This window comes from Mesorhizobium alhagi CCNWXJ12-2 (assembly GCF_000236565.1).
Classification (GTDB): domain Bacteria; phylum Pseudomonadota; class Alphaproteobacteria; order Rhizobiales; family Rhizobiaceae; genus Allomesorhizobium; species Allomesorhizobium alhagi.
Window position 1 is genome coordinate 1 of sequence record NZ_AHAM01000162.1, and the last position, 40929, is coordinate 40929.

Consider the following 40929-nt stretch of genomic DNA (forward strand, 5'->3'; position numbering starts at 1 on the left):
CGGCTATCTGGCGATGGGCGGGCAGATCGTCGACGCCACGATCGTGGCGGCGCCGAAGCAGCGCAATTCCGATGCTGAAAAGGCCGACATCAAGGCGGGCAAGGTGCCGGAGGCATGGAAGAACAAACCAGACAAACTGCGACAGAAGGACAGCGACGCGCGCTGGACGGTGAAGTTCTCGAAGGCCAAGGCCGATGAGGAGGGAAAGACGAAGCAGCGCGATATTGCCGTTCCCGCCTTCGGCTACAAAAACCATGCCTCAATCGATCGCCGGCACGGCTTCATCCGCGGCTGGAACGTCACCGGCGCCTCGGCCTATGACGGGGCGCAGCTGTGCAACGTGCTGGACAAGACCAACACCGGCTCGACGGTGTGGGCCGACACCGCCTATCGCTCGAAGAAGAACGAGGCGTGGCTGGAGAAGAACGGCTACCGTTCCGACATCCACCACAAGAAGCCGAAGGGTCGGCCGATGAGCGATGCGACATCCCGGGCCAATGGCCGGCGCTCAAAAATCCGCGCTTTCGTTGAGCATGTCTTCGCGCACCAGAAATCCCGCATGGGACTGTTCGTGCGCACGATCGGCATTGCCCGCGCACGCACCAAGATCGGCATGGCCAATCTCGCCTACAATCTCACCCGCTTTGTCTGGCACCAGGGGCGAACTGCGCCCGCATGAAGGCGACAGCCGCGGAAACCGCCGCCGCAAGGCCGAAACCACCAATCAATCGGGCCCAAAGGGCCGGGCTGCTGGTATCGAGCAGCCGGCTTCAACGGTTCGCACCCATTCTTTGGCCCTTGGCGCCAGGAAACGGCGGTAGTTCGAGCTGTCCAGATGGACAGGGACGAACTGTCGCTGGCCAGCCAAGTTCATTTATCGAGGAGCTTATGAAAGACATCTGGGTACCCACTGTAGCCCCGGTTACCGCGATTGCCCGGGTTTCCGGGATTGCCAGCGTTGCCAGGATTCCCCGGGTTTCCGATATTCCCAAATTTTCCGAGATGCTTGTTGAGCACCATGTCGCCTTCAAGTTCACCCACGTAGCTGCCGGAAAGTCTGTGGACATGAGTTCCCTTGATTTGACCTACGGCATTCCCATGCATGTCGTAGATAAAGCGCCCTCGGCGAAAGCCTACGGCGTTACCTGCTTGCTCATATAAATAATCGGTCATAGCGCTTGTGATCCTACCTTGAATTGTACCACGCAGCATAAGTCCAAGAAATTACAATGGGGAATTGAACTGAGGCGCTGGCGCATGAGGAGCTATCTCCGCGAGAAAACGGCTTGGCTGCAAGTACGCAATGCCGCGTCGCACGCGGACCGGAGCAATCTGACTGCTGAATGCTTCAGACGCGACCATAGTCTGTGGATAGGTAAGCGCTAGGTAGCCGGTCCGATTGGGCAGGTCGGACTTCACCCGAGTGATGCCTACATAGAAGAGGCGCCTGTCTTCCTGCAGCTTCGCGAGCCGATCTTCGGGACTGGTTTCAGGTCCAAGTTGAGCCGGCAAGAGACCTTCTACACACCCCACAATGAAGACATATGGGGAACTCAGGCCCTTGCTCTTGTGCAGACTCATCACCCTGACTTCAGCGACTTCCAATGGCACCTCCGGCTGAGAGATCGCATCGTACAAAGCACCGAACAGGTCTGCAGGATTGTCTATGCCTTCTCGGCAAAGTGTCACCGTCTCGCTCAGCAACTCGGTTTCGGGGTTGTCTGGAAGCCATTGCTGAAGAAAATCATCAAAATCCGCGGATGCCCCGAGGACCTCCAACTCTGCTTTGATTTCCTCAAAGCGATCTACTAGTGCCCCGGTGTAGGGGATGACGAGTATCCCGTCCGATAGCGAAGTTAGGGCTTCCCACAGGGATGTACCAGTCTGCCTGACGTGTTCCAGTACACGTCGGTATGGGTTTGTGTGCCAGTTTGGATGACCGCGACCAAGGAGCCAGCGAAGTGCCACACGATCCTCGTTGTTGAGCAGCAACTTCAATATTGCAAAGCGTTCCTGTGCTTCGACCGTGTCAAGGGCTGACTCGGCATAGTAGGACTTCGTCGGAATGCCATCGGCGCGGAGTCGGTGGAAAATCGGTGAGGCAAACGTTCGCCGCTGTGCGAGGACGATGATCTCACGCGGCGGTACGCCGGCCTCAATCAGAGAAGCGATTTTCGTGGCAACTGCAGTTGCCTCTTGTTCAGCCGTTCCGAACTGGCAAACCACGACCTCGCCGGGTCCATTGGCTGCTCGCTCGGTCATTGCTCCACCAAGCCTGCCGGCATTGCGTGCGATCAACGTGTTGGCCATCCTCACGACGGTGGTTGGGCAGCGTCTACATTCTGCGATCGCGTGCTCGTCGGTCGGATGAAGCACCGCCCAATGGCGGATGCCGTCGGGGTGCGCATGACGAAAGCTGTAGATGGATTGATCATCATCCCCAATTATGCAGATAGAACTGTTCTCTCCGAGGAACTGAAGGGAATCTTGTTCTGCACGATTTAGGTCTTGGTATTCGTCGATAAGCAGGTGCGAATATTCGGCACGTTCTGGCGCCCCAGGATTGCCTCGAAGGTACTGAAAGAGGTGAGGAATAACCTCGTCCATAAGCATAGCTTCATGCAGTGTCAGCCATTCAACGAGTTCGTCAGCAAACGCCTGATCGGCAGGTGACCGTGCAAACCCGGGCTCTTGGGTTTGGAGACGAGCCCAAGCAGCGCCGTAGGCGCGTATCAGTCTCTTGCGGGCGTGCTTGTTGCCGTGATGATTGCCGAGGTCGGCCAGCAGGGGCTCGAGTTCGTACTCGTTGAGGGGTCGAGGTGTTCTTCCCAAGACCGCGAGCACATGATTTCGCATCAGTATGGACATCGCGAGGCTATGCAACGTGCGACCGTGTAGACCGCCAGCGCCAGGCACCTCCAAAGACACCAGCTCTCGGTGTAGGTCCTCTGCTGCTACCCTTGTGAAAGTGACGGCTAGTATCTGCGCCGAATCGATCTGCTCAACCTCGAGTAGCCGGGCAACTCGCCTTTTCATGGCGAAGGATTTGCCGGCACCAGGGCCGGCCAGAACCCGAATACGGTTGTGTCCAGATGCAGCTATTTCGAACGCGGGGCTGTTTTGGGGGAGATTGTCGTTCCAAGCCATAGAATATAGCTTAACTCATCTAACTTTGTTGCACCACGATCCAGCGTGCTCGACCTTCTCACCCAACACGAGATGCGTGGTCAGCATTTCGTGACTACATGTGCCCCTCATCGTCCCACTCCTCGAAACAATCACCACATGCGGAAGAAACATGTGCTTGCACTTATAGAGGCTTCGAAGGCGAAGGAAGCAAGGAAACTCCACTCCGTTCTTCATCCCGAAGGATTCTGGCAATAAAAAAACTCCGGCTGGTTGCCGGAGCTGAGTCGACTGTATTATTTCTTTTTGAGGCCGGTCACTATTCTGTTCTGTTTCGTGACCTTCCAGATGCCGGTCTTCATGCACGATTTCGTGAACATAACATCGCAGCCTTTTTTCTTGCATAGTGCCAGCGTTTTCCCCGTGTAGCCGTAGGGCCCTGCACACCTCTGGTAACATGCTTTCAGTTCATCCGAGCATGACCGCTCGGCACTGTAGGCAAGCGAGGCGGGCAACAGGGAAGTTGCCAAAGCCAAATAAAGAACAGTAACTATTTTCACGCCCCTACTCCTTCTTCATTTGGCGATAGTCACTGGCGATTAAAGCTGAGTTTGGCGACATATTTCCCTAAGCTCCAGCGTCCCGAGATATTATTTGACGAAGAGCCACTGAGCTTCAGTCGCGCCGCCTGAATGGAAATCGTCTCCCCGTCAAAGGAGCCGTTGCGCCGGTAGGTCGTTGTCCCACCGCATTCTCCTGCGGTGTATTTGATCTTGCTGCCATTGTCCGTAATTGTGAGATTTCCACACGCATTTCTTAGTCTCGGGAATTTGGCGACGTAGGTGCCGTCGCTGAGTTCGAAGGCATAGGCCGGTGACGCGACCATTGCCGCCACGGCCAATCCGGCGGTGAACGCCAGGCGACGCACCGCATGCTTAGTTTTAATCATTAGTTGTATCCCCCAGTGAGTATCAATTGCTCACTATAACCACCAACTGCATAGACCGCAAGCGCAGGTCGGCGAGCTGATCCTGCCGGTCTCTCCCGAACCGCCGCTCGCTCGCTACAGCGCTGTTGAGGGCGCGCTCGCGATCGGCTCTCGCTTGCGCCAAAGCTCTGGGGGACGCGACTCGCTCAAAACTCAATGCGCGAAAAGCAGGAACTGGTAAGTCTTAACCCTCGTCGGCATACAGACACCGATTAGGGCAGGAGGCGCAGAGAGCCTATAGCGAGCCTTGAAAAATCAACTAGAATGCTAAGTTGTCGAAATTATTGAACATTATCGTCCAACTTCTCGAGAAATCGACGCGTAGAGAAGCATCTACAGACACTCATTAGCTATCGAAGTCGGGACAACGACAACGACAACGACAACGAGGCTGACGAGCACGACGACACACCCGGCGTCAGTGGAACCTCAAACATCAGCAGCCGCACGATTTGGCGGCAGCGTGATCAATGATAGTCGCTCCGTATGAGCAGGATACCCGACTTCCAAAGGAGCATCGGCACGCGGACGAATTATCGCGGCATCCGCATGATCTTGACTCATGACACCGTCGGGGTCACATTGTGATCCTAAGATAGGAGTCGGAGATGGGTGAGGTTGAGATCAGAGAATTGCCACAGTTTGTCCAAGACGCCTGCTTGACCGGATTTCCGGAAGTTGAAATTGAGAATATCAAGAATCGCATACAAAAGAATCCTACTTTTGGTCATAACTTTCTCGGCCTAAGCCATCAAGACTTCAATATACCCTTGGCTGGCTTCTATGTCCGTTCTTGGAAAATACGTGGGTTGTCTGGTGCTTGGTTGGAGGCATGCACCTTGCATCTATATCTCGGACCAGATCAGCCAGTTTACCTCTTTAATATGTCGTCGTGCCTTGGACATGAAGTCCCCTGGAATGAACACAAAGACATACTGTCCGCGACGGCAAGCGCCGTTTTCCGAGCGCTAACCAAGGTTGAGAGCTGATGGCAGACAGATTTTCAACGAAAATCGGCCTCCGCGCACAAGTGTCTAGTCAATTCTGGAATCTGATAGGCTTTGTGAGTCCTCAGGCTAAGAACAATTCAAGATTTATTAGCGGTTTTTACATAACATTTGTATTATGTTACTGTACCTCTCGGGCACAATTCTGAAACGCTACCGAGAGGAAATGGTTATGGATAGAGTTGTAAATTCCTGTTTGCAGGTCATCGAAGATGTAAATAGGCGCCGAGGCGGCGGTCTACCTGTCTTTGATGCCAATACCATTCGTACCCTGCGATCTGAACTAGGGCTTTCCCAAAGGCAGTTTGCCGGACGGTACGGATTCGATCTACACGTGTTGAAGTCGTGGGAGGCCGGTAGACGGTCTCCAGACACGGCAAACGTGTTGCTGCTCAATCTCGTCGCTTTGGATCCGGAAGGTATGGCCAATAGAATTGGCCGGTGCCTGGGCGCTCCTATTGCCGGCGAACAGGTAGCAGAATTTGCGTGAAGTGCTTTGGGTGCTCAAAAGGCCTCGCTTACGCGAGGCCTTTTTCTATGGTTCTGCATCCGTCTAGGATGTCCGACTTTCCAGAATCGCAAGTGTGTCCCTCATCGTCCCGCTTCCGTTCTGCATCCCGACAATGAACACCGATGATGACCGTGCACGAGCTTCACAACGACACAGCTTTCAAAGCCGGCTAGATTCGTAATTGAGTCAGAACCTGGCTACCGGAAACGCAGGTAACCACCGAACCGCCGCTCGCTCGCTACAGCGCTGTTGAGGGCGCGCTCGCGATCGGCTCTCGCTTGCGGGTGATGAGGGTTAACGAGCCAGTTCCTGCTTTTCGCGCTTTGAGTTTGAGCGAGTCGCGTCCCCCAGAGCTTTGGCGCCTAAGAACACCAATTAGCGCAGGCGTCGCAGAGAGCCTATAGCGAGCCTTGACGAATCAGCAGAAACGCTAAGCCCTTGAAAATGTTGGCGATCCCGACAGGATTCGAACCTGTGACCATCGGCTTAGAAGGCCGGTGCTCTATCCAGCTGAGCTACGGGACCGCGTGCCGCCCTTGCGGCCGGCGTCCTCGGCGCCTGGCGCGAGAATTCGCGCTCAATGCGTCCAGGGGATCTTGCGGTCATAGCGGAAATTCTCCGCATAGGAAATCTGCCGGCGCTTGGCTTCCTTCGGCTCCTGCACCCGGAAGTCGATCCCGTGCTTCTGCGCATAGGCGACGGCCTCTTCCTTCGAATTGAAGGTGAGGCGGATCTGGCTCTTCATGTCGCCGGATGACGTGTAGCCCATCAGCGGGTCGATCTTGCGCGGCTCTTCGGCGTCGAATTCGAGAACCCAGAAGCCGGTCTTGGCCTTCCCCGACTGCATCGCGGTCTTGGCGGGGCTGAAAATGCGCGCGGACATCAATGCCTCATCATCCGGTTCGAGTCGCTGGTCGGAGTGGCAGGATTCGAACCTGCGACCCTCTGGTCCCAAACCAGATGCGCTACCAGGCTGCGCTACACTCCGTGCCGACGTTCGGCGCTGAATTCCCTAGAGTTTCCGCTGTTCTGGCGCAAGGCCAGAACAGCGTGTCCGCGCCAAAAATAGGGAAAAATCGTCTCGATCGATACGGATTGGCCCGAAATCCGCATGGCAGCCCCACCGGCGCCAAAACATTTGTTCTCGGATTTGACTAGCGATTCGCGATGGAATTCGCCCGGAAGAAATCATTCCGGGGCGATGAAGCCATCGAGGTCTTTGCGGCGACGGACCGACGCGTTAGTAAGAGCTTCGGCCCGCAATCAACAGGCGACACCGAATGATCCGAAATCCGATTCTACCCGGTTTCAACCCCGACCCGTCGATCTGCCGCGTCGGACCGGACTACTTCATCGCAACCTCGACCTTCGAATGGTATCCGGGTGTCCAGATCCACCATTCGACCGATCTCGTGAACTGGCGGCTGATGAAGCGCCCTCTCGATCGCGCCGCTCAGCTCGACCTGCGTGGCAACCCCGATTCCGGCGGCATATGGGCGCCGTGCCTGTCCTATGCCGACGGGCTGTTCTGGCTGGTCTATACTGACGTCAAGCGGCTCGACGGCAATTTCAAGGATGCGCACAACTACATCGTGACCGCGCCTTCGATCGAAGGCCCGTGGTCGGATCCGGTCTACGTCAATTCGAGCGGCTTCGACCCGTCGCTCTTTCATGACGACGACGGCAGGAAATGGTTCCTCAACATGGTCTGGAACCATATTTCCACCGGCGTCGGCGGCAGCCCGAAACATCCGTCCTTCGCTGGCATCCTTCTGCAGGAATACGACCCGGCGGCGAAGAAGCTCGTCGGATCGGTCAGGAACGTCTTTGCCGGCAGCCCGCACGGGCTGGTCGAGGGGCCGCATCTCTTGAAGCGCGACGGCTGGTACTATCTCACCACCGCCGAAGGCGGCACCGGTTACGGCCACGCCGTCACCATGGCCCGCTCGCGCGATATCGGCGGCCCGTACGAGCTTCACCCCGACATTCACGTCATCACCTCGAAGGACGCGCCGGAGGCAGTGCTGCAGCGCGCCGGCCACGGCCAGATCGTCGAGACGCCGGAAGGCGCAGTCTATCATACCCATCTCTGCTCACGGCCTTTGCCGGGAGTGCGGCGCTCGCCGCTCGGCCGCGAGACGGCGATCCAGAAATGCGTCTGGAGCGAGGACGGCTGGCTGCGGCTCGAGAAGGGCGGACCCGTACCGGAGGTCGAGGTTCCGGCGCCGGTTGCGGTTACGCGAAGACCGCGCCCCGAGACGATCCGGCATGATTTCGACGGGCCGGAGCTGCCGCTCGATTTCCAGTGGCTGCGCACGCCATATCCCGAGCGGCTTTTCTCGCTGTCGGAAAAACCCGGCGCGCTGCGCCTCTTCGGGCGCGAATCGATCGGCAGTTGGTACGAGCAGGCGCTGGTCGCCCGACGGCAGGAGGATTTATCGTTCCGCGCCGAAACCGAACTCGCCTTTGCGCCGGAGAATTTCCAGCAGGCGGCCGGGCTGACGCACTACTACAACCGCCACAAGTTCCATTTCCTGGCCGTCACCCATGACGCGCGCCGGGGGCGCGTGCTCACCATCCTGTCCTGCCCCGGTGACTGGCCGAACGGCAAGCTGGACTTTCCGCTCGCCGATCCGCTGCCGCTCCGTGGGGACGGCCCGGTCGGCCTCGCCGTGGAGGCGGCCGATGACACGCTGCAGTTCTGGTATCGGGAAGGTGGCGGCGACTGGGCGAAGGCCGGACCGGTGCTGGACGCAAGCGTCATTTCCGACGAGGGCGGCCGCGGCGAGCATGGCTCCTTCACCGGCGCCTTCATCGGCATGGCCGCTTTCGACACCAGCGGCTCCGGGATGCCGGCCGATTTTGACTATTTCGCCTATACCAGGCGCGAGAGTTGACGCGGGCGGGTTGAACTGTCTCTCAACGAGGCAACGGATAAGTCTGCGGCGACTTCCGATACGCCTCTTCACATTGGGGCGAACAAAACCACGGCCCGTCCGGAGCAGCCCGCCGGTACGATGCGTAGGGGGCATGCATCTTGCATACCGGATCGATCCAGGCGGGGTCCGGCGATGGAGCAAGCTCGATCTCGTAAAGAGGGACTTCATCGGCTACCGATCGAAGCGCCTTCTTTCCGAGATCATGCACCATGATGCCTTTGGCGGCCGCAGTCTCGGCAATGGGCTGGGTAGCAAGCAACTGGCCGGGGCCTGCAAGCGCGGCGATGCGCGCTGCTATGTTGACGGTCGACCCGAAGAGATCATTCCCCCTGCGGATGACCTGCCCATGGTTCAGCCCTGCGCGCGTTAGCGGCAGGCGCGGCTCTTGTCGGCATGCCTGCAACAGCGTCCCAAGAACCTGGATCGCGTTTTCCGGCTCCGGAAACGAGAGCATCGCCTCATCGCCGATCCATTTGATCGGCGGTCCGTACCCACGCAGCGCTTCGCGGACCATTTTCTCGAAAATCTCGAGCACGTCGATCGCGGCCGCGTCTCCATAGACGTCCGCAATGGCGCTGAATCCGGCAAGGTCTATGAATGCTACGGTGGCCGCCGCGTCGGCGGAACTCCGTGTCGGGCTCGTATCTCGGTCCATCGGAGCTACTTAACGCCGATCGCACACGGTTCAAACACCGCCGGAGGGTATTGCTGCAGACCAGATCCGCATGTCTGGCGGGTCCACGCCCCGCGATGGGGCGTGGACCTTCGCCGTGCTAGAAATCCATGCCGCCGCCGGCAGGCATCTGCGGCGCAGGCGCTTCCTTCTTCGGCTTCTCGGCCACCATTGCCTCCGTGGTCACCAGCAGGCCTGCGACCGAAGCTGCATCCTGGAGCGCCGTGCGCACCACCTTGGCCGGATCGATCACGCCCTGGCCGTAGAGGTCTCCAAACTCGTTGGTCTGCGCGTTCCAGCCGAAGGCGAATTCGGTTTTCTCGCGCAATTTGCCGACGATGATGGAGCCTTCCGCCCCGGCGTTCTCGGCGATCTGGCGGATAGGCGATTCAATCGCTTTCCGCACGATGTCGACGCCGGTCTTCTGGTCGGGATTGTCCACCTCAACCGTGTCGAGTGCCTTGGCGGCCCTGAGCAGCGCCACGCCGCCGCCCGGCAGGATGCCTTCTTCGACAGCGGCACGCGTCGCATGCAGCGCGTCGTCGACCCGGTCCTTGCGTTCCTTGACCTCGATCTCGGTGGAGCCGCCGACGCGGATGACGGCAACGCCGCCGGCGAGCTTGGCCAACCGCTCCTGCAGCTTCTCGCGGTCGTAGTCCGAGGTGGTCTCCTCGATCTGCGCCTTGATCTGCGTGACGCGGCCCTGGATCTCGTCCTTGCGGCCGGCCCCGTCGACGATGGTGGTGTTCTCCTTCTCGACCACCACCTTCTTGGCGCGGCCGAGCATCTCCAGCGTGACGTTCTCCAGCTTGATGCCGAGATCTTCGCTGATGGCGGTGCCGCCGGTCAGGATCGCGATGTCTTCCAGCATGGCCTTGCGGCGATCGCCGAAGCCCGGGGCCTTGACGGCCGCGACCTTGAGCCCGCCGCGCAGCTTGTTGACCACCAGCGTCGCCAGAGCCTCGCCCTCGACGTCTTCGGCGATGATCAGCAGCGGCTTGCTGGACTGGACCACCGCTTCCAGGACGGGAAGCAGCGCCTGCAGGTTCGACAGCTTCTTCTCATGGATCAGCACGTACGGCTCTTCCAGCTCGACGCGCATCTTGTCCTGGTTGGTGATGAAGTAGGGCGAGAGATAGCCGCGGTCGAACTGCATGCCCTCGACAACCTCGAGCTCGGTCTCGGCCGTCTTGGCTTCCTCGACAGTGATCACGCCTTCATTGCCGACCTTCTGCATCGCTTCGGCAAGGAAACGGCCGATTTCGGTATCGCCATTGGCCGAGATCGTGCCGACCTGCGCGATCTCGTCATTGTTGGTGACCTTGCGGGCATTGCCTTTCAGTTCGGCAACAACCGCTTCCACGGCCTTGTCGATGCCGCGCTTCAGGTCCATCGGGTTCATGCCGGCAGCAACGGCCTTGGCGCCTTCCCTGACGATGGCCTGGGCGAGCACGGTCGCGGTTGTGGTGCCGTCGCCGGCGATGTCGCTGGTCTTGGAGGCGACTTCGCGGACCATCTGCGCGCCCATATTCTCGAACTTGTCCTCAAGCTCGATTTCCTTGGCGACAGTCACGCCGTCCTTGGTGATGCGCGGTGCGCCGAATGATTTGTCCATGACGACATTGCGGCCCTTGGGGCCGAGCGTCACCTTCACGGCGTTGGCGAGGATATCGACGCCGCGCAGCATCTTCTCGCGTGCGTCGGTGTGGAATTTCACTTCCTTGGCAGCCATTGGATCACTCCTTCAAATAGGCAGCTTTCATTGACTGATGGTTCGTCAGAAGCCGTCAGGCGGCGCTCTTCAGCTCAGCGGTCTTCTCGATCACGCCCATCACGTCGCTTTCCTTCATGATGAGCAGATCCTCGCCATTCAACTTGATCTCGGTGCCGGACCATTTGCCGAACAGGATGCGGTCCCCGACCGTGACGTCGAGCGGCTGAAGCTGCCCGGCTTCGTTGCGCGCGCCGGGTCCGGCGGCGATGACTTCACCTTCCTGCGGCTTCTCCTTGGCGGTGTCGGGAATGATGATGCCTCCAGCCGTCTTTTCGTCGACCTCGACGCGGCGGACCAGGATACGGTCATGCAATGGACGGAACGTCATGGTGTTCTCCTCATGGACAAACAGTTTTTGAGGTTCCTGCGCACCGGACCGGCAATATCGGGCAGTGCGGGGAGCTGCGACCCTTGTTCAGGCATCGCGCAGATATCGAGCTAATTCAGCCATTTTCGGCTTTCAAGAGGGATCAGCGAAAATTTTAGCACTCATGGCCATCGAGTGCCAAATGCGCCGTGATCCCACGGTTCTGCGGGCATCGATGGAGGCAACTGTTTGCACATTCCTGCTTGGCAGCTGCGTCCGAGCAGGCAAGGCCGCCGAGGCTGACTGCCCGGTTGCGCCGCCACTCTATTTCGAGTTTCATCGAAATTCTATTGACAGCCCGCAAAGGCTGGCTATATGGTACTTCCATGAAACTCGAAAAAGCAGCCGATCAACTCGAAGCGCTGGGAAATCCGACCCGGCTTCAACTTTACCGCACCCTCGTTCGCGCTGGCGAGGAGGGGTTGCCGGTCGGGCGCCTCCAGGAAAAGCTGGACATCGCTGCCTCGACGCTCTCGCATCATTTGAAGCGCCTGGTCGATACCGGGCTGGTGACGCAGGAGCGGCAGGCGACGACACTGATCTGCCGCGCCCATTATCCCGGCATGCAGGCGCTGATCGGCTATCTGGCCGACGAATGCTGCGCCGACGGAACCTGCCCGCCAGTGGCGAAGAAAGCAGTCGCATGAGGGCGGCATTTTTTTTGACTTGTTAATTCGAAGATACCAGAAGGATCGAAGATATGGTCATGACTTTGAACGGAGAACTTCCTGTCGCGATCGTCGGCGCCGGCCCCGTTGGCCTGGGGGCGGCTGCCCATCTGGTATCGCGCGGCTTGACGCCGATTGTCTTCGAGCGCGGCGAGACGGTCGGCTCGACGCTGCTCGAATGGGGGCATGTCCGGGTGTTTTCACCATGGCGCTACAATATCGATGCGGCGGCACGGTCGGTGCTTGAGCAATCCGGCTGGCGAGGGCCGGACGACGCGGCGTTGCCGACCGGATCGGAGATTGTCAGGGACTATCTTGCGCCGCTGGCGGCGCTTCCGCAGATCGCGCCCCACCTGAAGCTCGGCGCGACCGTCACCGCGATCACACGCCGGGGACACGACAAGATCTCCAATGAAGGCAGGCAGGAGTCGGCATTCGTCGTCCGCTATCAGGACGCGGATGGGGAGCACCGCATTCTTGCCCGTGCCGTGATCGACGCATCGGGAACCTGGTCGCGACCCAATCCGATCGGCGTCGACGGCCTGCCCGTTCCGGGCGAGCGCGAGGCAGGAGGCCGGATCGCCTATGGCATTCCGGACGTGATCGGTCCGCGCAGGAACGATTACGCAGGAAAACGCGTGCTCGTGATCGGCGGCGGACATTCCGCAATCAACGTCGCGCTCGCGCTGATGGAACTTCAAGATGAGGCGCCGGGCACGGAGATTTTCTGGGCGCTCCGCCGAAACAGCGTCGCGAAGCTTCTCGGCGGAGGACTGAACGACCAGTTGCCGGAGCGTGGTGCGCTTGGCCTGGCCGCCAAGCGGGCGATCGAGAACGGCAGCATGAACATGCTGGCTCCGTTCTCGGTGGAGCGCATCGACATGACGGGCGACGGTCTCACGATCGAGGCGATGCTGGCCGGAAAGCCCTTCAGCCTGTCGGTGGACCGCATCGTCGTCGCGACGGGATTCCGGCCCGACCTGTCATTCCTGAGCGAAATCCGCGTCGCGCTCGATCCGGCTGTCGAAGCGCCGCCGACGCTTGCTCCGCTCATCGACCCGAACCTTCATTCCTGCGGCACGGTCCCGCCGCATGGCATAGACGAACTCGCCCATCCCGAGGCGGGCTTCACCATCGTCGGCTCCAAATCCTATGGCCGCGCGCCGACCTTCCTGATGGCGACCGGCTATGAGCAGGTCCGCTCCGTGGTCGCCGAAATCGCCGGCGACCATCGGGCCGCGCGCGAGGTGCGCCTCGTCCTGCCGGAAACCGGCGTCTGCAGCGCCGCGCCAGCGTCGTCAAATGGAGAGAAGGCTTCGGCCGGATGCTGCGGCGGACCCGCGCCGAAACAGGTCGACGCATGCTGCGTTGCCGATGCGGACGCCAAGGCAGAGGGCCGCGCCGGCTGCGGTTGCGGCGACAGATCGGCAGGCATAAAAGCGAACGCCCTGGACAAGTCGATGGAACCCGCCGAATGACACAGAAGACGCCGGCCGCGGTCATCTGGGCGCTGGGGCTCACCCAGATCGTAGGCTACGGCACGCTCTACTACGGGTTCAGCATTCTTGCGCCGGCAATGGCCGCCGATTTCGGGTGGCCCGAGCAGTGGATTTTCGGTGCGCTGTCGGCGTCGCTTCTCGCCGGAGCGATCGTAGCGCCTGTGGCCGGGCATTGGGCGGACCGCTTCGGCGCCGGCCGCCTGATGGCATTCGGATCGGTGTTTGCCGCCTTGGCGTTCGTTGCATCGGCGCTTGCCCCGACAGGTCCGACATTCGTGGTGGCGCTGATCATTCTGGAGATCGCGGCCTCGTTCGTCCTTTACAGCACAGCCTTTGCGGCAATCGTGCAAATCGGAGGGCAGGGCGCGCAACGCAGCATCACGCATCTCACCTTGATCGCCGGCTTCGCCTCGACCCTGTTCTGGCCGCTGACGGCGGCGCTGCATGCGCATCTGGACTGGCGCGAGGTCTATTTCGTCTTCGCAGCTCTCAATCTTTTTCTGTGCCTGCCGATCCACATCTGGCTTGCCCGCCTTCCGGTCCGAACCGAGATCAAATCGGCGAGCGAGAATGCCGCGCAACCATTGCCAGGCGTCGAGGACAATGGACGCGCAATCGGCCGACCCTGGATATTCCTGCTCATGCTCGCCGGCTTCGCCATCGAGGGCTTCGTTCTCTCCTCCGTGCTGGTGCACATGGTGCCGCTGACGGCAGCGCTTGGGTTCGGAGCAGCGGGCGTGTTCGTCACCACCCTGTTTGGTCCGGCGCAGGTTCTGAGCCGCCTGACCAATATGGTCTTCGGCGGGCGGCTGGCGCAGACAAGGCTGGCTGTGATCGCCGCCGGCCTGCTTCCGATCGGCCTCGGCATCCTCCTTTTGACGTCGCCGATGTTGGCCGGCGGCCTTGCCTTCGTGATCCTGTTCGGGCTCGGCTCAGGCCTGACCAGCATCGTTGGTGGAACGCTGCCGCTCGAACTCTTCGGCAGGCAGGGCTATGGCGCCCGGCTGGGCTGGGTGTCCGCCGCGCGCCAGCTTTCATCCTCGGTCGCGCCGTTCGCTCTTTCGATGATGATCGCGCTCGGAGGCACAGCCGCGGCATTGGGCTGGCTGGCGGCCATGGGCGCGCTCGGCCTGATCGCCTTCGCAGGCGTCGCGTTCATGTGCCGAAGGCCGCGGAGCGGCAGAGCTCAACTCGCGATGGAAGGCAGGCCTGGTTAGCTGGACGCCCGGGCAGCAGCGGCGGGTTTCATCAGGGCGGTCTGGATGCTTTCTATCAGCGCGGCGTCGGTGAAGGGTTTGCTTAGAAGCATCACATCTCCCGGGCGGTCGGCGACGGCGTGGGCGTCGGCATAGCCGCTGATGATGATGGCCGGCCAGTCGGCGCGTAGGCTGCGCGCAAAGCGGATAACGTCGAGGCCTGAAACCAGCGGCATGGCGAAATCGGTCAGGATCAGGTCGAACTTCTGCGGCTCGCGTTCGAGCAGGCTGAGAGCCTCGGCGCCGCCGCCGGCGCTGACGACGCTGAAGCCGTTGTCGCGCAGCACGTGGGCGGTCAGTTCACGCAGGTTGATGCTGTCGTCCACGAGCAGGATGACCGGAGACTCCTTGCCGGTGCGGGGCCACTGCTTGTCCTCAGCCTTCGGCGTAATCGGAGGGGAAGCCGGTTCCTGCAAGGATCGCGGCAGCCATATGTGCATGGCGGTTCCGCTGTCGACGACACTTTCGATGCGCAACGTGCCGCCCGACTGTTTCGCGAAGCCATAGACGGTGCTCAGACCCAACCCCGTACCCTTGCCTACATCCTTGGTGGTGAAGAACGGTTCGATGACCTTGGCCAGCAGATCCGGCGAGATGCCCATGCCGGTGTCTTCGACGGTCAGCACGGCATAGTCGCCGGCCGGCAGATCCTCCAGATCGTACTCGACGGTCCTGTTGGAGCCGCGCACAGTTATCGTGCCGCCGGACGGCATTGCGTCGCGGGCATTGAAGATCAGGTTCAAAAGAGCGAGTTCCAGCTGTCCGGTGTCGACATAGGCAGGCCACACGCTCTCGTCGACCTGCCAGTCCAAGCGCACCAAGCCGCCGAGAACCGGCGCCACGAGCCCGTTCATCGTCTCCCCGAGATGGGTGAGGTGGACCGTGTCCGGCTTCAGCCGTTGGCGGCGAGAGAAGGCAAGCATGCGGTTGATCAGCTCGGTGCCCTGCTTGGCGGCATGGCGTATCATCTGGACGATCTGGGTTGTTTCCTCGGTTGCCGGAACCCTGCGCTCCAGCAGTCCGAGCCCGCTCAAGATGGCGGCGAGCAGATTGTTGAAATCATGCGCGACGCCTCCCGTAAGCTTGCCGATGGCATCCAGCCGCTGCGAATGCATGAGTTGGTCTTCGAGTTGCCGCCGCTCGGTGATATCGAGCAACGTGCCCAGTATCTCCGTCGGCTTGCCGTCCTCGTCGGTCGAGAGAACGCCTTGGTCGAGAAAGTTGCGGTAGCTGCCGTCGGCGCAGCGCCAGCGGAATTCGCAGGTGTATGAGCCCGTTTCGCGCGCGCCGTTCAGCGCCCTGGTCAAACGGGGCAGGTCATCCGGATGAACCCGGCTCAGCCCGAACTCCGGCTCTTCCGTCAGGCGCTCAGGCGGAAAGCCGGTCAGCCGCTCGACCGCCTCGCTGACGAAGCGCGCGCCGAAGGGCGGGTCGATGTCGCGGGAATGGAAGCAGATCGGGACGGACCGCAAAATGGCTTCCTGGCGCTCCTCGGACCGGCGCAGCGCCTGCTCGGCCAGCAGCCTCTCCGACTTGGCGCGGAGATTTTCCTCCATCAGGCGCTGTTCGATCTCTGCCTGATGCTTGATCTCGCGGGTCTTCTCGAACAGGTCGACGAAAACCGCGACCTTCGATTGCAGCATGACCGGGTCGAACGGCTTGAAGACGTAGTCGACCGCGCCGGCGTCGTAGCCGCGGAGCATATGCGCGTCTTCCTTGTTGATCGCCGTCAGGAAGATGATCGGCGTGCGCTTGGACTGCTCGCGCTGGCGAATGAACCCGGCCGTCTCATAGCCGTCCAATCCGGGCATGAAAACGTCGAGCAGGATGACGGCGAACTCGTCCTTCAGCAGGAAGCGCAGGGCCTCCTCGCCAGAACGTGCGCAGACGATCTCGGCTATTTCCTCCAGCACGACGCTGATCGCCTGCAAATTGCGCTCGTCGTCATCGACGACGAGGACTTTCGTTCGCTCCATCGTGGCGGGCTCCGACGCGGCGGCAGCCGCACTGACCGCGGCTTTGGCGTCGCTCATCTTCGGCTTCCTGACCTGACGACCTTGGCTCATCAGTTGACGGCGGCCATTGTTTCGCCGCCGGCTGCGCGCGGGAGGCCGGTCCGCTCACGCGAACGGCCGACCCAGACGCGAAGCAGCGCCAGCAGGAGGTCGAGGTCGACCGGCTTGGCGATGTAGTCGGAAGCGCCCGCTTCGAGGCATTTTTGCCGGTCGCCCTTCATCGCCTTGGCCGTCACCGAAATCAGCGGGATGTCGGCAATAGCCGGCCGCTTGCGGATTTCGCGCATAGTCTCGTACCCGTCCATCTCCGGCATCATGATGTCGACCAGTGCGACCGCCGTGTCGGGCGTCTGCTCGAGAATCGCGATGCCGTCCCGTCCCCGTTCGGCATGGAGCACCTGGATCCCATAGGTTTCAAGCACGCTGGTCAGCGAATAGATGTTTCGGATATCGTCGTCGACGATCAGCACCTTTGCTCCGGCGAGATCCGCATTGCCGGTGACCGTGGACCACTCATTGTCGTCCGTCGTCGAGCCGTCGCCTTCCATGCTCGGCAGTGCCGCCGCCATCAGCACGATCAGCTGCGCGAAATTCTCCGCCCGCGGCCGACCGGACAGGTCAGGGTTCTGCGCGAGCGCAGGTTCCAGCGCATCGGCATTGGGCGCGAAGATCAGCACTTTGGAGATGAGGTCGCCCAGATGTTGCGACAAACCAGCCGCCAACTGTGTGTTCTCTTTCGGGTTGCGCCCGAATCCGAGCACGATCGCGTCATAGCCGGAAAGATCCATGTCGTCGGCGTTGGCAGCCAGGCGTCCGATTGCCGTGACCGACGTGACGCCGTCGCGTATTTCGTCGACCAGCGACAGCCGCCGGTCAGGGTCGGCGTCGACGACCAGAACCTTGCGTTGCGTCCTGACCTTGCGCCGGTGGATGTCCCGGAACACCTGCGCCAGCTCTTCTTGCGCCACCGGCTTGGTCGATACGCTTGTTGCGCCCTGGCGAATGAGCGTATCGAGATGATCAGCGCCCGATATGACTGAAATCGGAATCCCTTTCGTCTTGGGGTCGTGACGCAGAAGGTCGAACAGCACCCAGCCGTCGATGTCGGAGAGACCGAGGTCGAGCGTGATGGCGTCGGGCATCAATCTGCGCGCCAGCGCCAGCGTTCCCGAACCGGCGGTGGACAGCACGCCCTTCAGGCCGGAAGAGCGGGCGAGATCAAGCAGGATCTCGCCGAAGGTCGGATCGTCTTCGACGATGAGTACGACGCGATCTCCGGGCATGATCGAATCTCGATCGTCGTTGAATTCGACAGATTTTTCCGGTTCCTGCACGGGAGGAGCGGGAGGGGCAATCTGCGGCGTGGATTCCGGCAGCGAGATCGTGGTCACAGCCGCGCGCGGGCCGTCGAAGGGTATGACGAGCGTGAAGGTCGAGCCTTTGCCGGGCTTGCTTTCGACGCGGAGTTCGCCGCCGAGAAGGCGAGCGATCTCACGGCTGATAGAGAGGCCCAGGCCGGTGCCGCCATATTTGCGGCTGGTGGTGCCATCGGCCTGCTGGAACGCTTCGAAGATCAGCTTCTGCTTGTCCTTGGGAATGCCGATGCCGGTATCGGTCACGGAGATGGCCAGCGCGTCGTTTGCGGGTTTGACGATGCCGTTGCCGCTGCCGCCCGGGATCGCGGTGAAGTTGAGCACGACGCTGCCTTCGGAGGTGAACTTGAAGGCGTTCGACAGAAGATTCAGAACGATCTGCTGCAGCCGCTTCTCGTCGGTCCTGACGGTTTCGGGCAGCTTCGGATCGACATTGATGCTGAAGCCCAGGCCCTTGTCGGAAGCGAGCTGCCGGAATGTGCGTTCCATGTGCTGCCGCAGATGGGCGAGCGGCATATCGCCGACTTCTATCGACACCGTGCCGGACTCGATCTTCGACAGATCGAGAATGTCGTTGATGAGGCTGAGCAGGTCCGTTCCAGCCGAGTTGATGGTGCGCGCGAAATCGACCTGCTTTTCATTGAGGTTACCCTGCTGGTTGCTGGCGAGCAGCTTCGACAGGATCAGGAGCGAATTGAGCGGCGTGCGCAGTTCGTGGCTCATATTGGCCAGGAACTCCGATTTGTATTTGGAGGTGAGCGCAAGCTGCTCGGCCTTTTCCTCCAGCGCACGGCGCGCCATTTCGATCTCGAGGTTCTTGGTTTCGACCTGCTTCTTCTCGTTTTCGAGAAGCTGCGCCTTTTCCTGCAGCTCTTCGTTTGTGGCGTGCAGTTCCTCCTGCTTCTTGGTCAATTCGCTCTGGCGCGCCTGCAGCTCGGCGGTGAGCAATTGCGACTGCTTCAGCAGGCCCTCCGTTCGCATCGTCGCCGCGATCGTGTTCAGGACGATGCCGACCGACTCCATCAACTGGTTGAGGAAGGATTGGTGGGTGTCGCGGAACTCGCCGAAGGAAGCGAGTTCGATGACCGCCTTGACGTCGTCCTCGAACAACGCCGGCAGGATGATGACATTGGCAGGCCCGGCGTCGCCGAGCCCGGAGGTGATGCGCACGAAGTTTTCGGGCACATTGTCGAGCAGTATGGCGCGCTTGTCGGCGGCGCTCTGGCCGATCAGGCCTTCGCGCAGATCGAGGCGCTGCTTGATGGTCGTCGAGCTCTCTGCCCCGTAGCTGGCGGCGAGCTCGAGATAGGTTTCGTTCTCGTCGCGGCTGGCGACATAGAACACGCCATATTGCGCGTTCACCAGCGGCGCCAGCTCCGACATGATCAGGCGCGACACAGTGGTGAGGTCGCGCTCGCCCTGCAGCATGCGCGAGAAGCGGGCGAGGTTGGTCTTCAGCCAGTCCTGCTCCGCGTTCTTCAGCGTCTGATCCTTCAAATTGCGGATCATCTCGTTGATGTTGTCTTTCAGCGCCGCGACCTCGCCGGATGCCTCGACGGCGATGGAGCGGGTCAGGTCGCCCTTGGTGACGGCGGTCGACACTTCGGCAATGGCGCGCACCTGCGTCGTCAGGTTGGCGGCGAGCTGGTTGACGTTGTCGGTCAGGTCGCGCCACAGGCCGGCTGCGCCCGGCACGCGCGCCTGTCCGCCGAGCTTGCCTTCGATGCCGACCTCGCGCGCCACGTTGGTCACCTGGTCGGCGAAGATCGCGAGCGTCTCGATCATGCCGTTGATCGTATCGGCAAGCGAGGCGATCTCGCCCTTGGCGTCGACGGTGAGCTTGCGCTTCAGATTGCCCTGCGCCACGGCCGTGACGACGTCGGCGATGCCGCGCACCTGGTTTGTGAGGTTGGTCGCCATCAAATTGACGTTGTCGGTCAGGTCCTTCCAGGTGCCGGCGACGCCCTCGACGCGGGCCTGGCCGCCGAGCTTGCCTTCGGTGCCGACTTCGCGCGCCACGCGCGTCACCTCGCCGGCAAAGGAGTTGAGCTGATCGACCATGGTGTTGATGGTCGATTTCAGCTCGAGGATTTCGCCCTTCACGTCGACGGTGATCTTCTTGGAAAGGTCGCCGCGCGCCACGGCGGTGGTCACCTCCGCGATGTTGCGCACCTGGCCGGTGAGGTTCTGGGCCATGGAGTTCACATTGTCGGTCAGGTCCTTCCAGGTGCCGGCCACCCCGCGCACCTGCGCCTGTCCGCCGAGCTTGCCGTCGGAACCCACCTCGCGCGCCACGCGCGTCACTTCCGAGGCAAAGGAGTTCAGCTGGTCGACCATCGTGTTGATGGTGTCCTTGAGCTCGAGAATTTCGCCGCGCACGTCGACGGTGATCTTCTTGGACAAGTCGCCTAGCGCGACCGCGGTGGTCACTTCGGCGATGTTGCGCACCTGGCCGGTCAGGTTGGCTGCCATGGCGTTGACGTTGTCGGTCAGATCCTTCCAGGTGCCGGCGACGCCGCGCACCTGGGCCTGGCCGCCAAGTTTGCCGTCGGTGCCGACCTCGCGGGCGACGCGCGTTACCTCCGATGCGAAGGAGTTGAGCTGGTCGACCATGGTGTTGGTCACGTCCTTGATCTGCAGGATTTCACCTTGCGCATCGACGGTGATCTTCTGCGTCAGGTCGCCGGTGGCGATCGCGGTCGCGACTTTGGACACGTCGCGCAGCTGCACGGTCAGATTTCCCGCCATGGCGTTGACGTTGTCGGTCAGATCCTTCCAGGTGCCGGCGACGCCCTCGACATGCGCCTGGCCGCCGAGCTTACCCTCCGCGCCGACTTCGCGGGCAACGCGGGTGACTTCCGATGCAAACGAATTGAGCTGGTCCACCATCGTGTTGACGGTATCCTTCAGCTCGAGGATTTCGCCCTTCACGTCGACGGTGATCTTCTTGGAAAGATCGCCGCGCGCCACCGCGGTAGTCACTTCGGCAATGTTGCGCACCTGGCCGGTCAGATTGGCGGCCATCAGATTGACGTTGTCGGTCAGATCCTTCCAGGTGCCGGCGACGCCCTTCACTTCCGCCTGGCCGCCGAGCTTGCCCTCGGTGCCGACTTCGCGGGCGACGCGCGTCACCTCCGATGCGAATGAATTGAGCTGGTCGACCATCGTGTTGATGGTGTCCTTCAGCTCCAGGATTTCGCCCTTAACGGCGACGGTGATCTTCTTCGACAGGTCGCCAGACGCGACTGCGGTGGTCACATCGGCGATGTTGCGCACTTGGCCGGTCAGGTTCTCAGCCATCAGGTTGACGTTGTCGGTCAAATCCTTCCAGGTGCCGCCGACGCCGCGCACCTGGGCCTGGCCGCCGAGCTTGCCTTCCGTGCCGACCTCACGCGCCACGCGCGTCACTTCAGAGGCGAAGGAGTTGAGCTGGTCGACCATCGTATTGATGGTGTTTTTCAGCTCGAGGATTTCGCCCTTCACGTCGACGGTGATCTTCTTCGACAGGTCGCCCGAGGCGACCGCGGTTGTCACTTCCGCGATGTTGCGGACCTGGCCGGTCAGGTTGTCGGCCATCAGATTGACGTTGTCGGTCAGGTCCTTCCAGGTGCCGCCGACGCCTTCCACGCGCGCCTGGCCGCCGAGCTTGCCTTCGGTGCCGACCTCACGCGCCACGCGCGTCACTTCGGAAGCGAAGGAGTTGAGCTGGTCCACCATGGTGTTGATGGTGTTTTTCAGTTCGAGGATCTCGCCTTTCACATCGACAGTGATCTTCTTCGACAAGTCTCCCGAAGCGACGGCCGTGGTCACCTCGGCGATGTTTCGCACCTGGCCGGTGAGGTTGGTCGCCATGGCGTTCACGTTGTCGGTCAGATCCTTCCAGGTGCCGGCCACGCCTTTCACCTTGGCCTGGCCGCCGAGCTTGCCTTCGGTGCCGACCTCACGCGCCACGCGCGTCACTTCGGAAGCGAAGGAGGCGAGCTGCCCCACCATGGTGTTGACGATCTTGCCGATCCGCAGGAATTCGCCGCGCAGCGGCCGGCCGTCGATCTCGACCATCATCGTCTGCGAGAGATCGCCCTTGGCGACCGCCCCAATGACGCGCGCCACTTCGGCGGTTGGCTGTACCATATCTTCGATCAGGTCGTTGACCGAGCGGACGCCCGATTCCCACGAGCCGGTGGCGTTGCGGACATGGCCGCGCTCGCCGATGCGGCCATCCTTGCCGACGACGCGCGAAAGACGCTCGAATTCGCGGGTGAGCTGGTCGTTTAGTTCGACGATTTCGTTGAAGGTTTCGGCGATCTCCGAATCCAGCCCGTCATAATCGTTGACGAGGCGGACCGAAAAATCGCCGCGGCGAAATGCCCGCAGGGCCATCAGAATCTGGCGGCGGTCAAGCTGTTCCCGTGGAGCCTCGATGTTCATGGCTTGCTCCCCGGGGTTGCTTGAAAACTGGATGTGAGGCTAGTGCCCGTTCGATACGCCAAGTTCGCCCCCCTGCGAATGTGGACTGCGGGCCAACTGGATAGACCCCGCCGAGGCGCTCAACGCACCATCCGGCCATTGGTTCCATTGAATCGGACTCTCGCGAATTTTCTTCTGCGGGTTGTTTATGGGCGGTCGGAATCATAAAACCCTACCTGCGGCTGCCAAACGTCGAGTTGGGGAAATTTGGCGTTGACGCTGCGGCGCGTCGATCGTTTGGGGATTTATGAACAGCGATTTGATCGAATTTGTGGAAACCTCGTTCGGATCGGTCTGGTCGCTCGAACTGCTCTTGCTGCTTTTCAGAAATGCGCAGCGAAACTGGACCCCAGACGAGCTCGTCCACGAATTGCGAAGCAGTGAAGTTGTCGTTGCCCAGAGTATAGAGAGGCTTGTCGCCGCCGGGCTGGCCCTGGCCGAGAAGGACGGCTCCGTTCGCTACGGGCCGGCGTCACCCGAACAGAACGATCTCGTCGCACAATTACAAGAAGAATACCGCAAGAAGCCGGCCGCGATCCGGCGGCTGATCCTGCAGAATCCGGTCGAGAAGCTGAGAACCTTCGCCGACGCTTTCAAGCTGAAGAAGAGTTGACGGTCATGGAAACGCTGAAGATCGGCATTTATGTCTTGTGCATCCTGACCAGCGCCGCCTGTTCCTATTTGTTGATGCGCGGCTACTGGCGCAGCAGCACGCGGCTCCTGTTCTGGAGCGGCCTGTGCTTCGGCTTCCTGTCGCTCAACAGCATCGTCGTTATCTTCGACATACTGGTCTTCCCCAGCGCCAATTTGCAGGTCTTCCGCCACGCGGCTTCGCTGGCGGCGGTGGGAACCCTGCTGTTCGGGCTGGTTTGGGAAACGGAGTAGGAGCGGCCATGTTCGAATTCGTTTCGGGGTTGATCACCATGGGTTTCGTGGTCGCCGGCCTGTTCTTCCTCCGCTTCTGGCGGCGAACGGGAGACCAATTATTCGCAGCCTTCGCCGTGGCGTTCTGGATGTTGGCAACCAATCAGGCGCTGCTTGTCTTCGTGCGGATTCCGATCGAGGAGCGCAGCTGGCTCTATCTGCTGCGGCTCGGCGCCTTTACCCTGATACTTTTAGCCGTGATCGCGAAGAACCGGCGCGCCTGAACGGTCACACCGCCGTGGCGGCCGCCAGCCCCGTGGCGATGTCGGCTTTCAGATCCTCGACGTTTTCGAGCCCTATCTGCAAGCGGATGATCGGGCCTTCATAGGGACCTTTGGCGACGACCCGGTCGGCGAGCGAAACATGGACGGCCAGGCTTTCGTAGCCACCCCACGAATAGCCCAGCCCAAAAATTCGGAGCGCGTCGAGGAAGGCGTGCGCCTGTTTCACCCCGCCACCGGCCAGAACCACCGAGAAAATACCGCTCGAACCGCAGAAATCGCGCTTCCAGAGTGCATGCCCGGGATGGCTCTCCAGCGCCGGATGCAGGACGCGGGCGACGCCCGATTGCGTCTCCAGCCAGCGCGCAATGTCGAGTGCGCTTTCTTGGTGCCTTTCCAGCCGGACGCCCATCGTGCGCAGGCCCCGCAGCACCTGATAGACATCGTCGGGACCGGAGCAGCAGCCCAGCGTGATGAAACCCTGATGCAGTTTCGGCCAGCATTCGGCGTTGGCCGATACCGTGCCGAGCAGCACGTCGGAATGGCCGGCCGGATATTTCGTCGCTGCGTGAATGGAAATGTCGACGCCGTGATCAAGCGGTTTGAAATAGAGCGGCGTCGCCCAGGTATTGTCCATCATCACCACCGCGCCGCCGGCATGCGCCGCCTTGGCGATGGCGGGAATATCCTGCATTTCGAAGGTGTTGGAGGCAGGCGATTCTGTGAACACGACCTTCGTGTTCGGCTTCATCAGCGCCTGGATGCCCGCGCCGACATGCGGGTCGTAATACTCGACCTCGATACCGAGACGCGCAAGCATGGTGTTGGCGAAATTGCGGGTCGGAAAATAGACGGAATCGACGATCAGCACATGGTCGCCTGCCGACAGGAAGGCGAGTAGCGGAATGGTGACCGCCGCTAGCCCCGACGGGACGATGATCGTGCCCGCCGAGCCTTCGAGTGCATCTATCGCTTCCGCGAGCGCGTCGCTGGTGGGCGTGCCGCGCGTGCCATAGGTGTATTTCTGCGACCGCGCAGCCATCGTCGCTGCGTCGGGAAACAGCACGGTGGAGGCATGCACGACGGGCGGATTGACGAAGCCGAAATAGTCGCGCGGGTCATTGCCGGCATGCGCCAGCCGCGTGTGGATGCCCATAGTGTCAAAATCGCGTCCGGCCATCTTTGTCCTGCCTATTGTGATGACAACAACGCATAGAGCGGCGCGATAGCGGACGCAACCGGACAGGCTGGCGGCCTGGGGGAAGTCGTTTGAGCCAGAACGGCCATTGGCAGGACGAGCCCAAATTCGCGTCAAAACCGGCTCGCGGACGGCCATTTCATGGCCATTCGGCCTAGCAAATGGTCATTTTCCGTGGAGAATTTTCAAACGCCGGCCGATTCAGTCATTCCACTTGACCTCACTAAAATAATCGCCTTCGATGCAGTTCGTGAACGGGAGCACGGCAGCAGCGCAGCATGCGAGGCGACGTTTCGGAAGTGGGCCGGGACGGCATTGCTGCTTTCGCACGAAAAAAACAGGGATTTGATCCCGAACAACAGAAAAGGGTTAGTGGGTATGAAACACACTGTGAAAGTCATTCTCGGCGCGGCCGCGCTCGGAATGGCGGCTTCGGCCGCTTCCGCCGCCACGCTGGACGATGTCAAGGCGAAGGGGTTCGTGCAATGCGGCGTCAACACGGCGCTGGCGGGCTTTTCGGCGCCGAATGACAAGGGCGAATGGACCGGGTTCGACGTCGATCTCTGCCGCGCTGTCGCCGCTGCGATCTTTGGCGATCCGACCAAGGTGAAATTCACGCCCACCAACGCCAAGGAGCGCTTTACCGCGCTGCAGTCGGGCGAGATCGACCTTCTCTCCCGCAACACCACGTGGACGCTGAGCCGTGATACCTCGCTCGGCTTCAACTTTGCCGGCGTCAACTACTATGACGGCCAGGGCTTCATGATCAACGCCAAGAAACTGCCCGGCGTGAACTCCGCGCTGCAGCTTTCGGGCGCTTCGATATGCGTGCAGACCGGCACGACCACCGAGCTCAACCTCGCCGATTATTTCAAGGCCAACAACCTCGAATACAATCCAGTGGTTTTCGAGAAACTCGAGGAAGTCAACGCCGCCTATGATTCCGGCCGCTGTGACGCCTACACCACCGACCAGTCGGGCCTCTATTCGATCCGCCTGACGCTGGCTGCTCCAGACGATCATGTCGTTCTTCCCGAGATCATCTCGAAGGAGCCGCTCGGCCCCGCCGTCCGCCAGGGCGACGACCAGTGGATGGACATCGTGAAGTGGACGCTCTACGCGATGGTCCTGGCCGAAGAGGCCGGCATTACGCAGGCGAATGTCGAGGAAATGAAGAACTCGCCGAACCCCGACATCAAGCGCATCCTTGGGCAGGAGGCCGATTCCAAGCTCGGCACCGACCTCGGCCTCAGCAATGACTGGGTGGTCAATATCATCAAGGGCGTCGGCAATTACGGCGAGAGCTTCGAGCGCAACATCGGGCAGGGCAGCCCGCTCAAGATCGCCCGCGGCCTGAACGCGCTGTGGACCAAGGGTGGACTGCAATACGCGATGCCGATCCGCTGAGTTGAACGACTTGGCGATCCGGAAGGCGGGAATCCGCCTTCCGGTCTCCGTGCAAAGGAGACAACATGGCTTCGCAGGATGTAGCCGGGCGGGCTGACAGCTCACTCGCGTCGTATTTCAATGATCCGAAGATCCGCGGGATCGTCTATCAGGTCCTGCTTTTCGTAGCGCTGGTGTTTTTCATCTACTGGGTCGTCGGCAACACAGTCGAGAATCTCAGGCGCTCGAACATCTCGTCGGGCTTTGCCTTCCTGAACGGCCGTTCCGGCTTCGACATCAGTCAAAGCCTGATCTCATTCTCTTCCGATTCACGATATTCGCGCGCGCTGGTCGTCGGACTTCTCAACACGCTGCTTGTGGCCGGGGTCGGCATCGTGACGGCGTCGATCATCGGGTTCATCGTCGGCATCGGGCGGCTTTCCAGGAACTGGCTGATCCGCAAGCTCTGCATGGTCTATGTGGAGGTGTTCCGGAACATTCCGCCGCTTCTCGTCATCTTCTTCTGGTATTTCGGCGTCATCTCGGTGCTGCCTGCGCCGCGCGACAGCATCGCGCTCGGCATTCCGCTTGGCTTCGAGACCTCGTACGGTTTCTACGGGCTGGACTACTTCCTGAGCTTCGGCTCGTATCTCAACAATCGCGGCTTCTTCCTGCCGAAGACGATGTGGGGCGAGGGTGCCTGGCTCATCGCCGCCGCGATCGTCGTCGCGATCGCCATGGTCTGGTTCGTCGCCCGGAAGGCGCGTCAGCGGCAGGAAGCGACGGGGCAGCAATTCCCGGTGTTCTGGACTTCGGTGGCGCTGATCATCGGCCTGCCGCTGCTGGCCTTCGCTTTGGCCGGCTTCCCGCTGACGCTGGAATTCCCGACCGCCTCGACCTTCAACCTGGTCGGCGGCTTCCAGGTCAAGCCGGAGTTCCTGGCGCTCTACCTCGCTCTGTCCTTCTATACAGCGGCGTTCATTGCCGAAATCGTTCGGGCCGGCATTCTGGGCGTCAACAAAGGCCAGACGGAAGCGTCTTACGCGCTCGGCCTGCGCTCGGGCCAGGCGTTGCGGTTGGTCATCATTCCGCAGGCGATGCGCATCATCATTCCCCCGCTGACCAGTCAGTACCTCAACCTCACCAAGAACTCTTCGCTGGCTATAGCCATCGGCTACCCCGACCTGGTGGCCATAGGCGGGACCATCCTCAACCAGACCGGCCAGTCGATCGAGATCGTCGCCATCTGGATGGTGGTGTATCTCGGCCTCAGCCTTGCCACCTCCGCCTTCATGAACTGGTTCAACGCCAAGATGGCGCTGGTCGAGAGGTAGGATCATGCAGGAACACGATCTCTCCTACGTCCGCGCCGAAATGGTGAACGCGCAGGCCGCGCCCTTGGGCGAGCGCGGCCTTGTTCGCTGGCTGCGCATCAACCTGTTCGCTACGCCAGCCGACACCGTCATGACCGTGATAGGCCTCATTGTCCTGGCGCTGGTGCTGCCGCCACTAATCAACTGGCTGTTCATCAGCGCGCAATGGACGGGCCCCGACCGCAGCGTCTGCGCGACCGTTTCGCAGGGCGGCGCGCAGCCGGACGGTTGGTCCGGCGCCTGCTGGGCGTTCGTCAACGCCAAGTTCGAACAGTTCATGGTCGGCCGCTACACGATCTCGGAACGCTGGCGCGTATGGCTGGTGGCCATCATGTTCGTGGCGTTGCTCGTGCCGCTGATGATCCCGCGCATTCCCTATAAAGGGCTGAACGCCATCGTACTTTTCGGCGTTTTTCCGATCATTGCCTTCGTCCTGCTCGTGGGCGGCGTCTTCGGCCTGCCCTATGTCGAGACGCAGCTTTGGGGCGGCCTGATGGTTACGCTGGTTCTGTCCTTCGTCGGCATCGCCGTGTCGTTGCCGCTCGGGATCGTGCTCGCGCTCGGCCGGCGCTCGAAATTGCCGGTGGTCAAGATGGTCTGCGTCATCTTTATCGAAGCCATACGCGGCGTGCCTTTGGTGACTGTGCTGTTCATGGCGAGCGTCATGCTGCCGTTGTTCCTGCCGGCCGGCATGACCTTCGACAAGTTTCTGCGGGCGTTGATCGGCGTGGCGATGTTCGCTTCCGCCTATATGGCCGAGGTGATCCGCGGTGGATTGCAGGCCATCCCGAAGGGCCAGTACGAAGGCGCCGATTCCCTCGGCCTCAGCTATTGGCAAAAGACCGGACTGATCATCCTGCCGCAGGCGCTCAAGCTTGTCATTCCCGGCATCGTCAACACCTTCATTGGCCTGTTCAAGGACACCAGCCTTGTCTACATCATCGGCATGTTCGATCTGCTCGGCATCGTCCGGCAGAATTTCGCCGACGCCGCCTGGGCGTCCGCCCAGACGCCGATGAGCGGACTGGTCTTTTCCGGCTTCGTGTTCTGGCTCTTCTGCTTCGGTATGTCGCGCTATTCGATCTACATGGAGCGCCGGCTCGATACGGGCCACAAACGTTAGAAAGCAAGGGGAAGGCCGATGGCCACAGAAAACGCTGTAAGCGCCGAAGAGATCAAGGTCGACATCGGCAAGATGCATATTTCGGAGACGGATGTCGCCATCGACATCGTCAACATGCACAAATGGTACGGCGATTTCCATGTCCTGAAGGACATCAATCTGAGGGTGATGCGCGGCGAGCGCATCGTCGTCTGCGGGCCTTCCGGTTCGGGCAAGTCGACGATGATCCGCTGCATCAACCGGCTGGAGGAACACCAGAAGGGCAAGATTGTCGTCGACGGTAAGGAACTCACCAACGATCTGAAGAAGATCGACGAGGTCCGCCGCGAAGTCGGCATGGTGTTCCAGCATTTCAACCTGTTTCCGCATCTGACCATCCTGGAAAACTGCACGCTGGCGCCGATCTGGGTGCGCAAGACGCCGAAGAGGCAGGCGGAAGAGATCGCGATGCACTTCCTGACGCGGGTGAAGATCCCCGAACAGGCCAATAAATACCCAGGTCAGCTTTCGGGCGGCCAGCAGCAGCGCGTGGCGATCGCGCGTTCGCTGTGCATGAACCCGCGCATCATGCTGTTCGACGAGCCGACCTCGGCGCTCGATCCCGAAATGATCAAGGAAGTGCTCGAAACCATGGTCGGGCTCGCCGAAGAGGGCATGACGATGATCTGCGTGACCCACGAAATGGGATTTGCCCGCAAGGTCGCGAACCGGGTGATCTTCATGGACCAGGGCCAGATCGTCGAGCAGAACACGCCGGGCCAGTTCTTCGACAACCCGCAGCACGAGCGTACGAAACTGTTCTTGAGCCAGATATTGCATTGATCACAGACAGCGATCGTCCGGAAACTCAGAAATCCGGCGGCTCCCACCCATAGAGCCAGTCGAGGTCGGCGGCGAGTTTTTCGGGCGATCGGGTTTTTAGCACCAGATTGCGCACGAGGGCCACCGGCCCGGATGCATGCCAGGCGAAGCGGTTGAAGGCGCCGCGCCGCGCGACCTTTTCGACGCGCGGGCGGCGGGCAGCCTCCCAGGCGGCAAGGCCGCCCGCGAGATCGCGCGGAGAGGCGGCAACGCTGGCTGCAAGCGTCCATGCATCCTCGATAGCCATGGCTGCACCCTGTGCTGCGAAGGGGGTCATCGCGTGGGCGGCGTCGCCGATGAGCGCTACGCCGGGGGAAGTCCAGGGCGGCCGGCGGTCCACCGTATGGATGGGCCAGGCGGTCCATGGCCCGGCTTCGTCGGCCAGCCGCGAAAGCACGGGCGCTGTGGCGCGCAATGCGCTTCGGAGCGGCGAGACGTCGACATTGCCGGCCCATTTTTCGGCAAGTCCCGCTCCCGCAGTAAAGGCGGCAAGATTGATCGCTGCGCCGCCGCGCACCGGATAGGCTATCAGGTGGAAGCCGCTGTGGAGAAAGGCGGTGACGGTGTCAGCGGGTGTCGCTTCGAGCAACGCCCGGCCGACGGCGCTGTCGGCGGGCAGGGTGGTGCGCCAGGCGACTTCTCCCGAATAATGGCTCCGGCGGGATGGGCTGAAATGCGTCCGTACCGCCGAGCGGACGCCGTCTGCCCCGACGAGCAGCAAGCCGCTTGCTTCGCTGCGTCCCGCCTCACCGACGGTCGTCACCGTGATGCCAGCGCTCGATTGCGCCAGGCTGGCAATGGCCGCGCCTGTGACCAGGCGTATGCCGGACGTCTCATTGGCCCGTGAAAGCAGCGCGCTTTGCAGGTCGGCGCGGTGAAGCGCGAGGTAGGGCGCTTGCCAGCGCCTTTCTGCCGCCTCGCCGAGCGGCACCCGGGCCAGTTCGGCGAGCGTTCGGCCATCGCGCAGGGATACGGCATTCGGACGCACGGCGGTTTTCAGCAGCGCAGGCAGCACGCCCAGCCGGTCGAGGATGCGGGTGGCGTTGGGCGAGAGCTGGATGCCTGCCCCGACTTCTTCCAGTTGCGGCGCGCGCTCGAACACCTGAACGGAAAAGCCGCGCGACGCGAAGGCCAGGGCGGCGGCAAGCCCGGCAATGCCTGCGCCGGCGATGATGATCTGGTTTTGGGGCGCGCCGTTCACCGGACGGCCAAGCGGCCCAATCAGGCGGCGCGGTGGTAAAAACTGCCTTCCGGCCGAGTCTCATCGGCTTTCAGCGCCTTGTTGAAGCGATAGAGCGTCGAGCAGTAGGGGCAGACAATCTCGGAATCGCCGCCCATGTCCAGGAACACGTGCGGATGGTCGAAAGGCGGATTGGCGCCGACGCACATGAATTCCTTGACGCCGATTTCGATTACGGGGTGGCCCGCATCGTTCTGGAAGTGGGGAATGGTGCCGCCAGCCATCATTGTCTCCTGTCGCCTGCGCGTCGCGTCATAGCAAGCGCTTGCAGCATAGCCAATCCGTTTGCAAGCCATGTGAAATCAAACTGTCGCAAAAGCCTGTCAGAAGCTAAGCTGAGCCGGATAACGGCCGAGAGCCATCCGATCAAAGGGCAGCGGTGGAAAATGAACGAGCTAAAACCAGTCCAGTCCGAATTCACCACGGTCGCGGCTGAGGCCGACGTGTTGGGCAATCCCGACCGCTTCGTCAACCGCGAGTTCTCCTGGCTGCAGTTCAATCGCCGGGTGCTGGAGGAATCGCTCAATCCGAACCATCCGGCACTGGAGCGCGTACGCTTCCTGTCGATCTCGGCCGACAATCTCGACGAGTTCTTCATGGTCCGCGTCGCCGGCCTCGCCGGCCAGATTCGCGAGGGCATAACGCTCAGAAGCCCCGACGGGCGGACACCGGAACAGCAACTCGAGCAATTGCTGCTCGAGGTCGGGCGGCTGCAGGAGGACCAACAGAAAAGCCTGTCGGTTCTGATGAGCCTCCTCAGGAAGGAAGGCATCGAGATCGTCACCGCCGAGGCGATGACCAAAGATGAGAAGAGCTGGCTGGAAGACCACTTCCTGGAACAGGTTTTTCCGGTCCTGACGCCGCTTTCGATCGACCCGGCACACCCGTTCCCGTTTATTCCAAATCTCGGCTTCTCGATCGCGCTGCAACTCCGTCACCGTAAGAATAGCGAGCAGATGACAGCGCTCTTGCGCCTGCCGGTCGCGCTCAAGCGCTACATCAGGCTGCCCGATCGCAAGGGTGCGGTCCGCTTCATCCCGATCGAGGAAACCGTTGGCGTCTTCATCGGCAAGCTATTCCCAGGCTACGAGGTCAGGGGATCGGGCACTTTCCGCATCATCCGAGACAGCGATATCGAGGTCGAGGAAGAGGCTGAAGATCTGGTCCGTCTCTTCGAGACGGCGCTGAAGCGCCGGCGGCGCGGCCAAGTGATCCGCATCGAGTTCGACGCGCAGATGCCGTGGGAGCTGCGCGACTTCGTGGCTGGCGAACTTGGGGTGTCTGGCAACCGCATCAGCGTTTTGACCGGCCCGCTGGCGCTCAGCCAGATTTCGGAAATCGTCGCCGTACCGCGCGACGATCTGAAATTCCCTCCCTACAATCCGCGCTTCCCGGAACGCATCCGCGAGCATGGCGGCGACTGCTTTGCCGCGATCCGCGAGAAGGACATCATCGTCCATCACCCCTATGAATCCTTCGATGTCGTTGTGCAGTTCGTGCGCCAGGCGTCGGCCGACCCCGAAGTCGTCGCGATCAAGCAGACGCTCTACCGCACCTCCAACGACAGCCCCATCGTGCGCGCGCTGATAGACGCGGCCGAAGCCGGAAAGTCGGTGACGGCGCTGGTCGAGCTCAAGGCGCGTTTCGACGAGGAGGCCAACATCCGCTGGGCGCGCGATTTGGAACGCGCCGGCGTGCAGGTAGTGTTCGGTTTCCTGGAGCTGAAGACCCACTCGAAAATGTCGCTGGTGGTTCGGCGCGAGGACGGCCGCCTGCGCAACTACGTCCATCTAGGCACAGGCAACTACCACCCGATCACCGCTCGCATCTACACCGACCTGTCCTTCTTCACCACGGATCCGCAGATCGCCCGTGACGTCGCGCAGCTGTTCAATTTCATCACCGGCTATGCCGAACCGGCGGGGGAGATGCGCCTTGCGATCTCACCGTTTACGCTGAGGAGCCGCATTCTCCAGCACATTTCGGACGAAATAGCGCATGCGCGCGAAGGTCATCCGGCGCGCATCTGGATGAAAATGAATTCGCTGGTCGATCCCGTCATCATCGACGCGCTTTACGACGCCAGCCGCGCCGGGGTCGAAATCGACCTTGCGGTGCGCGGCATTTGCTGTCTCAGGCCGCAAGTCCCCGGCCTGTCGGAAAACATAAGGGTCAAGTCGATCGTCGGGCGCTTTCTCGAGCACAGCCGCATCTACTGTTTCGGCAACGGCCATGGCCTGCCGTCGGACGAGGCTATCGTTTATATAAGCTCGGCCGACCTGATGCCGCGCAATCTCGACCGCCGCGTCGAGACCATGGTGCCGATCACCAACCCGACTGTGCACGAACAGGTACTCGGCCAGATCATGCTCGGCAACATTATGGACAACCAGCAAAGTTTCGAAGTATTGGCAGACGGTACCTCGCGGCGCGTGACGCTGGACGAGGGCGAAGAGCCGTTCAACGCCCAGGAATATTTCATGACCAATCCTAGCCTTTCGGGACGGGGTGACGCGCTGAAGTCGCATGCGCCCAAGCGCATCGCGCAGTACAAGCGCCGCAAGAAATCCGTCGCGTCCGTCGACTGATGATCGCCCAATCCCAGGGCCGGCTGCAGAATCGCCGGCCGCTGTCGATCATCGACATCGGATCGAACTCGATCCGCCTCGTCATCTATGAGGGCATCGCCCGCTCGCCGACCGTTCTGTTCAACGAAAAGATGCTTGCCGGCCTCGGCCGCGGCATCGTTTCGACCGGCAAGCTCGACCCGGAAGCGGTTACCCGCGCCATCGAGGAGTTTCGGCGGTTTCGCGCTCTTTCGGACCAGGCCGGCGCGGAGGAGCTTCACGTCATCGCCACCGCCGCTGCACGCGAGGCGGTGAACGGCCCCGATTTCATCCATCGCGCCGAAAAAATCCTCGGCACGGAAATCCGCGTGCTCAGCGGCCGCGAGGAAGCTTACTACTCGGCGCTCGGCGTCATATCCGGCTTCCACCCGGCAGACGGCATCGCCGGAGACCTCGGCGGCGGCAGCCTGGAACTTGTCGACGTTACCGGCGAAGCCATCGGAGACGGCATTACCCTGCCGCTCGGCGGCCTGAGATTGCAGGACATGTCGAAAAACTCGCCAGGCGTCGCAGCCCGGATCGCTCGCGAGGAACTCGCGCGGGCCAGGCTGCTCAAAGCCGGGCAGGGCAGGGTGTTCTATGCTGTCGGCGGCACATGGCGAAACCTTGCCCGGCTGCACATGAACATGACCGGCTACCCGCTCAACGTCATGCACTATTACGAACTCGGCATCGAAAGCTCGGCCAGCTTCCTGAAGCAGGTCGCGCGCGGCGATATCGACAAGATGAAGGGCATCGAGGGAATCTCGAAGAACCGCCGCGCGCTGCTCCCCTATGGCGCCGCCGTGCTGCTGGAGATTATTGCCGCCATGAAGCCGTCGAAGATCGTGGTGTCGGCACTCGGTGTTCGCGAGGGCTTCCTGTTCTCGCTGCTGTCAAAGCAGGAGCAGCGCCTGGATCCGCTAATCACGGCCTCCGAGGAACTTGCAGTGCTCCGCGCCCGTTCGGTCACGCATGCCCACGAACTGGTACAGTGGACGGGGCAATCGCTTGCCGCCTTCGGGGTCGAGGAGACCGAAGAGGAGGCGCGGTACCGCCACGCTGCCTGTCTGCTGGCCGATATTGGCTGGGGGGCGCATCCCGAATATCGCGGCACGCAGTCGCTGAACATCATAGCGCATGCTTCCTTCATCGGCGTCGATCATCCCGGGCGGGCCTTTCTGGCGCTGTCCAATTTCTATCGCCATGAAGGGCTGTTCACCGAGGCGGCCGCTTCGGAACTGACCGAGATGGCCACGCCGCGTTATGTCGAGCGGGCACGGTTGCTCGGGGGCCTGCTGCGCGTCGTCTATTTACTGTCGGCTTCCATGCCCGGCGTCATTCCAAAGCTCAGATGGGAAAGCCGCGCCAACGGCGCCCTGGCTCTGGTCATCCCGGCCAGCCATGCGAGCCTGGACGGTGAGCGCCCTGCCGGGCGTCTGGCGCAATTGGGCAAGCTCACCGGGCGCAAGCTCGAACTCGTCGTCGAAGGCGAGCAGGCGATCTTCGCGGCCAAATAGCCGGCCAGTCAGGCGTCAACTGCGGCGAGCGTCGACTGACAGCGAGCCAGGGCCATGGATTGCGAGCACCAGAAAGCCGCCGGCAATGGCGATGTTCTTCATAAGTGCCTGCATGTTCATCAGTACCAGCATCGGATCGTCGCCGCCTTGGCCGTAATGGCCGATATATGCGGCCACAAGGCAGAAAGCGGCGAGCAGGTAGGCCGCGATCGCGGTCTGGAAACCGACGAGGATGCACAGCCCTGCAATCAGTTCGAAGAGGCCGCTTGCCCACGTCGCCAGGCCCGGCATCGGCAGGCCGAGCCCGGCGAAATAGCCGGTCGTACCGGCGATGTCGCCGAATTTGGAAAAGCTGGCGAGGATGAACATGGCCGAAAGAAGAATCCGGCCGACGAGGACGATTTCGCTACCAGTCATGGTGATTCCCCGAATTGCGGATCAGCGAAAAATATCGCCTTTCCTTTTGCGGACGAATCACGGTTCAGCGAGCGCTGAATGCAAAAAGCCCGGGCGAACCCGGGCTTTTCCATGCGAAGCAGAGAAGATCAGCCGCGACGGCCGTCGATCGAAAGCGCTCCGGCGCCGAACGCGGCAAGCACGGCCAGACCGCCGGCGATCGCCAGATTCTTCTGGAAGAACAGAAGCTGGACCTGGTCGGCAAAGTCGAGATGCGCGATCAGGGTGGCCGCGATGGTGAAGAGTGCGAGGGCGATCGCGGCGAGCCTCGTCTGAAAGCCGACCAGAATGGCAAGGCCGCCGAAGAGTTCGAGCAGGCCGACCAGAACCGCAACAACCGTTGGGAAGGGCAGGCCGATGCTGCCGAACCAGCCGGCCGTCCCGGCGATGCCGGTGAGCTTGGCGTAGCCGGCGAGGATGAAGATCAGCGAAAGCAGGACGCGCCCGACGGCGATCAGGGCGGCGTTGTTGGCGACGAAGCCGCCCTTGACGACAGCGACATTGGAAGAAGACATGCGTGACTCTCCGGGAGGGTTTGTTCCTCCCCCAGATAAACAAATCCGGCCGTTCACCAAAGCCCGGAATTTGACGACAGATCGTTCACTACAGGAATAGTTTCAGCCGGGGCGCGTCATGTCCTCGGGACGGACCAGCCGGTCATATTCCTCAGCGGTGACGAGCCCTGTGGCAAGCGCCTCCTCGCGCAATGTCGTCCCGTTCTTGTGCGCCGTCTTGGCGATCTTGGCGGCGTTGTCGTAGCCGATTTTCGGCGCCAGCGCCGTGACCAGCATCAGCGAGCGGTCCAGAGCGGCCTTGATGTTGTCCTCACGCGCCTCGATGCCCACGACGCAATTGTCGGTGAACGAAACCGCCGCATCGGCCATCAACTGCACCGACTGCAGGAAATTATAGGCCATCAGCGGATTGTAGACATTGAGCTCGAAATGGCCCTGGCTGCCGGCGAAGGTGATCGCGGCATGATTGCCGAAAACCTGCACGCAGACCTGCGTCAGCGCCTCGCACTGGGTCGGGTTGACCTTGCCCGGCATGATCGACGAGCCGGGTTCGTTTTCCGGCAGCGCCAGTTCGCCGAGGCCCGAGCGCGGGCCAGAGCCGAGGAAGCGGATATCGTTGGCGATCTTGAACAAAGCGGCGGCTGCGGCGTTGATCGCGCCATGCGAGAACACCATGGAATCGTGCGCGGCCAGCGCCTCGAACTTGTTGGGGGCGGTGACGAAGGCAAGCCCGGTGATCGCGGCGATGCGCTCGGCGACTTTTTCGGCGAAACCGACCGGAGCGTTGAGGCCGGTGCCGACAGCAGTACCGCCCTGCGCCAGTTCCATGAGCCCCGGCAGGGTTAGCTCGATCCGCTTTATCGACGAGGCGACCTGCGCGGCGTAGCCGGAAAATTCCTGGCCGAGTGTCAGCGGCGTAGCGTCCTGCGTGTGGGTGCGACCGATCTTGACGATATCGGCGAATGCTCTGGTCTTCTCCTCCAGGGCTGCATGCAGGTGCCGCAGGGCGGGCAACAGGTGGTGAACGATCCGCTCGGCGCAGGCAATGTGCATCGCCGTCGGATAGGTATCGTTCGACGACTGGCTCATATTGACGTGGTCGTTGGGATGCACCGGCTTTTTCGAGCCCATGACGCCGCCCAGCATTTCGATGGCGCGGTTGGAAATGACCTCGTTGGCGTTCATGTTTGACTGCGTGCCCGAACCGGTCTGCCACACCACCAGCGGGAAGTGCTCGTCGAGCTTGCCGTCGATGACTTCCTGCGCCGCCTTCACGATCGTCTCGCCGAGCGCAGGATCAAGCCGGCCGAGTTCCATATTGGCTTCCGCGGCAGCCCGCTTGACGATACCCAGTGCTCGCACAACCGACAGAGGCTGCTTTTCCCAGCCGATCCTGAAATTGCCGAGCGAGCGCTCGGCCTGCGCACCCCAGTAGCGGTCGGTGGCGACCTGGATCGGCCCGAACGTGTCGGTTTCGGTTCTGGAATTCTCAGCGCCCACGGCCCGTCTCCCGGAAATTTTGCAATGCCGGCAACGGCCTACCGCTTTGCACAATAGGCTTCAAGCAGAGATTGGGTGCTCTCCCGATGCAAATCGGTTCAAAGCAGCGAACGCTGCGTTCGCGCGAGCCGGAGCGCTTCCTGTGGCTTGGAAAAATGCCTCTGTAGGTGGGGGAGCAAGCCGCCTTGCCACGCGGCGGAATTGGCCAGCGCGGCTTCGTGCCGGGCATGCGCTGCGGGATCGACAAAGCGGAAGAACGCGACGAAGACATTTTCGTCGGGCCGGACCGGCAGGCGCGGAAAGCTGTTTTCGGCATGCTCGGTGACGAAGGCGGCGAGGGGCGGCGCGCCGAGATCGGCGAGCAACGGCGCTGCCTCATTCCGGAAAAGCTCCACGAAATCGGCTTCTCCGGCAGGTTCGACGTGAAAGATCCTCGCCGTGACGATCGCGCCCGCCGGGTTGCGCTTGCCGCGCTCGGCGCCTGCAAGCTTGAAAGCTGAACCCGGCCAGGCCGGCCCAAGCAGCAGCACGTCGTCGGACGAGATCATCGTCGCGTTGGCGGCGTCCTTGTGCTCGGCCCAGACCGGCCCGCCGTAAAAGGCGCTCAGCGACGCCCGCCGCGATTCCATGTCGTCGAAGCCGCGCAGCCAGACGAACCGGTCGGGACGGTCGAGGTCGCGGAACTGGCCGATGACCTTCATGCCGGTCTCTTCCTGCGGTTCGACGAGATGGTTGTCGAAGACATCGATCAGCGCATCGCGCCTGCCGGGATGAAGCGTATACTGGCGCAGTTCGACAACCGGTGAGAAGGTGGCTCGTGACCCTGCCGCTGATGCGATGTCATCCTGTGCTTGCTCGTACAAAACGCTTCCTCCAAAAACAGGTCAATCGTCCTGTTAATAACAGACCGGTTGCCCGGTTTTGTCAATGTGCTATTTTGCCGTGGAGGAGCACATCATGGCCGAAACGCGAGAGCCCGTGCGCAAGCGGACCAACGACCCCGAAGGCATGCGTCAGAGAATTCTTGACGTAGCCGAGTTGGCCTTCCAGGAGCGGGGGTATCATGCCACCAGCCTGGGCGACCTGATGCAGGCGGCGGGGGTGACGGGCGGTGCGCTGCATCATCATTTCGCGACCAAGAAGGCGCTCGGCATGGCGGTGATCGCCGAACGGGTGGCGGCCTCGGTGGAGGAAACCTGGCTGAGGCGGATCGAAGAAGCCCCGTCCGCGCGCGCGGGCGTTGCCCAGGTTTTTGCGGCGGTGGCCGATGAACTGGAGCGTCAAGGCTTCGTGCGCGGCTGTCCGCTCAACAATCTGGCGCATGAGCTGTCGCTCGCAGACGACGATTTCCGAATGGTGCTTGCCGGCATTTTCGAAGCGTGGCGGGCGGCGATCGCCGACAGGATGCGGCTCGACCAGGAGGCTGGAACCGAAGAGGGCGTCGACCCGGACCGCTTCGCCGCGCTAACTGTCGCGACCTATTCGGGGGCGATGTCGATGGCCAAGACCGAGCAGGACGCCGCGATGCTGAAGGTCTGCGCCGAAGCCTTGGCCGCGGGGCAGGGGAAGCGCTGAACACCTGCCGGAAACCAAACCGCTCCTCAGACAAATCCCAGTTGTTGGGCGGTCTGGAAGAGAGCGAGCAGCATGATCAGGAAGCCGACGAGGCGCAGAAGTGTCTGCTCGCGGATCGCCTTGACCATGAATCCGGCAAGCGGCGCGGCGACTATGCCGCCCACGATCAGCCCGGCCACCGAACTGGCATGCGTCGACAGCGCCCCGGCTTCCTGCCAATGACCGGTGACGAGCGCAGCGATGAAGGTAATGGACACCGCGAGCGTGATCAGGAACTCGGCGGCGTTGACGGTGCCGATCACGTAGCGGGGCGGCGCGCCGGCGCCGAGCAAGCCGGTCACGACCATCGGACCCCATCCGCCGCCGCCGGCCGCGTCGAGGAAACCGCCGGCAGCGCCCAGCGGAGCCACCAGGCGGGTAGGAACCGGATTGCTGGGGATCTTGCGGAACGACCGGAGGAACAGCCAGAGCCCGATCACGGCGAGATACGTCGTGACATAGGGTTTCACCATGTCGCCGTCGAAGGAGGTTAGCACGAAGGCGCCGAGGCAGCCGCCGAGAATGCCGAACGGTGCAAGCCGCCAGAACAGCTTCCAGTCGATATTGCGGTGGTAGTGGTGCGCCGTGCCGGATGCGGCCGTGGTGAACACTTCCGCCGCATGCACCGCGGCCGAAGCTTGAGCAGGCGGGACGCCGAAGGAGAGCAGAACCGTGGAGGAGATCGCGCCATAGGCCATGCCGAGCGCGCCGTCGACCGCCTGGGCGAGAAAGCCGACTATGGCGAACAGAATGAATTCAGTCATTGGTGTCCGCCGTGAAGTGCGCCGTATGCAGGCTTGTGGATCGAGGCTGCTCTTCCGCATTGTAGAGCATGCCGGCCCCCCTGCGGGCAAAGCACGATATTCCAGAGACGGCGGCCGGCTTGGCGGAAAATATCGTGACGCCGTGCAAATTTTGAAAAGCGAATCCTCAAGCCCCAATGGCCGCTTCGCCGGATGGTGCGGGATACTCCATGCGCCATCGGTTGTCTTTGCCACATGCAAAAGCGCCCCTCACAGCTTTTAGGTGTGGGGGGCGCCTTTTTGTCAAATTCGTTTCTTCGGATTTCTCCTCCGAAACTCCTTTGACATCGCGCCAACGCCGATGGCGGCCGTTGGTTCCAAAAATTTCGCGAGCGCCGAACTTTTTTCCGACCGGGTTCGCCGCAAAGGAAAAAGGGCGGCATCGCTGCCGCCCTTCCGGGATTGTTGAGATGCGTGGACCTTAGAAATCCATGCCGCCCATGCCGCCCATGCCACCGCCGGGCATACCGCCCGGCATGCCGCCAGCGGACTCCTTCTTCGGAGACTCGGCGATCATGGCTTCGGTGGTGACCAGGAGGCCGGCGACCGAGGCCGCGTCTTGGAGAGCCGTGCGCACGACCTTCATCGGATCGACGATGCCCATGGCGATCATGTCGCCATACTCACCGGTCTGGGCGTTGAAGCCGAAGGTCACGCCCTTGTTGTCGAGGATCTTGCCGGCGACGATCGATGCTTCCGCACCGGCGTTGGCGGCGATCTGACGGGCCGGAGCCTGCAGTGCGCGGCGCACGATATTGATGCCGGCCTGCTGGTCCGAGTTCACGCCGGTCGCCTTGATGGCCAGCGAAGCGCGCAGCAGAGCGACGCCGCCGCCGGCCACGATGCCTTCTTCAACGGCTGCACGCGTGGCGTTCAGCGCATCGTCGACGCGGTCCTTCTTTTCCTTGACTTCGACTTCGGTCGCA

The 40929-nt window shown here is 61.7% G+C and carries 34 protein-coding genes and 2 tRNA genes; 16 read left to right on the forward strand and 20 right to left on the reverse strand.

The genetic code is table 11. The features are described from left to right. The coding region (locus tag MAXJ12_RS18685) for an IS5/IS1182 family transposase (RefSeq protein ID WP_008837522.1) at nt 1-679 on the forward strand (679 nt) is incomplete at its 5' end. Nucleotides 680-870: 191 nt separating this feature from the next. Here the strand turns inward: MAXJ12_RS18685 and MAXJ12_RS35325 are convergent. The 3 genes from MAXJ12_RS35325 to MAXJ12_RS18700 form a co-directional block, all read right to left on the reverse strand. Further along, entirely contained in the window at nt 871-1173 is a 303-nt protein-coding gene (locus MAXJ12_RS35325) for a 4-fold beta flower protein (protein ID WP_085983992.1), read from the reverse strand. A gap of 51 nt (nt 1174-1224) precedes the next feature. After that, entirely contained in the window at nt 1225-3147 is a 1923-nt protein-coding gene (locus tag MAXJ12_RS18695) for an ATP-dependent helicase (protein ID WP_085983993.1), read from the reverse strand. Nucleotides 3148-3715: 568 nt separating this feature from the next. Continuing rightward, nucleotides 3716-4075: a hypothetical protein gene (locus MAXJ12_RS18700; protein WP_008837525.1), complete on the reverse strand. Its 360-nt coding sequence runs from the start codon at nt 4073-4075 to the stop codon at nt 3716-3718. Between the two features lie 647 nt (nt 4076-4722). Between MAXJ12_RS18700 and MAXJ12_RS36870 the strand changes: the two genes are divergently transcribed. After that, complete coding sequence (locus MAXJ12_RS36870; protein ID WP_139043943.1) at nt 4723-5103, forward strand: hypothetical protein; 381 nt, start codon at nt 4723-4725, stop codon at nt 5101-5103. A gap of 977 nt (nt 5104-6080) precedes the next feature. Here the strand turns inward: MAXJ12_RS36870 and MAXJ12_RS18705 are convergent. The 3 genes from MAXJ12_RS18705 to MAXJ12_RS18715 form a co-directional block, all read right to left on the reverse strand. Further along, nucleotides 6081-6157: transfer RNA gene (locus tag MAXJ12_RS18705), tRNA-Arg, on the reverse strand. A gap of 52 nt (nt 6158-6209) precedes the next feature. Further along, nucleotides 6210-6515, reverse strand: coding sequence for an ETC complex I subunit (locus MAXJ12_RS18710; protein WP_008837526.1), 306 nt, complete (start codon nt 6513-6515; stop codon nt 6210-6212). Between the two features lie 28 nt (nt 6516-6543). Next, nucleotides 6544-6620 (reverse strand) — tRNA-Pro (locus MAXJ12_RS18715). Nucleotides 6621-6912: 292 nt separating this feature from the next. Between MAXJ12_RS18715 and MAXJ12_RS18720 the strand changes: the two genes are divergently transcribed. After that, nucleotides 6913-8529, forward strand: a complete 1617-nt coding sequence (locus MAXJ12_RS18720) for a glycoside hydrolase family 43 protein (RefSeq protein ID WP_008837528.1) — start codon at nt 6913-6915, stop codon at nt 8527-8529. A 22-nt stretch (nt 8530-8551) separates the two neighbouring features. Here MAXJ12_RS18720 and MAXJ12_RS18725 read toward each other — a convergent pair whose 3' ends face one another. From MAXJ12_RS18725 to MAXJ12_RS18735, 3 genes are all read right to left on the reverse strand, one after another. Further along, nucleotides 8552-9226 (reverse strand): adenylate/guanylate cyclase domain-containing protein, encoded by a 675-nt coding sequence (locus tag MAXJ12_RS18725; RefSeq protein ID WP_008837529.1) that lies wholly within the window; start codon nt 9224-9226, stop codon nt 8552-8554. A 118-nt stretch (nt 9227-9344) separates the two neighbouring features. Then, a complete protein-coding gene (groL, locus tag MAXJ12_RS18730) occupies nt 9345-10976 on the reverse strand; it encodes a chaperonin GroEL (RefSeq protein ID WP_008837530.1) in 1632 nt (543 codons plus the stop codon). Between the two features lie 55 nt (nt 10977-11031). Further along, nucleotides 11032-11346: a co-chaperone GroES gene (locus MAXJ12_RS18735; protein ID WP_008837531.1), complete on the reverse strand. Its 315-nt coding sequence runs from the start codon at nt 11344-11346 to the stop codon at nt 11032-11034. A gap of 365 nt (nt 11347-11711) precedes the next feature. Between MAXJ12_RS18735 and MAXJ12_RS18740 the strand changes: the two genes are divergently transcribed. From MAXJ12_RS18740 to arsK, 3 genes are read left to right on the forward strand one after another with little or no spacing between them, the layout of a single operon-like run. Continuing rightward, the gene (locus MAXJ12_RS18740; RefSeq protein WP_008837532.1) at nt 11712-12032 is read left to right on the forward strand and encodes an ArsR/SmtB family transcription factor; all 321 of its coding nucleotides are present in this window, start codon (nt 11712-11714) and stop codon (nt 12030-12032) included. 53 nt (nt 12033-12085) lie between these two features. Continuing rightward, complete coding sequence (locus tag MAXJ12_RS18745; RefSeq protein ID WP_008837533.1) at nt 12086-13531, forward strand: NAD(P)-binding domain-containing protein; 1446 nt, start codon at nt 12086-12088, stop codon at nt 13529-13531. Further along, a complete protein-coding gene (gene arsK, locus MAXJ12_RS18750; RefSeq protein WP_008837534.1) occupies nt 13528-14769 on the forward strand; it encodes an arsenite efflux MFS transporter ArsK in 1242 nt (413 codons plus the stop codon). The genes MAXJ12_RS18745 and arsK overlap by 4 nt, the downstream gene beginning before the upstream one ends. On the opposite strand, the gene MAXJ12_RS18755 is transcribed toward arsK, so the two are convergent. Both MAXJ12_RS18755 and MAXJ12_RS18760 read right to left on the reverse strand, forming a co-directional pair. Beyond that, on the reverse strand, nt 14766-16841 hold the full coding sequence (locus tag MAXJ12_RS18755; protein WP_139043945.1) for a response regulator: 2076 nt from the start codon (nt 16839-16841) through the stop codon (nt 14766-14768). The genes arsK and MAXJ12_RS18755 overlap by 4 nt on opposite strands. A 32-nt stretch (nt 16842-16873) precedes the next feature. Beyond that, nucleotides 16874-22624: a hybrid sensor histidine kinase/response regulator gene (locus MAXJ12_RS18760; RefSeq protein ID WP_008837536.1), complete on the reverse strand. Its 5751-nt coding sequence runs from the start codon at nt 22622-22624 to the stop codon at nt 16874-16876. Nucleotides 22625-22922: 298 nt separating this feature from the next. Here MAXJ12_RS18760 and MAXJ12_RS18765 point away from each other — a divergent pair, with 298 nt between their 5' ends. The 3 genes from MAXJ12_RS18765 to MAXJ12_RS18775 are packed head-to-tail and all read left to right on the forward strand — an operon-like array spanning nt 22923 to nt 23811. After that, a complete protein-coding gene (locus MAXJ12_RS18765) occupies nt 22923-23276 on the forward strand; it encodes a hypothetical protein (RefSeq protein ID WP_139043946.1) in 354 nt (117 codons plus the stop codon). A gap of 5 nt (nt 23277-23281) precedes the next feature. Then, nucleotides 23282-23548, forward strand: coding sequence for a DUF5985 family protein (locus MAXJ12_RS18770; RefSeq protein ID WP_008837538.1), 267 nt, complete (start codon nt 23282-23284; stop codon nt 23546-23548). A gap of 8 nt (nt 23549-23556) precedes the next feature. Continuing rightward, nucleotides 23557-23811: a DUF5985 family protein gene (locus MAXJ12_RS18775; protein WP_008837539.1), complete on the forward strand. Its 255-nt coding sequence runs from the start codon at nt 23557-23559 to the stop codon at nt 23809-23811. Nucleotides 23812-23815: 4 nt separating this feature from the next. On the opposite strand, the gene MAXJ12_RS18780 is transcribed toward MAXJ12_RS18775, so the two are convergent. Continuing rightward, nucleotides 23816-24988 (reverse strand): cystathionine beta-lyase, encoded by a 1173-nt coding sequence (locus tag MAXJ12_RS18780; protein WP_008837540.1) that lies wholly within the window; start codon nt 24986-24988, stop codon nt 23816-23818. A 396-nt stretch (nt 24989-25384) separates the two neighbouring features. Between MAXJ12_RS18780 and MAXJ12_RS18785 the strand changes: the two genes are divergently transcribed. The 4 genes from MAXJ12_RS18785 to MAXJ12_RS18800 all read left to right on the forward strand — a co-directional run bounded on the left by MAXJ12_RS18785 (nt 25385) and on the right by MAXJ12_RS18800 (nt 29710). Further along, nucleotides 25385-26413 (forward strand): amino acid ABC transporter substrate-binding protein, encoded by a 1029-nt coding sequence (locus MAXJ12_RS18785; protein WP_008837541.1) that lies wholly within the window; start codon nt 25385-25387, stop codon nt 26411-26413. Between the two features lie 65 nt (nt 26414-26478). Further along, nucleotides 26479-27726 (forward strand): amino acid ABC transporter permease, encoded by a 1248-nt coding sequence (locus MAXJ12_RS18790; protein WP_008837542.1) that lies wholly within the window; start codon nt 26479-26481, stop codon nt 27724-27726. 4 nt (nt 27727-27730) lie between these two features. After that, nucleotides 27731-28888 (forward strand): amino acid ABC transporter permease, encoded by a 1158-nt coding sequence (locus MAXJ12_RS18795; protein WP_008837543.1) that lies wholly within the window; start codon nt 27731-27733, stop codon nt 28886-28888. A gap of 18 nt (nt 28889-28906) precedes the next feature. After that, complete coding sequence (locus tag MAXJ12_RS18800; protein WP_040586825.1) at nt 28907-29710, forward strand: amino acid ABC transporter ATP-binding protein; 804 nt, start codon at nt 28907-28909, stop codon at nt 29708-29710. A gap of 25 nt (nt 29711-29735) precedes the next feature. On the opposite strand, the gene MAXJ12_RS18805 is transcribed toward MAXJ12_RS18800, so the two are convergent. Beyond that, complete coding sequence (locus MAXJ12_RS18805) at nt 29736-30950, reverse strand: FAD-dependent monooxygenase (protein ID WP_008837545.1); 1215 nt, start codon at nt 30948-30950, stop codon at nt 29736-29738. Between the two features lie 20 nt (nt 30951-30970). Beyond that, a complete protein-coding gene (locus tag MAXJ12_RS18810) occupies nt 30971-31213 on the reverse strand; it encodes a zinc-finger domain-containing protein (RefSeq protein WP_008837546.1) in 243 nt (80 codons plus the stop codon). A 162-nt stretch (nt 31214-31375) separates the two neighbouring features. On the opposite strand from MAXJ12_RS18810, the gene MAXJ12_RS18815 reads away from it, so the two are divergent. Both MAXJ12_RS18815 and ppx read left to right on the forward strand, forming a co-directional pair. Further along, nucleotides 31376-33577, forward strand: a complete 2202-nt coding sequence (locus tag MAXJ12_RS18815) for an RNA degradosome polyphosphate kinase (RefSeq protein ID WP_008837547.1) — start codon at nt 31376-31378, stop codon at nt 33575-33577. Continuing rightward, on the forward strand, nt 33577-35115 hold the full coding sequence (ppx, locus tag MAXJ12_RS18820) for an exopolyphosphatase (protein ID WP_008837548.1): 1539 nt from the start codon (nt 33577-33579) through the stop codon (nt 35113-35115). The genes MAXJ12_RS18815 and ppx overlap by 1 nt, the downstream gene beginning before the upstream one ends. A gap of 15 nt (nt 35116-35130) precedes the next feature. On the opposite strand, the gene MAXJ12_RS18825 is transcribed toward ppx, so the two are convergent. From MAXJ12_RS18825 to MAXJ12_RS18840, 4 genes are all read right to left on the reverse strand, one after another. Continuing rightward, nucleotides 35131-35532, reverse strand: coding sequence for a DoxX family protein (locus tag MAXJ12_RS18825; RefSeq protein ID WP_008837549.1), 402 nt, complete (start codon nt 35530-35532; stop codon nt 35131-35133). 128 nt (nt 35533-35660) lie between these two features. Continuing rightward, nucleotides 35661-36086 carry a DoxX family protein gene (locus MAXJ12_RS18830; RefSeq protein ID WP_008837550.1) on the reverse strand — a complete coding sequence of 142 codons (426 nt, stop codon included), beginning with the start codon at nt 36084-36086 and terminating at the stop codon, nt 35661-35663. 102 nt (nt 36087-36188) lie between these two features. Further along, nucleotides 36189-37586 carry a class II fumarate hydratase gene (gene fumC, locus MAXJ12_RS18835; protein ID WP_008837551.1) on the reverse strand — a complete coding sequence of 466 codons (1398 nt, stop codon included), beginning with the start codon at nt 37584-37586 and terminating at the stop codon, nt 36189-36191. 98 nt (nt 37587-37684) lie between these two features. Beyond that, complete coding sequence (locus MAXJ12_RS18840) at nt 37685-38449, reverse strand: NIPSNAP family protein (RefSeq protein ID WP_008837552.1); 765 nt, start codon at nt 38447-38449, stop codon at nt 37685-37687. Between the two features lie 94 nt (nt 38450-38543). Between MAXJ12_RS18840 and MAXJ12_RS18845 the strand changes: the two genes are divergently transcribed. Then, nucleotides 38544-39161: a TetR/AcrR family transcriptional regulator gene (locus tag MAXJ12_RS18845; protein ID WP_008837554.1), complete on the forward strand. Its 618-nt coding sequence runs from the start codon at nt 38544-38546 to the stop codon at nt 39159-39161. Nucleotides 39162-39187: 26 nt separating this feature from the next. Here the strand turns inward: MAXJ12_RS18845 and MAXJ12_RS18850 are convergent, their stop codons facing one another. Both MAXJ12_RS18850 and MAXJ12_RS18855 read right to left on the reverse strand, forming a co-directional pair. Beyond that, nucleotides 39188-39964, reverse strand: coding sequence for a sulfite exporter TauE/SafE family protein (locus tag MAXJ12_RS18850; RefSeq protein WP_008837555.1), 777 nt, complete (start codon nt 39962-39964; stop codon nt 39188-39190). Nucleotides 39965-40424: 460 nt separating this feature from the next. Further along, nucleotides 40425-40929 (reverse strand): TCP-1/cpn60 chaperonin family protein (locus MAXJ12_RS18855; RefSeq protein WP_008837556.1); only part of this gene is annotated, 505 nt, incomplete at its 5' end.

Excerpts from the sequence above, each read along its gene's own strand:
- MAXJ12_RS18795 (WP_008837543.1), top strand. The coding sequence starts at position 27,731 with ATGCAGGAACACGATCTCTCCTACGTCCGCGCCGAAATGGTGAACGCG.
- MAXJ12_RS18800 (WP_040586825.1), top strand. The coding sequence starts at position 28,907 with ATGGCCACAGAAAACGCTGTAAGCGCCGAAGAGATCAAGGTCGACATC.
- MAXJ12_RS18815 (WP_008837547.1), top strand. The coding sequence starts at position 31,376 with ATGAACGAGCTAAAACCAGTCCAGTCCGAATTCACCACGGTCGCGGCT.
- MAXJ12_RS18695 (WP_085983993.1), bottom strand. The coding sequence starts at position 3,147 with ATGGCTTGGAACGACAATCTCCCCCAAAACAGCCCCGCGTTCGAAATA.
- MAXJ12_RS18740 (WP_008837532.1), top strand. The coding sequence starts at position 11,712 with ATGAAACTCGAAAAAGCAGCCGATCAACTCGAAGCGCTGGGAAATCCG.
- MAXJ12_RS18710 (WP_008837526.1), bottom strand. The coding sequence starts at position 6,515 with ATGTCCGCGCGCATTTTCAGCCCCGCCAAGACCGCGATGCAGTCGGGG.
- MAXJ12_RS18830 (WP_008837550.1), bottom strand. The coding sequence starts at position 36,086 with ATGTCTTCTTCCAATGTCGCTGTCGTCAAGGGCGGCTTCGTCGCCAAC.
- MAXJ12_RS18700 (WP_008837525.1), bottom strand. The coding sequence starts at position 4,075 with ATGATTAAAACTAAGCATGCGGTGCGTCGCCTGGCGTTCACCGCCGGA.
- MAXJ12_RS18845 (WP_008837554.1), top strand. The coding sequence starts at position 38,544 with ATGGCCGAAACGCGAGAGCCCGTGCGCAAGCGGACCAACGACCCCGAA.
- MAXJ12_RS18735 (WP_008837531.1), bottom strand. The coding sequence starts at position 11,346 with ATGACGTTCCGTCCATTGCATGACCGTATCCTGGTCCGCCGCGTCGAG.
- MAXJ12_RS18825 (WP_008837549.1), bottom strand. The coding sequence starts at position 35,532 with ATGACTGGTAGCGAAATCGTCCTCGTCGGCCGGATTCTTCTTTCGGCC.
- MAXJ12_RS35325 (WP_085983992.1), bottom strand. The coding sequence starts at position 1,173 with ATGACCGATTATTTATATGAGCAAGCAGGTAACGCCGTAGGCTTTCGC.
- ppx (WP_008837548.1), top strand. The coding sequence starts at position 33,577 with ATGATCGCCCAATCCCAGGGCCGGCTGCAGAATCGCCGGCCGCTGTCG.
- MAXJ12_RS18725 (WP_008837529.1), bottom strand. The coding sequence starts at position 9,226 with ATGGACCGAGATACGAGCCCGACACGGAGTTCCGCCGACGCGGCGGCC.
- MAXJ12_RS18745 (WP_008837533.1), top strand. The coding sequence starts at position 12,086 with ATGGTCATGACTTTGAACGGAGAACTTCCTGTCGCGATCGTCGGCGCC.
- MAXJ12_RS18810 (WP_008837546.1), bottom strand. The coding sequence starts at position 31,213 with ATGGCTGGCGGCACCATTCCCCACTTCCAGAACGATGCGGGCCACCCC.
- arsK (WP_008837534.1), top strand. The coding sequence starts at position 13,528 with ATGACACAGAAGACGCCGGCCGCGGTCATCTGGGCGCTGGGGCTCACC.
- MAXJ12_RS18850 (WP_008837555.1), bottom strand. The coding sequence starts at position 39,964 with ATGACTGAATTCATTCTGTTCGCCATAGTCGGCTTTCTCGCCCAGGCG.
- MAXJ12_RS18780 (WP_008837540.1), bottom strand. The coding sequence starts at position 24,988 with ATGGCCGGACGCGATTTTGACACTATGGGCATCCACACGCGGCTGGCG.
- groL (WP_008837530.1), bottom strand. The coding sequence starts at position 10,976 with ATGGCTGCCAAGGAAGTGAAATTCCACACCGACGCACGCGAGAAGATG.
- MAXJ12_RS36870 (WP_139043943.1), top strand. The coding sequence starts at position 4,723 with ATGGGTGAGGTTGAGATCAGAGAATTGCCACAGTTTGTCCAAGACGCC.
- MAXJ12_RS18760 (WP_008837536.1), bottom strand. The coding sequence starts at position 22,624 with ATGAACATCGAGGCTCCACGGGAACAGCTTGACCGCCGCCAGATTCTG.
- MAXJ12_RS18770 (WP_008837538.1), top strand. The coding sequence starts at position 23,282 with ATGGAAACGCTGAAGATCGGCATTTATGTCTTGTGCATCCTGACCAGC.
- MAXJ12_RS18775 (WP_008837539.1), top strand. The coding sequence starts at position 23,557 with ATGTTCGAATTCGTTTCGGGGTTGATCACCATGGGTTTCGTGGTCGCC.
- MAXJ12_RS18755 (WP_139043945.1), bottom strand. The coding sequence starts at position 16,841 with ATGAGCGACGCCAAAGCCGCGGTCAGTGCGGCTGCCGCCGCGTCGGAG.
- MAXJ12_RS18720 (WP_008837528.1), top strand. The coding sequence starts at position 6,913 with ATGATCCGAAATCCGATTCTACCCGGTTTCAACCCCGACCCGTCGATC.
- MAXJ12_RS18785 (WP_008837541.1), top strand. The coding sequence starts at position 25,385 with ATGAAACACACTGTGAAAGTCATTCTCGGCGCGGCCGCGCTCGGAATG.
- MAXJ12_RS18790 (WP_008837542.1), top strand. The coding sequence starts at position 26,479 with ATGGCTTCGCAGGATGTAGCCGGGCGGGCTGACAGCTCACTCGCGTCG.